The sequence below is a fragment of the Halobacteriovorax sp. GB3 genome (assembly GCF_028649655.1).
Classification (GTDB): domain Bacteria; phylum Bdellovibrionota; class Bacteriovoracia; order Bacteriovoracales; family Bacteriovoracaceae; genus BSW11-IV.
This window is the reverse complement of record NZ_JAQSLN010000003.1, coordinates 1-57,671: the sequence shown is the minus strand read 5'-3', so window position 1 is coordinate 57,671 and position 57,671 is coordinate 1. Positions and strand designations below refer to the sequence as shown.

The 57,671-nt window shown below is 37.8% G+C and carries 55 protein-coding genes and 1 rRNA gene (1 of these 56 running past the window's edge); 20 read left to right on the top strand and 36 right to left on the bottom strand.

Annotation, left to right across the window (positions count from 1 at the left end):
• The 4 genes from tmk to HBN50_RS06420 all read left to right on the top strand — a co-directional run.
• Positions 1–575: the 3' portion of a dTMP kinase gene (gene tmk, locus HBN50_RS06435; protein WP_273868746.1), read on the top strand. It extends 112 nt beyond the left edge of the window; the window shows 575 of its 687 coding nt (coding positions 113–687); its start codon lies off the left edge, out of view; it ends in the stop codon at positions 573–575.
• A gap of 9 nt (positions 576–584) precedes the next feature.
• The gene (locus HBN50_RS06430) at positions 585–1,385 is read left to right on the top strand and encodes a hypothetical protein (protein ID WP_273868745.1); all 801 of its coding nucleotides are present in this window, start codon (positions 585–587) and stop codon (positions 1,383–1,385) included.
• Between the two features lie 79 nt (positions 1,386–1,464).
• Entirely contained in the window at positions 1,465–2,922 is a 1,458-nt protein-coding gene (gene ricT, locus HBN50_RS06425) for a PSP1 domain-containing protein (protein ID WP_273868744.1), read from the top strand.
• 151 nt (positions 2,923–3,073) lie between these two features.
• Positions 3,074–3,928, top strand: coding sequence for a ChaN family lipoprotein (locus HBN50_RS06420; RefSeq protein ID WP_273868743.1), 855 nt, complete (start codon positions 3,074–3,076; stop codon positions 3,926–3,928).
• A 9-nt stretch (positions 3,929–3,937) separates the two neighbouring features.
• Here the strand turns inward: HBN50_RS06420 and HBN50_RS06415 are convergent, their stop codons facing one another.
• Complete coding sequence (locus HBN50_RS06415) at positions 3,938–6,463, bottom strand: methyl-accepting chemotaxis protein (protein ID WP_273868741.1); 2,526 nt, start codon at positions 6,461–6,463, stop codon at positions 3,938–3,940.
• A gap of 213 nt (positions 6,464–6,676) precedes the next feature.
• Positions 6,677–7,003, bottom strand: a complete 327-nt coding sequence (locus HBN50_RS06410) for an NGG1p interacting factor NIF3 (protein ID WP_273868740.1) — start codon at positions 7,001–7,003, stop codon at positions 6,677–6,679.
• A gap of 166 nt (positions 7,004–7,169) precedes the next feature.
• On the opposite strand from HBN50_RS06410, the gene HBN50_RS06405 reads away from it, so the two are divergent.
• A complete protein-coding gene (locus HBN50_RS06405; RefSeq protein WP_273868738.1) occupies positions 7,170–8,048 on the top strand; it encodes a hypothetical protein in 879 nt (292 codons plus the stop codon).
• A 76-nt stretch (positions 8,049–8,124) separates the two neighbouring features.
• Here HBN50_RS06405 and HBN50_RS06400 read toward each other — a convergent pair whose 3' ends face one another.
• From HBN50_RS06400 to HBN50_RS06385, 4 genes are all read right to left on the bottom strand, one after another.
• The gene (locus HBN50_RS06400) at positions 8,125–9,375 is read right to left on the bottom strand and encodes a L,D-transpeptidase (RefSeq protein WP_273868737.1); all 1,251 of its coding nucleotides are present in this window, start codon (positions 9,373–9,375) and stop codon (positions 8,125–8,127) included.
• Positions 9,376–9,540: 165 nt separating this feature from the next.
• Positions 9,541–10,230, bottom strand: coding sequence for an FKBP-type peptidyl-prolyl cis-trans isomerase (locus HBN50_RS06395; RefSeq protein ID WP_273868736.1), 690 nt, complete (start codon positions 10,228–10,230; stop codon positions 9,541–9,543).
• Positions 10,231–10,317: 87 nt separating this feature from the next.
• Positions 10,318–11,091, bottom strand: a complete 774-nt coding sequence (locus tag HBN50_RS06390) for a 5'-nucleotidase, lipoprotein e(P4) family (RefSeq protein WP_273868735.1) — start codon at positions 11,089–11,091, stop codon at positions 10,318–10,320.
• Positions 11,092–11,103: 12 nt separating this feature from the next.
• Positions 11,104–11,769, bottom strand: a complete 666-nt coding sequence (locus tag HBN50_RS06385) for a ribonuclease H family protein (protein ID WP_273868734.1) — start codon at positions 11,767–11,769, stop codon at positions 11,104–11,106.
• Positions 11,770–11,969: 200 nt separating this feature from the next.
• Between HBN50_RS06385 and HBN50_RS06380 the strand changes: the two genes are divergently transcribed.
• On the top strand, positions 11,970–12,458 hold the full coding sequence (locus HBN50_RS06380) for a 6-pyruvoyl trahydropterin synthase family protein (RefSeq protein WP_273868733.1): 489 nt from the start codon (positions 11,970–11,972) through the stop codon (positions 12,456–12,458).
• A gap of 12 nt (positions 12,459–12,470) precedes the next feature.
• The gene (locus HBN50_RS06375; protein ID WP_273868731.1) at positions 12,471–13,154 is read left to right on the top strand and encodes a M14 family zinc carboxypeptidase; all 684 of its coding nucleotides are present in this window, start codon (positions 12,471–12,473) and stop codon (positions 13,152–13,154) included.
• A 30-nt stretch (positions 13,155–13,184) separates the two neighbouring features.
• Here HBN50_RS06375 and HBN50_RS06370 read toward each other — a convergent pair whose 3' ends face one another.
• The 12 genes from HBN50_RS06370 to HBN50_RS06315 all read right to left on the bottom strand — a co-directional run bounded on the left by HBN50_RS06370 (position 13,185) and on the right by HBN50_RS06315 (position 28,648).
• Entirely contained in the window at positions 13,185–13,598 is a 414-nt protein-coding gene (locus HBN50_RS06370) for a hypothetical protein (RefSeq protein ID WP_273868729.1), read from the bottom strand.
• Positions 13,599–13,728: 130 nt separating this feature from the next.
• Positions 13,729–17,922 (bottom strand): zinc-dependent metalloprotease, encoded by a 4,194-nt coding sequence (locus tag HBN50_RS06365; protein ID WP_273868728.1) that lies wholly within the window; start codon positions 17,920–17,922, stop codon positions 13,729–13,731.
• Between the two features lie 54 nt (positions 17,923–17,976).
• A complete protein-coding gene (locus HBN50_RS06360) occupies positions 17,977–18,798 on the bottom strand; it encodes a hypothetical protein (protein WP_273868727.1) in 822 nt (273 codons plus the stop codon).
• Between the two features lie 284 nt (positions 18,799–19,082).
• Entirely contained in the window at positions 19,083–19,922 is an 840-nt protein-coding gene (locus tag HBN50_RS06355) for a ferredoxin (protein ID WP_273868725.1), read from the bottom strand.
• Between the two features lie 183 nt (positions 19,923–20,105).
• Positions 20,106–21,029 carry a tRNA pseudouridine synthase B gene (locus HBN50_RS06350; protein WP_273868724.1) on the bottom strand — a complete coding sequence of 308 codons (924 nt, stop codon included), beginning with the start codon at positions 21,027–21,029 and terminating at the stop codon, positions 20,106–20,108.
• Between the two features lie 4 nt (positions 21,030–21,033).
• Positions 21,034–21,417 carry a 30S ribosome-binding factor RbfA gene (gene rbfA / locus HBN50_RS06345; RefSeq protein WP_273868723.1) on the bottom strand — a complete coding sequence of 128 codons (384 nt, stop codon included), beginning with the start codon at positions 21,415–21,417 and terminating at the stop codon, positions 21,034–21,036.
• A gap of 14 nt (positions 21,418–21,431) precedes the next feature.
• Positions 21,432–24,182, bottom strand: a complete 2,751-nt coding sequence (gene infB, locus HBN50_RS06340) for a translation initiation factor IF-2 (RefSeq protein WP_273868721.1) — start codon at positions 24,180–24,182, stop codon at positions 21,432–21,434.
• A 39-nt stretch (positions 24,183–24,221) separates the two neighbouring features.
• On the bottom strand, positions 24,222–25,628 hold the full coding sequence (nusA, locus tag HBN50_RS06335; protein ID WP_273868720.1) for a transcription termination factor NusA: 1,407 nt from the start codon (positions 25,626–25,628) through the stop codon (positions 24,222–24,224).
• A 26-nt stretch (positions 25,629–25,654) separates the two neighbouring features.
• Complete coding sequence (gene rimP, locus HBN50_RS06330) at positions 25,655–26,170, bottom strand: ribosome maturation factor RimP (protein ID WP_273868719.1); 516 nt, start codon at positions 26,168–26,170, stop codon at positions 25,655–25,657.
• A gap of 164 nt (positions 26,171–26,334) precedes the next feature.
• A complete protein-coding gene (locus HBN50_RS06325) occupies positions 26,335–26,805 on the bottom strand; it encodes a GNAT family N-acetyltransferase (RefSeq protein ID WP_273868718.1) in 471 nt (156 codons plus the stop codon).
• Complete coding sequence (locus tag HBN50_RS06320; protein WP_273868717.1) at positions 26,789–27,352, bottom strand: hypothetical protein; 564 nt, start codon at positions 27,350–27,352, stop codon at positions 26,789–26,791. Before HBN50_RS06320 ends, HBN50_RS06325 begins: the two co-directional genes overlap by 17 nt.
• Positions 27,353–27,382: 30 nt before the next feature.
• Positions 27,383–28,648 carry a winged helix-turn-helix domain-containing protein gene (locus HBN50_RS06315; protein WP_273868716.1) on the bottom strand — a complete coding sequence of 422 codons (1,266 nt, stop codon included), beginning with the start codon at positions 28,646–28,648 and terminating at the stop codon, positions 27,383–27,385.
• A gap of 201 nt (positions 28,649–28,849) precedes the next feature.
• Between HBN50_RS06315 and thrS the strand changes: the two genes are divergently transcribed.
• The 11 genes from thrS (at position 28,850) to HBN50_RS06260 (ending at position 40,995) form a co-directional block, all read left to right on the top strand.
• Positions 28,850–30,604, top strand: coding sequence for a threonine--tRNA ligase (thrS, locus tag HBN50_RS06310; protein WP_273868715.1), 1,755 nt, complete (start codon positions 28,850–28,852; stop codon positions 30,602–30,604).
• Between the two features lie 56 nt (positions 30,605–30,660).
• Positions 30,661–31,659, top strand: a complete 999-nt coding sequence (locus tag HBN50_RS06305) for a D-alanine--D-alanine ligase (RefSeq protein WP_273868714.1) — start codon at positions 30,661–30,663, stop codon at positions 31,657–31,659.
• Complete coding sequence (locus HBN50_RS06300; RefSeq protein WP_273868713.1) at positions 31,660–34,707, top strand: aminotransferase class III-fold pyridoxal phosphate-dependent enzyme; 3,048 nt, start codon at positions 31,660–31,662, stop codon at positions 34,705–34,707.
• Positions 34,707–35,774: a C45 family autoproteolytic acyltransferase/hydolase gene (locus HBN50_RS06295; protein ID WP_273868712.1), complete on the top strand. Its 1,068-nt coding sequence runs from the start codon at positions 34,707–34,709 to the stop codon at positions 35,772–35,774. The genes HBN50_RS06300 and HBN50_RS06295 overlap by 1 nt, the downstream gene beginning before the upstream one ends.
• Before the next feature lie 35 nt (positions 35,775–35,809).
• The gene (locus HBN50_RS06290; RefSeq protein WP_273868711.1) at positions 35,810–37,057 is read left to right on the top strand and encodes an aspartate aminotransferase family protein; all 1,248 of its coding nucleotides are present in this window, start codon (positions 35,810–35,812) and stop codon (positions 37,055–37,057) included.
• Positions 37,020–37,712, top strand: coding sequence for a CoA transferase subunit A (locus tag HBN50_RS06285; RefSeq protein WP_273868710.1), 693 nt, complete (start codon positions 37,020–37,022; stop codon positions 37,710–37,712). The genes HBN50_RS06290 and HBN50_RS06285 overlap by 38 nt, the downstream gene beginning before the upstream one ends.
• A complete protein-coding gene (locus tag HBN50_RS06280; protein ID WP_273868709.1) occupies positions 37,712–38,320 on the top strand; it encodes a 3-oxoacid CoA-transferase subunit B in 609 nt (202 codons plus the stop codon). The genes HBN50_RS06285 and HBN50_RS06280 overlap by 1 nt, the downstream gene beginning before the upstream one ends.
• A 211-nt stretch (positions 38,321–38,531) precedes the next feature.
• Positions 38,532–38,864: a hypothetical protein gene (locus tag HBN50_RS06275; RefSeq protein ID WP_273868708.1), complete on the top strand. Its 333-nt coding sequence runs from the start codon at positions 38,532–38,534 to the stop codon at positions 38,862–38,864.
• Positions 38,857–40,086, top strand: coding sequence for a hypothetical protein (locus HBN50_RS06270; protein ID WP_273868707.1), 1,230 nt, complete (start codon positions 38,857–38,859; stop codon positions 40,084–40,086). The genes HBN50_RS06275 and HBN50_RS06270 overlap by 8 nt, the downstream gene beginning before the upstream one ends.
• Complete coding sequence (locus tag HBN50_RS06265) at positions 40,077–40,322, top strand: hypothetical protein (protein ID WP_273868706.1); 246 nt, start codon at positions 40,077–40,079, stop codon at positions 40,320–40,322. Before HBN50_RS06270 ends, HBN50_RS06265 begins: the two co-directional genes overlap by 10 nt.
• Positions 40,323–40,401: 79 nt before the next feature.
• Positions 40,402–40,995 carry an exonuclease domain-containing protein gene (locus HBN50_RS06260; protein ID WP_273868705.1) on the top strand — a complete coding sequence of 198 codons (594 nt, stop codon included), beginning with the start codon at positions 40,402–40,404 and terminating at the stop codon, positions 40,993–40,995.
• On the opposite strand, the gene HBN50_RS06255 is transcribed toward HBN50_RS06260, so the two are convergent.
• From HBN50_RS06255 to rsmI, 10 genes are all read right to left on the bottom strand, one after another.
• Positions 40,992–41,609 carry a M23 family metallopeptidase gene (locus HBN50_RS06255; RefSeq protein WP_273868704.1) on the bottom strand — a complete coding sequence of 206 codons (618 nt, stop codon included), beginning with the start codon at positions 41,607–41,609 and terminating at the stop codon, positions 40,992–40,994. The two genes, HBN50_RS06260 and HBN50_RS06255, sit on opposite strands and share 4 nt — an antisense overlap.
• A gap of 49 nt (positions 41,610–41,658) precedes the next feature.
• Positions 41,659–42,456, bottom strand: coding sequence for a 5'/3'-nucleotidase SurE (gene surE, locus HBN50_RS06250; protein ID WP_273868703.1), 798 nt, complete (start codon positions 42,454–42,456; stop codon positions 41,659–41,661).
• A gap of 43 nt (positions 42,457–42,499) precedes the next feature.
• Entirely contained in the window at positions 42,500–43,168 is a 669-nt protein-coding gene (locus HBN50_RS06245; protein WP_273868702.1) for a hypothetical protein, read from the bottom strand.
• Positions 43,146–43,745: an aminodeoxychorismate/anthranilate synthase component II gene (locus HBN50_RS06240; RefSeq protein WP_273868701.1), complete on the bottom strand. Its 600-nt coding sequence runs from the start codon at positions 43,743–43,745 to the stop codon at positions 43,146–43,148. The genes HBN50_RS06245 and HBN50_RS06240 overlap by 23 nt, the downstream gene beginning before the upstream one ends.
• Positions 43,746–43,752: 7 nt before the next feature.
• Positions 43,753–46,185 (bottom strand): LPS-assembly protein LptD, encoded by a 2,433-nt coding sequence (locus HBN50_RS06235; protein ID WP_273868700.1) that lies wholly within the window; start codon positions 46,183–46,185, stop codon positions 43,753–43,755.
• On the bottom strand, positions 46,085–47,326 hold the full coding sequence (locus HBN50_RS06230; RefSeq protein ID WP_273868699.1) for a hypothetical protein: 1,242 nt from the start codon (positions 47,324–47,326) through the stop codon (positions 46,085–46,087). Before HBN50_RS06230 ends, HBN50_RS06235 begins: the two co-directional genes overlap by 101 nt.
• Positions 47,316–48,170 (bottom strand): acetyl-CoA carboxylase, carboxyltransferase subunit beta, encoded by an 855-nt coding sequence (gene accD, locus HBN50_RS06225; protein ID WP_273868698.1) that lies wholly within the window; start codon positions 48,168–48,170, stop codon positions 47,316–47,318. The genes HBN50_RS06230 and accD overlap by 11 nt, the downstream gene beginning before the upstream one ends.
• A 124-nt stretch (positions 48,171–48,294) precedes the next feature.
• A complete protein-coding gene (locus HBN50_RS06220; RefSeq protein WP_273868696.1) occupies positions 48,295–49,059 on the bottom strand; it encodes an MBL fold metallo-hydrolase in 765 nt (254 codons plus the stop codon).
• Positions 49,060–49,092: 33 nt separating this feature from the next.
• Positions 49,093–50,217, bottom strand: coding sequence for an HD-GYP domain-containing protein (locus HBN50_RS06215; RefSeq protein ID WP_273868695.1), 1,125 nt, complete (start codon positions 50,215–50,217; stop codon positions 49,093–49,095).
• Between the two features lie 68 nt (positions 50,218–50,285).
• Positions 50,286–51,116, bottom strand: coding sequence for a 16S rRNA (cytidine(1402)-2'-O)-methyltransferase (rsmI, locus tag HBN50_RS06210; protein ID WP_273868694.1), 831 nt, complete (start codon positions 51,114–51,116; stop codon positions 50,286–50,288).
• 165 nt (positions 51,117–51,281) lie between these two features.
• On the opposite strand from rsmI, the gene HBN50_RS06205 reads away from it, so the two are divergent.
• Complete coding sequence (locus HBN50_RS06205; RefSeq protein WP_273868692.1) at positions 51,282–51,668, top strand: STAS domain-containing protein; 387 nt, start codon at positions 51,282–51,284, stop codon at positions 51,666–51,668.
• On the opposite strand, the gene HBN50_RS06200 is transcribed toward HBN50_RS06205, so the two are convergent.
• The 6 genes from HBN50_RS06200 to rimM form a co-directional block, all read right to left on the bottom strand.
• The gene (locus tag HBN50_RS06200) at positions 51,659–52,159 is read right to left on the bottom strand and encodes a hypothetical protein (protein WP_273868691.1); all 501 of its coding nucleotides are present in this window, start codon (positions 52,157–52,159) and stop codon (positions 51,659–51,661) included. The genes HBN50_RS06205 and HBN50_RS06200 overlap by 10 nt on opposite strands.
• A 333-nt stretch (positions 52,160–52,492) precedes the next feature.
• The gene (locus HBN50_RS06195; RefSeq protein ID WP_273868689.1) at positions 52,493–53,167 is read right to left on the bottom strand and encodes a ribonuclease HII; all 675 of its coding nucleotides are present in this window, start codon (positions 53,165–53,167) and stop codon (positions 52,493–52,495) included.
• A 76-nt stretch (positions 53,168–53,243) separates the two neighbouring features.
• Positions 53,244–53,606 (bottom strand): 50S ribosomal protein L19, encoded by a 363-nt coding sequence (rplS, locus tag HBN50_RS06190; protein ID WP_273868688.1) that lies wholly within the window; start codon positions 53,604–53,606, stop codon positions 53,244–53,246.
• Positions 53,607–53,681: 75 nt separating this feature from the next.
• Positions 53,682–54,254 carry an RNA methyltransferase gene (locus HBN50_RS06185; RefSeq protein ID WP_273868686.1) on the bottom strand — a complete coding sequence of 191 codons (573 nt, stop codon included), beginning with the start codon at positions 54,252–54,254 and terminating at the stop codon, positions 53,682–53,684.
• Positions 54,255–55,007, bottom strand: a complete 753-nt coding sequence (gene trmD / locus HBN50_RS06180) for a tRNA (guanosine(37)-N1)-methyltransferase TrmD (protein WP_273868685.1) — start codon at positions 55,005–55,007, stop codon at positions 54,255–54,257.
• Between the two features lies 1 nt (position 55,008).
• A complete protein-coding gene (rimM, locus tag HBN50_RS06175) occupies positions 55,009–55,533 on the bottom strand; it encodes a ribosome maturation factor RimM (RefSeq protein ID WP_273868684.1) in 525 nt (174 codons plus the stop codon).
• A 153-nt stretch (positions 55,534–55,686) separates the two neighbouring features.
• On the opposite strand from rimM, the gene HBN50_RS06170 reads away from it, so the two are divergent.
• Positions 55,687–56,745: a porin gene (locus tag HBN50_RS06170; RefSeq protein ID WP_273868683.1), complete on the top strand. Its 1,059-nt coding sequence runs from the start codon at positions 55,687–55,689 to the stop codon at positions 56,743–56,745.
• Positions 56,746–56,783: 38 nt separating this feature from the next.
• Here HBN50_RS06170 and HBN50_RS06165 read toward each other — a convergent pair whose 3' ends face one another.
• Together HBN50_RS06165 and rrf are read right to left on the bottom strand one after the other, a co-directional pair.
• On the bottom strand, positions 56,784–57,401 hold the full coding sequence (locus tag HBN50_RS06165) for a LysE/ArgO family amino acid transporter (RefSeq protein WP_273868682.1): 618 nt from the start codon (positions 57,399–57,401) through the stop codon (positions 56,784–56,786).
• Positions 57,402–57,464: 63 nt separating this feature from the next.
• Positions 57,465–57,581, bottom strand: a 5S ribosomal RNA gene (gene rrf / locus HBN50_RS06160).
• Positions 57,582–57,671 lie beyond the last annotated feature (90 nt).

Below are 57,671 nucleotides of genomic sequence, written 5' to 3'. Positions count from 1 at the left end.
ATCGCATCAAAGATTATCTTGAAGATAAAGATTTTCGCGTTCTCGTTTTGAGAGAACCAGGTGGGACACCTTATGGTGAAAAACTAAGAAAGGCCATCTTAGAAACTTCGACCAATATACATCCTGTAGCAGAGTCTTATCTCTTCGCATCCGCAAGAGCACAACTTCTTACCGAAGTCGTTTTAAAAGAACTCAATACGCCAAATACAATTATTATCTGTGACCGCTATCTCGATAGTACTATTGCTTACCAAGGTATTGCTAGAGAGCTTGGTGTTCAAAGAATTCTTGAAACACACAACGTCTTTCCACTTCATCTCGTTCCTCACAGAACAATTTATGTAAAGATTGACCTTGAAACATCTCTTAAACGACAAGAAATGAGAAATAATCCGAAAGATTATTTTGAATCTCAAGACCATTCATTTCATCAGAAACTAATTGATGGTTACGACCTTGCGAGTGAATTATTCCCAGAGAGAATCTCTGTCGTAGATGGAAAGAGAGACTTTGATGAAGTTTATCTGTCAATTCGCCAACAAATCGATGATCTCATTTTCAAAAAAGAAGACTAAACCCTTTTTATGATGAATGAAAAAATTGAAACAATTCTTCTAAATAAATGGGCCAATGAACAATTGGCCCATTTTTATATCTTTAAAATGGCCCCTGGACCGAACGCTCGAGAGCAATTGATCAGCTTCACGAGAAGTTTTCTTTCAAAGACAATCAGCAAGGAAAAAGAGTTCAGCGAAAAGAAGGCCATAGACCTCATCGACCAAGGTCATCCCGATATCTTATTTATTAATGAACATCAGGAAAAAAGCTACACGCTTAATGATCAGGCCATCACTGACTTTATCAAGTTTCATCAGTACAATCATTTTGAATTCAATCATCGTTTTTGTATTTTAAGCGATGCTCACCAATTAAGTGATGTCATTCTCAATAAGTTTTTAAAGACACTGGAAGAGCCTAATAAGAAAACAACAATCATTTTCTTGGAACATACAGGAATTAAGCTACTTCCAACGATTGAGAGCCGAGCACTAGTAATTGCTCTTCGAAACAATGAAAAGAAGCGTCAATTTGAGTTCCCAACTTTTATTGAACAGGCCAAAAATGATATTTTAGGCCTAAGAGAATGCGCGTGGCACAATCTTGATGACCTTCAAACACTTACTGAACAAATAAAAAAAGATAAGGCCCTAGAGGACCAACTATGCTCCCTCGCTACAGAGTGGCTATTAGCTAAATCAGATAATTACAAACACCTAGACGATATAACAAATTTCATCGAGTGGTACGATAAGTCTAAAACCTTTCACAACCCACTTACACAGAGAGTTAGTGAGCTTGTGGCCCTTATTAAGCGCTGCTCCTAAATAATGCCCTTTGACTAGACTTTTCAGGCAATTCGTCCGAAAATAAAGGGTAAACTGCAAATAAGAAATTGGACATTTAATGCAAGAACAGAATTCCGACAACGGAAATGAAACATATAATTCTTCTGAACAGAATGAAGAATCAAAAATAGCTCAAGCACAAGAGACCGAAGAACTACAAACAAAAGATAATAATGATTCATCTGAGTCAGATTCTGACGAGGATGAAACCAGTTCTCAGCGCTTTAAAGAAGGTGACCCAATCAAATTGATTAGAGTTCGCTTTCCAGGGAATGCGAAATCTCACCCATTTCTTGTGGGGAAGAGAATTTTTCAATACGGTCAAAAAGTTTTGGCCATGAGTGACCGTGGGATGACTGTTGGCTACATCAACTCGCTCCCATACGAGACGACGTTTAAAAAAGATCTTCTACCGCTAAAAACAATTTCAAAAATTGCTACTGACGACGATATTGAAGAGCAAAAAAGCTATGCTCGCAAAGAAAATGAAGCGGAAAAAGTATGCCTTCGCCTCATTGAAAAACACAAACTCGACATGAATTTAACTCACGTAGAGTTTATCCAATTTGGTAAAAAAGCTGTCTTCTACTTCACTGCACCTGCCAGAGTTGACTTTAGAAATCTTGTTAAAGACCTCGTTGGCGATTTAAAAATGAGAATTGAACTTCGTCAAATCTCAGTTAGAGACAGAGCGGCGGCCCTTGGAGCTGTTGGTGTCTGTGGGATGCAAACATGTTGTTCATCATTTCTTAAAAACTACGGAAATGTCAGTATCAAGATGGCAAAGAACCAAAACCTTGCACTTATTCCAAGTAAGATCAATGGAGTTTGTGGACAAATTAAATGTTGTATTCGCTATGAAGACGACGTCTACTCAGAAAAAAGAGAATTCCTTCCAAAAGAAGGGACATTTATCCAAGCTCAAAATGGAGATATTGGAAAAGTTCTCAAGCTACAAATTCTCATCGAGCAATTTGATATGATTACAGACAAGGGACAGATTCGTCGCTATGCCAGAAATCAATACGATGAAAATAACTATGAACCACCTATAGAGTGGACTTTCCCAGAGTCATTTAGACACGTTGTTAATGAGACAAGCACAGTTATCGGTCTCGGCGATGAAGAGATGGAAAGGCTAGAGAGATACAAAAAAGAATTTGGTGAAGACGAGTACGCGCAAAGCGACGACGAGTCGACAAGCGAAGAAAAACTTGAAGAAAAAGACTCAAAACAAAAAGAGAATAGACCAAATCGTAATAATGACAAAAGAGACAACCGTTCAAAACGCCCACAAAGACGTCCACAAAATCGTGGACCTAAAGAGAATCGTGACAACAAAGATTTAGGTGAGAAGGACCTATCAGCTAAGAAGTCAGAAAAAGACTCTAGCGAACAAAAGAAAAGACCTAATAACAGAAACAGAAACCGCAATCGCAACAGAAACAGAAATAATAGGCCTAAAAATAGCGAAAATAATCAATCAAATGATACAAAGAAAAAACCTACTGAGTAATCAGTAGGTTTTTCTCTACTTCCTATAAATCTTCACATTTCTTATACTTCTTCACTTCTTATAAACTAAAGACAGACATTTTTAAGTAAACTTATTTTTCAATAGGTCTTTTCTCCCATAAGATAAGAAAGAATTTCAACTCAAAGGAACCATGATGAAACTACTGCTTCTCTCACTCGCCTTCAGCGCTTTTTCAACATTTGCACAAGTAGAGTCAGTTTCAAAAATCTATTCCTTTACAGCGAAAGAAATGATTTCTTACGAAGACTTCGCTGAAGAAACCTCTTCTCAATCTCATTTCGTTTTAGGTGAATACCACTCGAGCCCGGCAATTCAAAAGGCCCAGTCTGAATTCATAGAGAAAACAGTCACTCTTTTTGAAAAAGCTAATGACTTTAGTGTAGGTTGGGAATTTTTAGAATATGCCGATCAAATTCATAGTGAGCAGGTCTTCTCAAAAATTGATGAGCTCGATGCAAACACCTTCTTTACAGAACTCTTATCGCCTAAAAATATTGATTACTATATGCCTTACCACCCTATTTTATTAGTAACAAAGAAGCTTGGTGGAGAACTGATCGCACTCAATGAAAAACGCGAAATTAAGCGAATTATTGTCAAAGAGGGCATGGATAAACTTCCCTCTCAATACTTGCCACCAAACTATAAGATTGGAAGCAAGGCCTACCTAGAGAGATTTAAAAAGGCCATGGGCAATCACACTCCTGATGAGATGATCATGCCCTATTTTGAGGCCCAATGCTTCACAGACTCAGTCATGGCCTATCAATTCATAAAAAATGCAACACGTACTCTTCGCTACACTGTTGTTGGCAGTTTTCACAGCGACTATAAAGATGGTTATGTACGCGAGTTAAAGCGCATTTCAAATGAGCAACCTATCATTACATTGAAGTTTGTTAAAAGATCTGATTACGATGAAAAAAGTTGGAATGATCTTATTAGTGACGGAGCTATTTCAGATTATCTCATCATAGCTCCGTAACATATTTAATTAAGCGACATCTTCAAAACGAGGATCTTTAGCATCAGGAACCTCTCCCGCTGATGAAATTTTGTCATCACTGAGAATTTCATCTTCAAGTGAATCCTTCGTTTCAACTTCTTTTGTTTCGACAACTTCTCTCTTAGATTCATTGACAGCGTCATCAAGAATGTCATCAACTTCATTCATCTCGAAATGATTTGAATCATCAAAAGAGAGGTCCATATTATGAGATGACTCATCGACAGGTGCTACTGAAGAAGTCTTAACGACATTTTTTGAAGCATTCTTGTTGTTACCATACACAAGTCCATGCATCTGCTCTACGAGTTCCCAAAGCATAGTTGATTGGTATCGAAGATCTTCGGCCCTTTGAGCAGAGTCATTGGCAACTTCTGAGTTTTGTTGAGTAACACCATCTAATTGTTGAACGGCCTGTGTAATTTCGTTAACTCCACTCGATTGCTCTTGTGAAGAAGAGGCAATATCGGAAACAGCTCTATTTACTTCTTCAAAACTAACAAGAAGATCATCGAGAACAGAGTTACAGACTTCTGATTTTTGAAGACCAATTTCCACTCTCTCCTTACCTTCTTCAATAATTCTATTCATTGAAGTGCTAGACATTTCTACGATCTCACGAACCTTCTTAGTTGAAGCTTCTAGTAAACCTGAAATCTCTCCTGCGGCCTTTCCACTCATTTGAGCAAGTGCACCAACTTCTTCTGCAACAACAGAAAAACCCTTACCATGCTCACCTGCTCGCGCAGCTTCAACCGAGGCGTTGAATGAAAGAAGCTTTGTCTGAAAAACGATATCATTAATAACCTTGGTTTTTTCTGCAATCTCAGAAATAACAGTTATGATTTGCTCGAATTCGGCATTATTTTTATTTACGTTTTCAATAATGTGTTCATTATTTTGATGTATTAATTCAATAGCATTTTTCACTTCGCCAACAGACTCTTTCCCTACAGTGGCCTTTTGACGACTTTCTTCAGCAAGTGTCGCCCCCTGCCCTGCAGACTCTGAACTTCTTGAGACCATCGCAGAAATTTCATTAATAGAAGAAGAAGTCTCTTGTAAGCTTGCTGCTAATTCATCAGTAGCGGAAGATAGTTGAGTTGATCCTTCAGCAATACCAGTTGAAGAATCGAGTATTTTTTCGGCTCCTTGTCTTAGTCTTACAGAGAGATCTACAATGGCATTTGAGATACCTTTTGACATTAGATATGAAAAAATAAAAATAGCAATGGCACAAATCCCAAGCGAGAGCATAACCAATTCACGTAAAATATAAACAGAGGCCAAGGCTTCATTTTCATCCATCTCACTCAAGATGAACCACTCCAGTCCTTGAATTTTTAAAGGTCTATAAGCTGATAAAACTTCAACTCCTCTATAATCTTCAAAAATCTCAAATCCACTTGTTCCCTTCACGACATGCTCAGCACCGACAGATTCAACTTTACCAATAAGAGCACTTGTCTTTTTACCTTTCATATAGGCAAGCTCTTCATCAGTGTGACCAAGGCCTTTCATTGTCTCTAGGTATCCTTTTTCATCTTCAACTAGAAACCTAGATATACTTCGCATCGTTTTATCTTTATTGATTAAATAACTTTCTCCTGAATCGCCTAAGCCCTGTGCTTTCCATTGATTTCTTCCCGTCATAATTTCATTAATTTTTCCAACAGGAATTTGAAAAACAAGAACACCCAATAGGAAATCTTCATCATAGATTGGTGAAGAAATAAACTGAGCTGGTGAATCATAGCTTGGAGAATACTTAGCGAGATCTGTAATAAAGACATCACCTTTTTTACCCTTCATCGCTTTTCTATAAGCTTCACCGAGTCCTGTATTTTTATAAGGCCCAACTTCAAGAGAAGTTGCAAAGTCGATCTCTTTATAAACAGAGTAAACAACTTCACCCTTTTCTTTTGAGATAAGAAAAATATCATAAAAGCCAAAGTTATTGAGATAGGTTCTAAACGTATCGTGATAGGCCATATGGGCCGAAGAATAAGATGAACTATCACCTAGATTATAAAGCTTATCTTTTTCTCCTAATGCGTTTTTATTATTTGAAATAAAAGAATTTTGTAAAAGAATTTCTTGATCACTAAAAGTCGAAAGAATCTGAGAGCTGTTTGGAAAAGGACTTCCCGTTTCCTCTAAGTATTTCTTTGAAAAAGTTGAATCATAGAATTTAGAAAGATTTTTTCTCGCTTCTTCAACACTCACTGTCGCATCGAAATTATAATTTTTATAACTTCTTTCAAACCTTGCAAGCGCATCAACTGTCACTTTATTTTGTGCTAAGGCCGAAACTTGCCCCTGCATCGTTTTAAAGAGCTCTTCCAATTGAAAGGCCCTCGACTCTCTAACTGAAATCAACTTACTCTCTGCTTCTTTTAAGAGTGCATCAGAATTTCTAGTGAAAGATAGCCATGAGATGATTACCGCCGGAATAATTCCAGAAAGGAGAAAACCAAAGATAATCTTCTTGGATAGTGACATGTTTTTAAGCATTTAGATGTCCTTTATCAACAAATATTAATCATTAATTTATCTACTCGGTATATTATAAACGCCACTTAACTTAATTTTTTAAACAAATTTAATTATTAAAATACGAATAAAGACAAGTGCTAGACGGCCCATTTTGTCCACAAAATTAATGATTGCAAAAGGGATTTGAGCCTTTAAGGGTGCCTTACTCTAACTCTTGGCACTTTAGGAGATTTAAGGGAGGAAATTCTTATAATCGATCACTTCAATGACATCAATTGCCGGCTCTTCATAGGGATGGGCCTGAACGAGTGCCTGCAAACAAGAAGATAAATAATCCTCTTTGCAAATCATTTCTACGCGCATTTCTTCCACACGCTCCAACTCTCCAAGTTTACCAATGGTTGGATTTGCTGAATTTCCTGGTCTAAATTGACCAACCCCAAGGCCTTCAAAGGCGCAATAATCATAGTCACCGATTGTGCCTCCACCCGCTTGAAACATGGCCATTTTTACTTTTTCACAGTCTTTTTTTGGAACAAAGAAAACAATTTTTTTCATGTGAGTTCACCTTGGAGAATAGTTACGCACTCAGTCTATCAAAATAATAATTTCTTACAACTAACAAATTCCTAACGAACTTATTAGACATTCCTAATTTTACTGGCAAGAATATATAAGATTTAAGGAAAAATCACGGATTGAGTTCTCATTCAGGGAGGAAAAGATGAGGAAAATGATTCTCGCGACTTTAGTGGCCGCTCTATTCAACACTCAAGCTCTTGCTTGTGACGTTCACGGGAAAACAGGAATTGTAGAAGACAACGATCTTTACATTCCAGCTGGGATGAAATCAAACGGTGGAATTACTCAAGAAGAGTTCAACACTGTTATCGACAAAATCGAAGCAATCTATGCTCCAATTATCGAAGCTAAAGGTAAGACACTTAAAGTCGTTAGAAAATGGGACGACGGAACAGTTAATGCTTACGCGAGACAAATGGGAAGCACTTGGGAAGTTCACATGTTTGGTGGTCTTGCTAGACACGAAACAATTACTGCTGATGGTTTCGCGACAGTTGTATGTCACGAACTTGGTCACCACCTAGGTGGAGCACCAAAGAAATCATCTTGGTGGGGAGGATCTTCTTGGGCGACGAACGAAGGTCAAGCTGACTATTTCGCAACAATGAAGTGTCTAAGAAAATACATGGAAAAAGACAACAACGAGGAAATCGTAGCTAATATGGATATCCCAGCTGTTGCAACTCAAAAGTGTATGGATAATTTCAAAGCACAAGAAGACATTACAATGTGTCAAAGAGGGGCCATGGCAGGTATGTCACTTGCTGGACTTTTCAAAGCACTTAGAAACCTAGATAAAGATCTAGATTTCGCAACTCCAGACACAAAAGTAGTTACATCTACAGATCACAACCACCCAGCACCACAGTGTCGTCTAGATACTTACTTTGCTGGAGCTCTTTGTGAAAAAGATCACTACTCAGATGTAGATGATAGAGATGCTTCAATTGGAGTATGTACTAGAAGAGACAACTACGTAGATGGAATCAGACCACTATGTTGGTACAAGCCACAATCTTAATTGCCTGAACTCAATTAAATATAAAAAAGGCCCTCTATATGAGGGCCTTTACTTTTTCTAAATAATAAATTCTTTCTTAACCGTGTACCCACCACTTATAAAGGCGATCACGGATAGTCTTTTTCTTCTTACCTTTCTTCATACATTTATCATAAGCTTTCTTAGCTTTCTTGTACGCTTTCTCGTAATCACGATCAGAAAGGAAATCATCTCTATCTAAATCATCAAGATGTTGTTCAGAACATGCATCTTTTTTCTCTTCTCTTCTTTCGTCACGAAGTTCAGCAATACTGTAGTTAATCATTTCATTGTAGTGATCAGCAGCATAGTCTACAAGCTCATTAACAGGTGCTTCAGACTTCCAGTTTTTACTCACCATAATGAGATCATCACGATCTAGAATCCACTTTGGATTTGATTTATTCCCACCATTAACAACTCTTTGATAAGGCTTGTTTTGCTTTGGAAATGGGTGATCTGATAGATCGCTTGTTCTGTAATTAACTGTAATTGGCAAAGACTGTCTAGGTCCTTTATCGACGAGGTGATAAAGAAGGTAGAGATCTTGAAGCTCCATTCTCATACAACCATGAGAATCAAAGGCCCTAACAAACTTATCAAGGTTAGGTTGTGCATGGAAACCAATACCAGTCCAACCATCAGCAACATTTTGACTCGTTAAAATACGAATGAATGGCTTCTTTTTAAAATAGCGTGGCTTCTTACGTGAGTACATATTAACTCTCTTATCTAGCCAAGCCGTTTTAAATCTTGGAGTAAGAAGTGAAGTCTGTCCCGAAAGAACACCTTCATCAAATGAACCTACACCAAGTGGAAAAATCATTTTCGTATTATTCGCTCTATCGTAAGCAATGAGCTTTCTTGAAACGAGAGAAGTTTCAAATTCAAAATCAGTTTCATCAATTGAATAAAGATTCCCTGTTACATAGAGGTTTTTTGGAGTTGCAGTATTGTATCTTACCTGCATCGTTTGAAATTGGACGCCACCGTTCTTATAACGAACCATCGCTCTAAGATCTAGAAGAACATTATTTCCAGACTTTCTTGGAATAGCATCAAAGTAGAGATTGTGAACTTCTTGAATCTTTCCACCCTTAATGTAGTTTTCAGGATTATCAAGAATCTCTTTGTTAACTTCATAAAGACTTGGAACGATATTTCCAAGATAACTAATGACATCACTTACACGAACACCAACAACTTTATTCTTGGCCTTCGCAGAAAGTGAAACTTTCTGGTAATAAGCGCTTGCTGAAGACACAGCAAGAGTAGCTGCTAAGAGCAACTTAACTAAAGATTTAAACATTTTTCCCCCCAGTTGAATGTTTCAACTTTATTTTCTTATTCATACAGAATTAGAAACCGCAACGCCTAGTGTTAAAGGCCAAAGAGGAAAAATTTACATAAAAAAAGGGAGGACAATGTCCTCCCTTCTAAGTATTTGAAATTTATTGAGAATAAATAAATTAAATTACTTCTTATCAGCTTTTTTGATGTCGATTAGCTCAACTTCGAAAACTAATGTAGCTCCACCTGGAATCTTAGGAGGGGCACCTTGATCACCATAAGCAAGCTCAGATGGGATCACAAGTTTAATTTTTCCACCTTTTTTAACGAGCTGTAGACCTTCAGTCCAACCTTTAATAACTCTATTAAGTGGAAATGAAGTTGGTTTATTTCTTGAGTAAGAAGAGTCAAACTCAGTCCCATCAAGAAGAGTTCCCTTATAGTGAACTGTAACAGTATCTTCGGCCTTAGGAGTTTCTCCCTTACCTTCAGTAAGAACTTTATAAGCTAGACCAGAAGCTGTTTTTGTTCCGCCTTCTTTAGAAACAAAAGTCTCGATGAATTGTCCACCTTTGTCTTTGTTCCCTTTGGCCATTTGAGTTGTTCTCTTTTGAAGAAGCTCTCTGAATTTCATTGCGTATTCTTGAGAGTTAACCTTCTCTTTTTCTCCGTTTAGTGAATCTTTGATCCCAGCAAGAAAAGCAGTTTTCTCAGCTGGAGACATTTCAAGAGACTTAAAACGTGAACCGTGCATAGTACCAACAGCGTAGAAGATTTTATTTTCTTCTTTTGATAGATCCGCTTTCTGTTCCCCTTTCATACAACCAGTAAGAAGAGCAGAAGATACGAGCGTAAGCGCGAATAATTTTTTCATGTATCCTTCCTTTTGTGTTTAAACGAATTCCATTTCCGTTATAGTTTAGTCAAATATTAAAGTCTTAGCAAGTAGTGAGAGTCTTTCCTATTTGTAAGGATAGAGAAATCTCTTTCTCTCTTGCTCTCTCTCTTTCATGCTTTTTGAGTAATCATAATCGTGAAGGGCCCACTCCCAATCACCATACATTGGATTTGGTAAGACAATAAACTTCTTTCCAAATTCCTTTCTAAAACTATCAACTAATATATTTCTTTCATTAGTATTCTTGTCTTCGAAATTTGTATGAAAATCAGCAAGTGTATCTCCCATTAAGAGAATGACATTATACTTTTTAAAGACATCTTTTCTTCGCTCGTCCTTAGATGAGGTATGTGTTTTCAAAATGAGGTTTTGCTTTTTAACTGGAAAACCTTCTTCCTTTAAGTTTTGATAAGTCGGCTCAAATCCACGAACTTTTCTATTGGAAATATAAAAAACTTCCACGCCTTTTTTAACGGCGTAATTTAAAAAACCAACAGATCCTGCAAGGGCCCTTGCCTTTCCCATATCGACCCATCTCTCCCACTCTTGTTCATTGTAGGCTTCACCAGTAACAAGACCTCTTGCTTGGTAGGGCGAATTATCTAATACCGTCTCATCAATATCAACAATTAGAGCTCTTGGTTTTTTTGAGCGCTTCTTTAAGCTCTGATCAACTGTATATCTTGCAGCATTGAAAGCTTGATAACGAAGCGCTCTCACTTCAGCAGAGTTCTGCATCCAAAGAGCAACCCCTTCCATGTAGGCCACATCATTTTTTTTCGTAGATGAGCATGAAACGAGGGCCACACTCATAAGAACCAATACTATTTTTTTCATTTTCTTCACCTATTAAAATCCAGAATCATCCAATGCCTTATTGGCAAGTTGATCACAATGTTCATTTTGAGGATGTCCGGCATGCCCTTTCACCCAGTAAAATTTAAGCATATGAAAACTTAAGGCCAAACGGTCTAATGTTTGCCAGAGTTCTAAGTTTTCAGGGGCCTTTTTATCGGCCTTCTTCCAACCTCTTGCCTTCCAACCAGGAACCCACTTTTCAATTCCATCTACGACATATCGGCTGTCACTATAAACGTAGACAGGTTGAGTATTGATTTCGTTATGCTCTTCAAAGTATTCATGAACGAGCTCTAGTCCCTTAATCGCGCCTTCAAGCTCCATGCGATTATTGGTCGTGCTTGCATCAATACCGCTCGATTCAAAAATAACTTCTCCCGTCGCGTTTTGGGCCATAACACCCCAAGCTCCAGGTCCAGGGTTTCCGCGGCAAGCACCATCACTAAAGACGGCAACAGCACGTTGTAGATCCTGAACTTCCACAGGAAGAGGAAAATCACCCTGCTCACCTTTAGCCGGCGCGGTTTTCTCACTCGATGATCCAGGCATCTGAGTTTCTTTTATCTTTAATTTCAAATAAGTTATTGCACGATTTGATTTCTCATCTGTGAGAATTTTCGAGAGCTCACTTAATGTTTTTAAATATTTTTCCTTCACAATCATGCCCCTTAGGTTCTTTAAGCCCTTATTGTAACTAAGTAATTTTAAGATGATAAGCCCTATTATTTACCAACTCTCTGCACAATAACTCGCACAAACTTTGCAACATGAACTCAATGTGATAATTAATGTTGCTTAAACTAAAGATTGCTTTGGCCGCTTAGAGAAATATGGCCATTAACGAAATGAGGTAAACCTTGAACACAGAATATTCAATTCGTGTTTATAAGCAATATTTCAATTTTGCTTCTTCTCACTTTATGCTTTTTAAAGACGGTACAAGAGAACCACTTCACGGACATAACTATCGTGTAACTCTTAAGGCCGATGCAATAGAACTTGATGCTGATATGGTCTTTGATTTTTTAGATATCAAGCCAATTGTAAGAGAAGTCTGTGACAGTCTTGATCACAAGCTTCTCCTACCAGGCGAGACTCCTTTGATTGAGATCAAAGAGAATGACAAAAACTGGGATATTAAAACTCAGGATGGAAGCTTCTTCTCATTTCCTCAAACAGATGTACTTATTTTACCAATTCAAAATACAAGTGCAGAGAGAATCGCAATTTATATTACCCATGAAATTAAAAGACTCGTTAAAGAGAGATTTAATTTTCAATTTAAAAACATTGAAGTTGAAGTTGAAGAAACACCTGGACAGTGTGCTGTCTACCGTTGTGAGTAAAAAGGTTTTTATATGAATTTTATAAGTCTTAAGTCTGGATCTAGTGTTGAAGGTGATGAAATACAGGCCTTTAAAACAGACACAAAAAGCAACAAATGGCTCTACTTAATGGCCGGAGTTCACGGAGATGAGGTTGAGGGAGTTTATGTTCTTAATCAACTCTTCGAATGGCTAAAAGAAGAAGATCTTGGTGACCTGCCATTAATCGTAATCCCAATTTTAAATGTTGATGGTTACCGCCAAGGAACAAGAACGAATGCCCATGGTGTAGATCTTAATAGAAACCTTGCTACTGATAACTGGTGTCCAGAGATTAGAGCGGCCAAATATCATCCAGGCTCGGCTCCAATGAGTGAACCTGAAAACGTTTATCTCGATAAATTATTTTCAAAATTCACACCAGTACAAATTCTAACTCTCCACTCATGGAAACCTATGCTCAACTACAATGGAGACTGCAAAGATGTCGCCGAATACCTTGAGCAATACAATGGATATCCTGCTGAAGGTGATGTTGGTTACCCAACTCCTGGATCACTAGGAAACTACGCCCCAGAGAAATATAGTAGCCCAGTGCTAACTTTTGAATTTCCAGTTCTCAGTGAAGAAAAAACACTAAAAGAAATCTGGGAAGAAAACGAAGAAGGTCTCAAGGCCTACTTCAAGAGTGAACTCGTATCTAAATTATTTGCATAAAAAAAGGGAGACTCTAGGTCTCCCTTTTTTCTAAGAAGCGATTTTATGTTCGTTTCTCTCTTCTTTTTTGCCTCGACTTTTGTAATTTAAATAATCGATGATCTGATCCTCATACTTCAAAAAAGGGAAAGTGACCTTCCAAGCTAACCATATAAGGGCCACTGAAGAGCAAACCCCTATAAACTCCCCAAGTCCAAAACTATCAGGATTCGAACTCCATGCATTGTAGAACAATGAGAGAAAGTACGCTCCATAGAAAACAAAAATATATTGAACATTCAATTTCTTTAGGTGAATACAAGTTAGATAATCATCAATATCATTTTGAAATCGCCTCGTTGTAAATCGATCCTCATCTTTTTGCATACTCTCCAAGATTTCAGAAAAGAAGGTTTCATCATCGTCCTTTCTCTTTGGAAAATGACCTTTTAATACAGTTGGCATAGATACCTCCTATCAATCATAGTCTGATAGAAAAGTACAAAAGAATGAGAAAAGATTGTGAAGATATGAGGGGACTTTTATGATTTCAAGGAAATAAAAAAGGGAGCAAAACTGCTCCCTTTCCCATTTTTTATAAACTCATAATAACTTTTGATAGTGCATCGATCTGAGCATCTTTTTCATCCGGATTAGAGCTATAGGCCCTAGTCGCATTAAGAGCTTGATCCATCGCTTGAGTCAGGTCTTGAAAAAGTGCTTGCTTAAGACCAGCGATTTGTTCGGCCGGAGCAAGTAAAGTTAGAAATTCGCTAACTTTCATCGCACCATTACCTTCATTCACGGCCTTTTCAAGAACTGTCTTAATATTCGACTGAAGCCCTGCTGCCTTTTGAACAAGAGGAGTAATATTCATCTGCGTATTCTGGTAAACGATCTGAATAATTTGCTGTAAAATCGCCTCATTCTTGTTAATTTTTTCAAGGTACTGCTCAACAGTCAGAGCATTGCTTACAACTTCGTTTTTAACTTCAAGCGCTTCAACAATTTCTTCTGATGAAACTTCTTCACCTTGAACAACTTCCTCAGCTTGAGCTTCAACTTGCTGAACTTCTTGTGTTGTACCAACAAGGTCTTTCTCAGTGAGGTTGTAGTAACCTGCCTGAGTAAGGAAATTCGAAATCTGTGGTAAGAATTGCTTGACCCCACTAATTTTTGCAAGAGTCTTCATTTCAACAAGCTCATTTCTTAGAGTAATCAGCTGTCCCGAAGGAGCGCTTGGATTAGCAAAGAAGTAGTAATTGCTAATTGCAGCTGAAACATACCCCTGAGGAATTAAGCTTGGGTCATCAACAGAGTATACTGAATAAGCACCTGTTCTCTGTCTTGTCTCTTCAAGGTCACCTGGAACACGTTGTCCATTTTGGTAACTTAGTAAACTAACAATCATATTCTCTTTTTGCGTTGAAAAGAGTGGCACGTGAGATACATTTGCACTTTTCAACATTTTTGATTCTGTTAGGTTCGCTACACTTACTCCGTTTACAATTCTATCTTGTACCGAAGCTAGAACTTGACTTCTCCACAGTGGGTTATCAAGGTAGTTCGGATAGAATCCTTCATTGTAATGAGCAATAAGTCTTGGCGCTCTATCAGATAGACTAATAGCTGCAAGTCTTTTTACAAAGCTCATACCAGCTGTCGAATTTCTAAAGTAATCATCAGGGTTTCCTGCATTATTATCAAGTCTAACATCGTTCATGAAATAACCATCAGCACCAACGATCTCAGCATTTCCAAGTAGTCCAACTGCATCTGAACAGTCATAAATATTCTGTCCAGTAAGACCCCAAACTTGCTCTTTAATTGTTTCAAAATCAAGGGCCTGAACTGATTCAACACTATTACCAACAGGCTTAACATAACAAACTCTCTGTGCTTGATTGGCAAGCTCAAGAAGGAAGTTAAATGATTTTTCAACAGCTGGGTAGTAAAGTCTATGCTGTCTTCCAAGCTCTGTATTATCATTATCAAGTACTGCAATAACTTGCTTCATTTGATTAGCATTAATTCCTTGAAGATATTGCTTCTTTTTCCCTAGGGCCTGAGCAACGATCTTTCTCCAATGATCATGTAGACCTTTTAACTCACTTGTCGTTCTGTAGAACTTACTAGCAAGTCTATACATATCAGGAGAGAAGATTCTGTCATACTTGTGCCCATAGAGAGCAACAAATGATTTAAAGTCTTCAATAAGGTATTCTACAATTTCCTCTGGATTAGAACCGTGGTCCCATCTCTTACATAGTGGGCTCGTTAGATCAACGTGCTCATCTGTACAGTAGTTATATTCTTTTCTTGAAACTCCAGCATCTTTCATTGCTTGTTCAATCGATTTCCCGTTAAGAGCAATTTCTCTACCATCTTCAGTTTCAACTTTTTCAACATAACCAAACTTAATTGCAGCAACATCATAAGCACCAGGAGCTGGAAGCTCTTCAACGTTGCGAGTGAGGTAGTCCATTGTTGAAGCCGTTAGAGCTACTGGCTTACCGTCTTTATAAGTATAGTTTTTAGCATCATTTGAAGCTGCAAAGTTGTGACGTAGTCCTAGGTTGTGCCCAAGCTCATGTACAAATGTCGCAAGAACATCATCAAAGATTAACTTTTCAGCACAGTTTCTTACGAGTTCTAATTCTCTTTCGCTACTTTCAAGAGTTCCACCATTGGCCTTAACATCTGCAACATAAGCATCTACTTCAGGACATTCTTTTTGGATTCTCTCATAAGAGTTGTTATCAACAACGTTGAAAGCACACTTCGATCCGTGATTGATAAAATCACCCATTGAAGTAGAACTTGGATTGTTGATATAGCTCATATTTACAATATCGTGATTGTGATCATGAGCGTGATCAGTTTCTTCTAACTTGTGTAGATCTCCTGTACCAATCACTTTATCAAGAGTATTGATATAAGATTTAACTGATTCCTTCTCAGCATCTTCACTCTTAGCAAGTGTACTTAGGTACGACTGATGTAGCTTATAGGCCGTTGTATTTTTGATACTATTATCAATTGCTCCAAAAGCACTTGATCCAGCAGCTCCGGCGATATTGCTTGTCAGTCTATTAGACAGCTTTGAAGTAATCTTTAGCCCTTCAATAGCTGGAGCGTGAAGACCAAGCTCACGTCTCATATAGTTACGAATATTTGAGATCTGTGACTCTCTAAATGGGTTCGCATAGATATTATTCGTTGCCGAAATAATCTCTCCAGATTCAGTATCTGAAATCGAAGGACCATAACCTAAAAGACCTGAACCATCTTTTGTATCGACAATATTTAAAATGTTGTAACGAATATCACCAATCTCAACATCTTTAGACTCATCAAGTACGATTTCAATATCAGAACCGGCCTTTTTGAAAGTCTCGTTCCAAACACGAATTCCTTCACGTCCAACAGCTCTCATATCTTGTGACGTATTTGTAGAGAAGAAATAACGAATTTCTTTCTTGTTAGGATCAAAACGGTTTAGAAACTTAAGTTTCTCAAGGTCTTTATCCCTTTCGATTCTGTGGTTAAGAATCATGTGTTTTGTTGTTTGAAAGAAACCAAACTTCGTAACATCAGATTTTTTATAGACACGACCAGCAATTGGTTTGTGTGCTCTTCTAAGTGCATACTTAATACGAATTTCTTCTTCTTCATACCATAGTGTCCAAGAGATGAAGTCATTTGTGACTTCAAGCTTTTGAAGAATACCATCAGTTAGGTCTTCAACTTTAGGAACCCAGCTATTTACTGTTGCATCGAATTCCCAACCTTTAACCATTTTATAAACGAATTTCGAGAAATCGATTTTAGCAAATCTTCTCTCGGCCCATTCAGGAGCCTCATTATTTGAATCATCAAGAAGAACTTCTTCAAAAAGATCAACACCATTTCTTGTGTTCTTTTTGTAATCAACCCAGCTTACAGGGATATTGAAGGCCGTCTTATTATTGATATCATCAGTTGTATCAATGATTTTATCTTGGTTAAGGTTAATGGCCTTAATTGTATCTTTGTATCTATTAAAACGAATTCTTGAAACACCATTTGCTTCAGCATCAATTGAAAGGTCACGTCCAATTGATGTTGCATTCTTTGTTGAAGCAGAAACGATTGTTGCAGCGTAAAACCACTCTCCATCGAAGAAATGCGAAGGAAAAATATCTTTCTTCTCTTTGGCGCCAAAGTACTGAACTTGACCAAGGTGGTTAATTTTAAAGTGAGTAGAACCAATAACCATCTTCTCACCATTTTCTCTTAGTTGGTGAGTTTCTTCGCCGTAGCTATTTTTAATTTTCTCAACTTTCGTTAGTTGAATTGGGTATCCAATAAGTGGAACTTTATAAAGACCGTTTTCCATTTCAACAGCATATGTCAGCTCATCAAAAGGTATCGCCTCTTTCTTAGCAATCTTATTAATAACAAGATACTTATCTTTCACTTCATACTGAAGTTTATAATCATGATTTGGAAGCCCACGAAATGCAAACCCTTGAAATAGAGGCGCATTTGTTACGTAATCAACAGGAAGGAGATTATTAACAGCATCAAGACCATCAACTTTCACTTCTCTGGTTGCAGAAAAGTTCTCACTGTCTCCGCTAATCACTTCTTTTGTTTTAAGATCAAAGGTCTTACCATTGTAATCTGAGATGCTAAGAAGCTCTTCACCCTGACCTTGGGCAAATTCTTCTTTTCTCTCTTCTGCACAACTTGCAACAAGTAGAGCTGTAGCGATTAATCCTAAATTTAGTAGTTTCTTTTTCGACATTTAGTATTCCTTCGTTTTCTGGTTCCGCTCAAATTCTGTAACTGTAATTCAAATCTAATATCTGTAAGTTAAGTTGGTATAAACCGTTGATTCATTTTCATCAAAGAGCCTTACGGCACTTGATTTACCATCGAAATCGAGCGCATTCCCTCCAAGAGAATGTCCAAGACTCGCTGATAACTCTTTTGAAACTTGATATGAAAGAGACTGATCCAAAACAAATACGTCTGTTGAATTTCCTCTATACGTCCAAGTTCTGTAATAAATATTGTCCATGCTAAGATTGAATCTCTTAGCGAAGTCATAGCTCACGAGCACTCTAGTAAGTGCACGGTGACTAGAGTTAGATGTTAGAGAATATCTCGCAGTCTCATACTGGTGAGCATATTTTGTAATACTCGGCATAAGATAAAGAGAGACTCCACTCATATACTTATCAAGTGACAATCCATACGTAGCACCTAAACTAAGGGCCGTAATAAGATCTGTATCCTTACGTGATCTCTTTGAAATCGGAAGCGTAAGAGATGCTTTCAAAGACCTATAAATGAATGTCTGGCTTGCACCGATAGACTTAGAAACAGAAAGAGATGAGTCTCTAACCGTTAATTCTCTATCGTTATTAAAGTCCTTATCAAAGGCAACACCCGTAGAAAGAACATAACCACCATCAAGCTTGTACTTACCTGAAAGACTTGTTGTATTTTGAAATGAATTTCCCGCACCCTTTTCAAGTGACGACTCAAGAGAAGACGAAGCCGAAAGCGAGACTTTCTCTTTAACAGTGTCTAACTTATTAACAACTGTATTATTAGATTGCGCATTGGCCATCGCTAATAAAGTCATCGGTGCAATAGTAAGTATTAGTTTTTTCAAAGCTCTACATCCTTTTCACAAAGGTTCCATTAAATTGATTGTTAAATATATTGCAATCACGATGCCACAAACGAGAGGCAGAGTACGGATATTCATAGGTAACAACCGGCCATTGGCCAACCTATTATTATTACAATAGAGAAAGTGGAAAAATCTGATATTGTGAAAGATTTACGGCCAAAACAGGCCACTTTTCCTTCACAAAACACGTGATAAAAAAAGGGAGAACACTGTTCTCCCTCATTAGAATCGCCTAAGTTTTAGACGGTATGTACAGAAATTAATTAACCAACTTTGTTAAACTTAATTACTTCAGTTGGGCAAGCTTCGGCGGCCTCTAGAATCTTCAGACCATCATCAAGAGGAGCTCCATCTCTAATAAGACAAGTATCATCAGTAACTTCAAATACTTCAGGAAAAATACCTTCACAAGCATTACAAACAATACAACCATCTTCAATCCACACCTTAGAAACAGCAAAGTTTTCTTGAGGTGCAGCTGAAGCATCTGCTGATTGAAATTGACCGGCAAACTCAGGGTTTGTAGCAATTTTCAATGCTTTATTAGATGCTGGAAGCGGATCAGCAATAAATGAACGCGATGGAATCGTATAAACTGGCTTAGAGTTATCTACTTTATTCGCTTCATTAAACTCAGCAGCTGTTTGAGTCGCTGATTTTACTTTTTCAAGGAATTTTCTAACTTTCATGCTGAAGTAGTGAGTTACACCTTCTTTAGATGCCATCACTTCAATCTCTAAAAGAGCGTCATCTAAACGATCGCACTCAAGAATTTGCTTCATGGCTTCGGCCATATCAAAGTCTTCTGCAAAATTAGTACTTTTTGGAGAGAATTCTACTGTCTTTTCAACCTGAGTTGGACTTCCAAATGGGTTGAATAGACGGAGTTTAATTCTATTAAACTTAGCAGGCTCGCGAGCAGCATTCCACTTAAAGCCAAAAGCGAATCCAGTTTCACCCTTTTCAGACTTTAAAATTTCAACTCTTGGCCTTGCAAATAAAAAGTGAAGACCACCTGATAGTAACGATAAGACACCTAGAGTAACAACAAGCCCTACACCGGCTAGAACAGCAACTCCCATGGCAATCATTGTCGTATTCACACACAACTCCTTATTTTCTCTTCTCAAACGAGATCATTTTAAAATTTTGTTATAGCTAATCATACACTATGTTCAAACGTTTCGTCTAAATTATTTCGAGTGTTTAGTTCAGATATTTGTAATTTTTTTTAGACGCAAAGGCCAATAACACAGGGCTTTCCCACTGTGAGCGCTCCTCGACTCTTAGATAAATAAGCGAACTTTAAACTTCAGTCTTGTCTTTTTTACATCCGCTAAGGCAATTACAACCCCTTGATCAACAACCAAATACTCTCCATCTAAGTAATCACAATGAACATCGGCCCCATTAAAAAGAAGGTCCCTTTTTCCCTCAGGGATTTCACACTTTGGAAGATCAAAAAGCTCTTCAAAAGTTGTTCTAATGGAGAGAAGATCATCTACTGTACACTCACCTCTTTTTGGCCAGTTATCAGTGTGAATAGAATTGGCCATGGAAATAGGTCCAATCTTTTCTCGGCACAATTCTTTAAGAGCACCAGTCGTTGCAAATTCTTTGGCCATATCTTCAAAAAGAGTTCGAATATAGGTCCCGCTACTTACTGTGGCCCTAAAGATCACGTGGGGATAATCAAATTCAATGATTTCGATATTGTGGATAAAACGCTTTACTGCTTCTTTTTCTATCAAAACACCTTGTCTGGCCCACTCATGCAAGGCCTTCCCCTCGTGCTTAGTCGCAGAAAAATGAGGCGGCACTTGCATATAATCCCCTTGAAACTTACTTTCAAGAGTACTTTTAAAGTCACCCAGCGTTTTCTCTTTTAAAAAAGTACAATCGCTTTTAATGAGCTCATCTTCCTTGGCCGTCAGATCCCCCGTGGGAGAATGAATACCAAGGACACCCTTGGCAATATAGGTTTTTGTCATTTCGTGAACACGATCAGTCAGTCTCGTGGCCGGACCAGTTGCCACCATGAGTACACCTTCAGCAAAAGGATCGAGAGTTCCAAAATGTCCTATTTTACCAAAACCTTTAGGAAGATTGTATTTAAAGGCGCGAATGACATCGAATGATGTTACGCCAACAGGTTTATAAACATTAAAAAGAAAAGGCCCATACTCTGGGCCTCTATTTTTCTTTGCCATAATTTTACTCTTCGCCGTCCTCTTCATCAGAGGCGAGGCGTCCCTCCTGAGCTTCCGACTCAAGTATGTCTGTGATATAGCGCTCATCAACATACTGAGAATCATAGAAAAACTTCAACTCAGGAACTTGCCTAACTTTTAAAGTCTTAGCAAGGTGAGATCTAAGTCTAGGACCTAAACCTTCAATGGCCTTCTTGGCATCTCCACGCTTATTTGCATCGAAAGTGTCCCAGTAGACCTTGGCCATAGTATAATCCACAGTCAGCTCAACTTTTGTAATACTAACAAAAGTCAGACGTGAATCATTGGCCTCTCTTCTAAGAAACCCGTTCAATTCGTGAACGAGCTTCTCAGTATATTTTTCTTTTTTAAAATTCTTCTTCGCCATGGTTTTACCTAAAACTAAAGATTGGCCTGCGCTTCTTTTTCTTCACGAGCAACATCTTCTAAAGTTCTCTTTTTCTCAACCATCATATAAGCTTCAAATGTATCGTTGATCTTGATATCGTTAAACCCTTCAAGAGCAACACCACACTCGTAACCATCTTTAACTTCTTTAACATCATCTTTAAATCTCTTAAGTGATGACATCTTACCGTCAAAAATAATTTTACCATTTCTAAGAAGTCTAACAGAACATCCTGCCAAGATCTTACCGTCAACAACGTAAGAACCAGCAATTGTACCAGCTTTTGGTACAGAGAATGTATCACGTACTTCAGCACGACCAAGATATTCCTCAACGAAGTCTGGATCAAGAAGTCCTTCAATGGCAAGCGTTACATCATTGATTAACTCATAGATAATTGAATAAGTTTTAACATCAACACCTTGTTGCTCAGCCAGCTTTCTTGCACTTGTTAATGGTCTCATGTTGAAACCAAAGATAAAGGCATTTGCTGAATCAGCAAGTGTAACGTCACTATCAGTAATTGGACCAACACCACCAGCAATGACTCTTACAGAAACCTCTTTATTTGAAAGTGGCTCAAGAGCTTGCTTAATCGCTTCAAAAGATCCCTGAACATCAGTTCTAACGATAACATTAAGTTCTTTTGTTTCTTGTTCACTAGCAGAAGCTGCAGCGAAGAAGTCCTCAAGTGACATCTTCTGCTTCTTAGGAGCTTGTTCAAGCTTCTTTCTTTCTAGCTCACGGTTACCAGCAATTTTCTTAGCTTCTCTTTCGTTTTTAACAACGTTAAGAGTATCACCTGGAGAAGGAGCGTCCTGAAGACCTAAGATCTGGACTGGAACAGAAGGTCCAGCTGATTTAAGATCTTTTCCAAAGCTATCAGTTAGACTTCTAGCGCGGCCAAAAGTTTCACCAACAACGATAGAGTCACCTTTACTTAGTGTTCCTGACTGAACGAGAACAGTTGCAACTGGACCACGTCCCTGCTCAACTTTTGACTCGATAACAACACCTTCGGCCTGTCCTTTAGGATCTGCACGAAGTTCAGAAACTTCAGCAAGAAGAGCAATACTCTCGAGTAGCTCATCTACACCATCACCTTTAAGAGCTGAGATTGGACAAAATTGAGTGTCCCCACCCCATTCTTCAGGAGTAATATTTAACTCAGAAAGCTCAGTTTTAACGCGATCTGGGTTTGCTTGTTCTTTATCCATCTTGTTAACAGCAACAATAACTGGAACACCAGCTTGTTCACAATACTTAACAGATTCTTTCGTCTGAGGCATCACACCATCATCTGCAGCAACAACAAGAACAACAATATCCGTTACATCAGCACCACGCTGTCTCATAGAAGCGAAAGCCGCGTGACCAGGAGTATCGAGGAAAGTAAGCCTCTTACCGCCAACGTCTACAGAATAAGCCCCAATGTGCTGAGTGATACCACCAGCTTCACCTGAAGCAACTTTTGCATTACGGATATAATCGAGAAGTGTCGTCTTACCATGATCAACGTGTCCCATAATTGTAATGATAGGATCACGAAGAGGTAGACTGCTATCAGACTTCTTTTCTTTACCAATAACTTTATCTTCATCAAAAGAAACGTCTTCAACTCTGTAGTTGTATAGATCAGCAATTTGAGTTGCTAATTTAATACCAACATAGTCACCGTTCTTAACGAGTAAGTTGATATCAAGACAAGCATCGATCATATCCTTAAGTTTAACAGAAAGCTTTTTCGCTAGTTGCTCTACAGTCGCTCCTTTATGAAGCTTTACAACACGCTTAGACTCTTTAACCTCTGTAATCTCAGTTGACTTACTCGGACCAGAATATGATTTTTTACGCTTAACTTGAGTATAAATTGGACGACCAGTTCCACTAAGAGCAGCATAAGACTTTAACTCTTCCTCTGCCTTTGTCTCAGTTAGAACTTGTGCTTTAGAAATCGATGTTTTCTTTCCAGAAACCATCGATGCAAGACCACCAATTCTTTTCTTGGCCGTATCTTTCTTTGCATCTTCGTCACTTGATGATTCTTCAGGAGTAGAAACAGGAGTGAAACGATGAGTTTTCTCAACTTTCTTATCTGAATTAGCTTCAGCCTTTTTCTCTTCTTCTGTTTTTTCTTTAGGCTTAGAAACAACACGAAGACCGAACTTACGAGTATTAAGAAGCTGCTCTGGAGATTCACCACTGGCCAGGTTCTTCTCCTCGCTAGAAGCTTCTTCACTAGAAGTTTCTACGACTTCACTCTCTTGTTCAGTTTCAACAGCTACAGTTTCCTCACTTGGCTCTTCAACCTTCTCAACTTCAGCCTCAAGCTTCACTTCAGCAACCGGGGCTGCTTCAACGATAGGCTCTTCTTCAGTTTTTGGCTCAGAAACTTCTGCACTCGCTGATGTTTTCTTCCTAACGACTGTTTTCTTTTTTCTAGTTACAGTCTTAGGAGCTGCTTCTTTTTCTTCTTCAGTTGAAGAATCACTTGAAGCTGCAGCTTTTTTAACGACCTTTTTCTTCGTTGCTTTTTTCTTGGCAACTTTTTTCTTAGTCGTCTTCTTTGTTTCTTTTTTACTATCAGCTTTCGCTTGAAACTTAGATAAGACCTGCTCAACTTCTTCATCAGTTAAAGAAGTCATGTGGTTTCTTACGGAATAACCCTCACCTTTTAGTGTTTCAACTAAATCGAGAGCTCCCATATCTAATTCTTTGGCCAGTTCAAATATTTTTTTAGGCATTCGCTTCTCCGTTTATTCCTATTTCCTCAAACCCAACTACTACTTAAGTTTAAAAGCTGCCAATTCCTCACGAAGTCTTTTTTCAGCTTCAGAGAACTTGTCACCTTCTTCAGAAGCTTCTCTTTCATTACTCTCAAGAAGTCCCTTATAAGCAGGAACTGCAGAAGCAGAAACGATTTCATCTTCATCAGATTGAAACTGAATATTTCCAGCTTCGATAGCATCAGTAGTTGCTGTAATAATTTTTTGTGCATCCTCTTCACTAATTTCAAGGATTCCTGCCAGTTCTTCAGCTGATTGAGCTGCAAGATCACCAATGGCCATAATTCCTGATTGAACAAGAACTTGAGCCGTAGCTTCATTAACAGGGTCGATTTGAACGAGGTTTTCAACGGCCTTGTTAACTTTTTCATGAAGTTTAGTTTTAGAGATGATGTTGATCTTATAACCAGTCAACATTGCTCCAAGACGTACGTTTTGACCACGACGTCCAATTGCAAGAGATAGTTGGTCTTCATCAACAACAACATCCATAGAGTGTTCATCATGATCAATTTGAATGTTTGAAATTTCTGATGGAGCAAGAGCTGCTCTAGCAAAAGTATCTAAATCATCATTGTACTTAACGATATCAATTTTTTCACCTTGAAGTTCGTTAACAATGTTTTGAACACGTGAACCTTTCATACCAACACAGGCACCAACTGGATCGATGTCTTTATCAACAGAAACAACGGCAATTTTAGCTCTTTGCCCTGGCTCTCTTGCAGCAGACTTGATTTCAATTGTCCCATCTTGAATTTCTGGTACTTCCATTTCGAAAAGCTTAACAAGAAACATTGGTGATGTTCTTGATAGTCTGATCTCAGGCCCTCTATTCGTCATTACAACTTCAGAGAGATAAGCTTGAATACGGTCACCTGGCTTAAAATTTTCACCAGGAATAACTTCTCTACGTCCAAGGATTGCATCGGCCTTTCCAAGGTCAACAACAATATTTCCTCTTTCATATCTTCTAGCAATACCAGTTACTAGCTCGCTCTCTTTATGCTTAAATTCAGAGAAAAGGATTTCTCTTTCAGCATCACGAACTTTTTGAAAAATAATTTGACGTGCAGTTTGAACATCAACTCTTGTGAAGTTTGGATTTTCAATCTTGATACCTAATTGATCACCAATTTCTACTTCTTCATCGAGTTCTCTAGCAGCTTCAAGATTAATCTCAACAATTGAATCTCTTACTTCTGCAACAACATTTTTATATTGGAAAATTTCAATATCATCATCAGCATCGTTGTAGCGCGTTTCGTATTCACCTTGGATACCAAACTTTTTTCTTGCTGTTACAAGAAACGCCTGCTCGATGGCCTTAACAATAATAGATCTTTCAATACCACGATCTTTACTTAGAGTTTCAATTACTCTACCTAATTCTGAAAAGTTCATCTTCAACCTTCCTTAATCCAATGTCCCTAATCTTCTAGGTCCGGTTCTAAATTTGCTTTTTTAATATTTTTAAATTCAATTTGAATTTCATTTCCATCTACATCTAAAGTCACAGAATCTTCTTTAACTGCGAGCAATTTAGCGACAAATTTATTGGCCGCTTTTAAGCTCTTTGGAAGTTCAACTTCAGTATAGTCACTTAAACGACCCATAATACTGAACATAACATTCTCATTAACAGCAGATTCAAAATGCCAAAACTCGTTCAAGCTACGAAAGATCCCAGGACTTGATACTTCAAGCATTAATTCCTCTGGCATCCAATCCAGCTCTTCAGCGTAAGGAGTCAGGGCACGGTCAACTTTAGCGCAATCATCTAATACGGCAGTCCCTGTATTTTCATCCATAATGAAAACACGTAGAGTATGGCTACCACTGATATAATCGAGATCGTAGAGCTTATATCCAAGCTCTGCTGTAACCTCTAAAAGAAGTTCGTAAAACTTTGCCTCAAGGCCAGTTCTGTTTCCTCTTAAAACCATTTTTTTACTTCCAAATAAAAAAAAAGGGCAGACGCCTGATCTACCCAAAAAGCAAAAAGCTTAATGTTTTTACAACACCCAAAGAAAAAATATATTTAGATGTAGTAATCTTTTATCAAGAATGAATTGTTTTTGCAACTACTTAGAAATCATTTACAGAGATATCAGGAATAATTCATCATAATGAAGGCATCGTCCCCATTTCCATAAAATCGAGCAACTCGACGCACAACTTCAAGTCCACATTTTTCATAGAGTGCAATGGCCCCTTTATTATCCGTAGCGACCTCTAAATAACACCCACAATGACCCATAGCAGCAAGATCATTACGAGCATGCTCAAATAGTCGATACCCTTTACCAAGCCCTCTCATCACGGGATGTAAAAGGATTTTATGAAGATGGACGGCCTCTCCTTCATTGATAATCTCAAAGAGAGAAAAGCCCATTATTTTACTCTCATCATACAAACAATAAATATAGAATTCTCGACTCGAGCAGAATGTTTCCCAGTTCTCAAGTTTCCAAGGCCTTTCAAAAAAACACTCATCCAACTCGACGACTTCTTTAAGATGAGTGCGATAGTCATCTTTTGAAAATCTTCGAATATCGACTTCGTTAGAAAAAGAGGTCATAAGTAACCTTCGTGCTGATTGATTCAAGAAAACGAAAAAGAGAGTCTTCTCTGTTTTTTCCCTCTTTAATGTTAAATCGTTGACGAAGAAAGACTTCAACAAAAAGAAGGTCCTTTTCTAATGCGCTCATAGTATCTGCGCCTTTTGGGTAGCAGCTTTGCAAACCTAGTTCCTTCAATATCTGAGAGGTCACTTTAACACTTCGCCCCTTAATGAAGCTTTGAATTTTTAAAACTTCTAAAGTCTTAACAAGATCTGCCTCCCGCTTTCTCAAGTCGTGAATTTCATGGCCAACAGGGGCGTAATTGACAGACTTAGAACGTCCAAAATTACTCAAATATTTGATAAGGTAGGACTTTTTAAGGCAAGAAAACGTCTGCATCGAGCTCAATTGTTGATTTATTTCTGAAACAAAGTACGTTTTTGAGTCAACTCGAAAGACAATGCGATCTTTTCCAACAAGTTTTAAAGAAGAGCTATTCTCTTGGGCCCAAGTGATTATCGGGCACAAGAGAAAGCTGATAAATAGAATATTTGTGAATTTCAATATTGCCCCTTGGTACCAAGGAAGCAAGACTTAAACTGGTGATGCTAGGTCGACGTTTGCAATGGCCGCATCAGGGTAGCTCTTAGCTTCCATGTGGAATCTAATTTTTACGAGAGGGTTGAAAGTATAACCATCTTTTCCTCTTATTATATACTTTCTTTTCTCGCCATTACCAGCTTTAGGTTCAATAAGTTTTCTAAGACGTGAAACACTCGTATAGATCAACTTATCGTGGATAAGTGGATTGTATTCATCTTTCCAAATAGATTTAGCTAATTGCTCTTTGTCATAGTAAGAACCAGAGTTCTTTGCTAGGAGAAAAAGAATTTCTAAGAGTACAAAACGGTGTTTAAAGTCGATAACTCCAAGAGTTCTCTCTTTAACAATACGATTTGTCTTATCGAGATAAATATCAACACTTGCATCATTTACATCTTCAACTTCTGATCTAATGAGTTGATCTAATCTTCTAAAAACAGCTGGGTTACTACACTCGCCAGCTAGCTCATAGAACATTAGAGCACGAGAGAAGTCACCGGCCAATTTAAAGGCCATCCCTTTTCCTAAAAGTACATACCCTTGGAGGTTCCAGCAATTTTTGCTACTTAGAACTTCGTTGGCCTTCTTAAAGTTTTCAAGGGCCTCTTTGTGATCACCTAGCTCAACACTAACTTTTGCATATGAATTGTACATAGCTCCACGTAAGTATGACTTATTAACAATTTCTAGAAGATCTTTTAATTGATTAAGATAAATGAGTGCTTCTGAAAATGAGCGACGGTTGAAAGCGTTTTGGGCCAAGGCCAATAAGCACTTTGCAAGAAGATCCGGTTCATTTTCTTCTTTGGCCTTCTTACAAGCAAGCTCATAATTCTCTTTGGCCGTAGAAAAGTCTCCAGAGTAATTCTTAACAATACCGACGTTGTAGAAATATTCAGCATTTAAACTACCTAGAACCTCGGCGAGCTTGTCGACGAGGATCTCTGCATTTGCGATATATTTTTTCGCGTTATGCGTATCTAGTTTTTCAGAAGCAATACGAATGAGAAATCCGTAAATTTTAAACATTGAATAAGTATCTCTAGGCTCTACCGCTAAACTTAATGCCTTTAAAAAGTTTTCTTCAGCATTGTTTAAATCGGCCTTATCATAATAAACCTTTGCTATTTGATAATAGGCCTTCCCCACTTCTAGTTCGTTCAAGTTAGAAGCTGTAGGAATCAGTTCATTTTCATTCTGATCGAGAAAAGCTAGACTGGCGTTGTCGTAGCTTAAAGTTGTTGTGGTTTCTTGCATACTCTTTCCTTGTCCCTCAAAAAAAGCTCAATCCCAAAAAGCTTGCCACTTCGTATCACATTATCACGCTGATAGTCAAAATCTATTGTTTTAGTCTGTAAAAAATATGCTTAACTCGTTGATTTATAAAGTTGTGATTGGTATTGTGGTTAGATCATTACAAACGTATTTTAAGCCACTTAGACATGGAGCATTAAACCAATGGCAAAATTCGATCTCGATACAATCAGGCACTCTTCGGCCCACTTAATGGCCCAGGCTATTAATAGACTATGGCCAAAGAGTAATGTTCAATTTGGTGTAGGTCCCGTTATTGAAAACGGATTCTACTATGACGTAGATATGGACTACAAGCTCACCGATGAAGACCTTGTAAAGATCGAAGATACCATGAAGCAGATCATTAAAGAAAAGCTTCCGATTGAAAGAAAAGTCATGTCTAGAAACGAGGCGATCGATTTCTTTAAAGATCAAGGTCAAGAGCTTAAAGTCGAACTCATCTCGGCAATTGCTGAAGATGAAGAAATCTCATGCTATTCTCAAGGTGAATTTATCGACCTCTGTCGCGGTCCACACGTTGAGAATACTTCAGATCTTCCTCAGTTTTTCAAGCTACTAAGCGTAGCAGGAGCATACTGGCGTGGAGACGAAAATAATAAGATGCTACAAAGAGTTTATGCTGCTTGTTTTAATGATAAGAAACAGCTTAAAGCGCACCTCAACTTCTTAGAAGAAGCAAAGAAACGTGACCATAGAAAACTAGGAAAAGAATTAGAGCTTTTCCACTTTGAGCCACAAATTGCTCCAGCATCGCCATTTTTCATGCCAAAAGGTGCTTTCGTCTATAATGAACTTGTTGAGTTTATGAGACGTCTTTACCGTAAATTTGGTTATGATGAAGTTATCACACCACAAATTCTTGATAGTGAGCTTTGGCACACATCTGGCCACTACGCACACTATAAAGAGAATATGTACTTTTCAAATATCGACGAAAGAGAGTATGCAGTTAAGCCAATGAACTGTCCTTGTCACATGCTAATGTTTAAGCACTACAAGTACAGCTACCGCGACCTTCCTCTTCGTTATGCAGATTTTGGACGCCTCCATCGCTATGAAAAAGCCGGTGCCGTTTCAGGTCTCACAAGAGTTCGTACATTCTGTCAGGATGATGCCCACATCTTCCTTCCACTGAATAAGATTCAAGATGAGATCAAAGATCTTATGCAAATGTTCTTCGTTTGTTATGAACACTTTGGATTTACAAATATCAAAGTTAACCTATCGACAAGACCAGAGAAAAAATCTGGTGATGATGCAACTTGGGATACTGCTGAAAATGCCCTAGAAGAAGCTTTAAAAGCTTCTGGTCATGAGTTCTTCATTAAAGAAGGTGATGGTGCTTTCTACGGTCCAAAGATTGATATCGAAATATCTGATGCAATTGGAAGGTACTTTCAACTTGGAACGATCCAACTTGATTTCCAACTTCCAGAGCGCTTTGGTCTAAGCTTTACAAACGCTGATGGTGAAGACGAAAGACCAGTTGTAATTCACAGAGCATTACTAGGGTCTCTAGAGAGATTTCTTGGTGTATACATTGAACACGTTGCCGGTATTTTCCCATTCTGGTTAGCACCAGAGCAAGCAGTAATTGTACCAGTTAATAACGACATCCACCTCGAATACGCCAATGGCCTTTGCAAAGAACTAAATGCCCAAGGAGTTCGCGTAAAAGTAGACGATAGAAATGAGTCTATGGGTTACAAAACGAGACAGATTCAAAAGTCAAAAACACCATTTATGATCGTCATTGGTGATCGTGAAATGGAAAATAAATCAGTAAGCTTAAGAGCGCATGGACAGAAAGGTTCAACAACTCTTACGAATGAAGAGCTCTTTACAAAATTTAAAGAACTCAACGCTGAGAAAATGCCAGAAAAGCTTAGAAATTAATTAAAAAAGGGGGGAGTCTTCTCTCCCCTTTCTTTTTTGATACAAGGACCCGTGTCATGAAAAAAAACATCCTCATTCTTTGTGGCGGCGGTCACTCAGAGCACGACATCTCGCTTATTTCTTCCCAATATATTTATGATTCTTTAAAAGATAATGATCAATACAATGTCTATCACGTAACAATCTTGCACGATGGAAGACGAATAGACCGAGAAGGAAAAGAAGTCGAATTAAGAAGGGCCGGAGAGATTGCCTGGAAACAAGGTAGTAAAAAAGTAGAACTCCACTACGCGATTCCTTGCATCCACGGACCTCCAGGAGAAACGGGCGAAATCCAAGCAGTTTTCGAACTAATGGGACTTCCCTACCTTGGTTGCTCACCAGAAGCAAATATTCTTTGCTTTAACAAAGTGAGCTCGAAACTCTGGTTTGACGCTTTAAATATTAAAAACACACCCTTTCTCTTTTTGGATGAACTAACGACAGCTACAGTACAGAAGGCCCATGATTTTTTTGATCTCCATCAAGGTGCTTTTATCAAAGCGGCATCACAGGGTTCTAGTGTTGGTTGTTATCCTGTGACAAAGAAGGATCAATTACAACAATACCTAAAAAAGGCCTTCGAACTATCACAATACGTCTTAGTTGAAAAAACACTAAAAGCAAGAGAACTTGAAATTGCGGCCTTTGAACACAATGGAAAACTCTACATCTCCCATCCAGGAGAAATCATATGCCCTACTAGTTTCTATTCTTTTGAAGAAAAATATGATGAGAAATCTCATACGACTACTGATGTAGAGGCGAAGAATTTAACAATTAACCAAGTAGAGAAAATGCGAGAGTTTGCAAGAAAGGCCTTCACAGGTCTTAAACTTAGCGATCTGTCGCGTATTGATTTTTTCTTAACAGAAGATGGTGAAATTTTTCTTAACGAAATAAATACTTTTCCAGGAATGACCCCTATATCAATGTTTCCAAAAATGATGGAAAATATGGGCATTCCCTTTAAAACATATTTGAGTGAAAGAATTCAAAGTAATGCGAGGTCTTAAATGAAATCAATTAATCAAAGTGACGTAAACCACGCCAATGAGAAACTATCAAAGCTTTATGAAAATGATAAAGTAGCAAAAGAGAAGAAAACTTATATTGCAGACTTGAGAAATTCTAAAGGTCCTTACTTTGGTGTTGAATCAAACGAAGGTACTCCACACTACTTCATGGATTCTGCGTCTCAAATTGCGACACTTGGGCTTGGTTTTAATCCTCAAAGCTTCTTTGGCCCAGCTCACTTTGAACAAACATGGACAAACCAATGTTCATCAAAAGGATTTGAAGAACTAGTACAATCACTTCATGGCCTATTTAAAAGAGAACTTAACTGGCAAACGATCCATACAAGTTTTTGTAATTCCGGAGCTGAAGCGAATGAAACAGCACTAGGACTTGCTTACAAAAACCGGAAAAATGAATCTGCCAAAAAAGTTCTTTGCTTTGAAGGATCTTTTCATGGCCGAATGATGGTTTCACTAATGAGTACTTGGAATAAAACAAAACGTGCTCCATTTGAGTGGCCAGGTTATGAATCTGTCTACATGCCATTTCCTGAAGATAAAAGTGGTCAAACACTTATTAAAGCTGATCAATCGTGGCTAAAATCATGGGAAATGTCTGCATCGAAAAACTTTAAAACACCTGAAAATACGAATAGTGACCCCCTTTTAGAAAGCGAAATTCAGTCTCTTTTAAAAATTCGTGATGCACTTAAAGAAAGAAATATTTTCGCGATCTTAATCGAGCCAATGCAATGTGAAGGGGGAGATCGCTATGCTACAAATCGCTTTTTTCAAGCGCTTGCCCTCATTGCGAAATCATTTCAAGTCTCATTAATCTTTGACGAAGTTCAAACAGGTTTCCATTTAGGTCGCAAGTTTTTCTGGCACACTGAATTTGAACTCCAAGATTCAAAGGGTCAGGAGCTCTTTCCTGATTACGTCGTCTTGGCAAAAAAAGCTCAATCGGGAATAGTCCTCTCTCCTATTGATAAAAGAAATAATGAGGAAATTGCTGTATCAAGTATAGCAAGAGGTCATGCTCACGCGCTTATGATCTCTCAAAACGATCAAAGAATATTAGAATTAGAGAATCTTACAGATGCCCTTCTGTTAAATTTTAAAAATAAATACTCTGACTTTGTAGAAAACCCAAGAGTTCATGGACTCGCCTTTGCCATTGATCTAAAAAACCAAGAACACGTAGGACAATTTATACAAAAGCGCTTTGATCATGCTCAACTATTCTACCCAGCAGGATCAAACACATTAAGGTTTCGCTTAAATACTTCTTTTAGAAAAGAAGACTTAGACTTTCTTTTTGCCTGTTTGGAAAATATTGCTGAATCCGTTTTTCATCAAAAAGAGCTGGCACCTGTAGAAATTCCAACTTTTACAAGCAGAGCAAATGATCTCTATTTTTGGCAAGAGCTATTTCTAGAAGCAAGACTAGCTCCAAACAATAAAGAGAATACGCTAAGGACAGCAAAAGAGTGGATTGAACAAAAAACAGAATCAGTGCTCGTTAAGATAAATAGAGCGAACTTCCTTGAGTTTAAGGAAAAAATAATTGATCTTGAAAAAACAGTTTATGAACCTGCAAGGCAAACAGAAATTGAAAAATTTGAAGCAACAGCAAATCATGAAAACTCTCAATGCTACGCTTTAATGAAAAATGACAAACTTCAGGCCATTACTTTTGCTGGACCACTTTCTTTATACCCTTATGAAAGAGGAGTTAGAAGAGATCCATCATTTGCAAATGAAAATACTCTCTATATGCTCGATACAACGACAGCTCCGAATTCCCAAGGACTAGGAATTGGGAGAGACTTAAAATCATTTCTTGTTTTAAACAGCATTTTCAACGGTATTGAATCAATCAATGGAAGAAACCGCGATCACTTAGCAAAGGGAATGCTAAGTATTAATTTATCTCTTGGTGCAAAAGTTATTGATTACATCAATGAAGATTATCCTGATGATGAAGAATATAGAGATGTTTTCTATTATAAAGGAACAGCGAGTTGGAAAGAACAGCCTATAGAGCTTTCTAACGGTGTTCAATCACGCCTAACACTTTCTCAACTAAGCACAGACTTTTGTAAAAACCAACTTCCTTACCTAGTTAACAAAGTATGTCTTTCAAACTTTATTAGCTCTCGCTTTATTCAAGACGTTAAAGATCTTACAGAATCATTTCCAAAAGAACTTCAACACGTCTATACGGCCAGTGGTCAAAGTGAATGCGTTGATAAACTTTCTCGTTCTCTTTGGTTCAATCAAAAAGAAAATGAAAAATCAAACAAGCTACTGACGTTCAAAGGCCACTACTTTGGAAAAGGAAGTTTCCTATCGAGAAGTTTAAGCGAAAGTGATGAGTTTTTCGATACAACAAAACTGACTTGCCCAACGACCAGTGAAACGGCGTCTCTAAAAGAGTTGGAGTCTATCCTTAAAAAAGAACGATTCATGGGCCTTTGGCTTGAGCCAATTCAACAGAGAAATGGAAAGAAAATTTCTCGTGAAACACTAGAGAAAATCATCACTCTTTGTAATAAGTATAAAACTCCAGTTATCTTCAATGAGACAGCGAGTTCGATGTATCGTTATAGCAAAGAACAATTTCTCTGTGCAAATCAACTGAAACTCCAACCAGATGCGCTCATGTGCTATCTCTCAGGCCAAGCAGCTATTTGTGCAATGAAAAAAGATTATTTTATCGATGCCCCACTCATGGTCATTAGTACATGGGATGGTGATGAATTTAGTTTTAACAATTATCTTTTTGAAAAACAACTCATTGAAAATAACAAAAGAGATTATGACAACACACTTGCAGAATTTGATCAGGCCATCAAAACTATTGCTGGCGATCATTCAATTAATGAATTTCATATAGAAAACGGAGTTGGACTCATCAATGGACCGCTCAGTTACGTTTATTCAAAATATTTTAAACAAGATAGAAGTGGTCAATTCTTAGTCCTTGCAAGTTACGGTCAAATGAAGAGATTTCTCTCTAAATACAACAGAGGTGATATCTAATGACTGATCAGGCCTTACCTTTTATTCAATATGAAGCAGGAAAATCTCACCGTGAATGGGGCCTCTCTCACGGTGAATCTTTTAGAGAGGGAATTAGGGAACTCTCGTCGATTAGACGTGAACTTATGCTTAAAAAGAACCCTTCACTTCTTTACTCTCTCGATAAACTTGCTCACGATCAATTTGAAATATCAAAATCATTTGCTCCTCATCTGGCCGAAGAGCTCGAGGCCATAGCAAGTGGTGCCAGTATCTCTTTAACTGATGTCGTTATTTTGAATAACTATACAGACTTTAGAGATATAGAAATGCCAGACGAAGGTTGTTCGACTGTTCATATCCAATCAAGTGATCATGTAGTTAGTGGTCAAACTTGGGATATGCACTCGAGTGCAAAAGACTATATATCGGTCATTGAAGTACCAGAGAGTAAGCATGGACCAAAGTCCTATCTCTTCTCTCTTGTTGGTTGTCTCGGCATGATGGGAATCAATGAATCAGGTCTTTTCATTGGTGTTAATAATATTAATACAAAGAATGCAAAGGCCGGCCTTATTTGGCCATTACTTGTTCGCCACACGCTTGAACAAAAGGCTTTTGAGCAAATGAAAAACAAGCTAACGGGAGCTCCTGTTACAAGCGGACATAATTATCTTATTAGCGATAGCAAGCAAAGTGAACACTGGGAAATCTCTCCGAGTGCAAAAGAGCTTCTCTTTCACACAGATGAATTCAATCACGGTAAAACATTTCACACAAATCACTGCCTTGGTAAATTTGTAAAAGAGTTTGAGCAAGAAACAGCAAAGAGTTCAACAACCTATGATCGCTATGACCTACTCTCTAAGAAAATAAACCAAACAAAGAATTTTAATGATTTAATCGAACTCTTTAGAGACCATGAGGGATATCCTAAGGCAATCTGCTCGCATTTTGAGAGTGGAGCACAAGACCCATCTATGACGTGCGGTGGTGCAGCCTATGATCACCGTAGTAAAAGTGCTTACTTTTGGCGTGGTTGTAAAGAATTTGATTCCAATTATAAGGATTTAATGCTTCAATTTTAATTGAACTGTTTTGTTCCCAGGGGCAAGGAGGCACTATGGGAGATCGTCCTTATTTTATTACTTGGCAAGATCAAGAAAAGGCCCACACGGTTTCAATTGAAAAGGCCGTAGGTAATTTCCTTATCACGAATGAAGGAAAGCGCCTCTTTGATTTCTCATCAACAAGCTATCATGCCATTTTTGGTAATTCACACCCAGAAGTTGTTAAGGCCATGATGAATCAGGCCAAGCTCATTTCAGTTTCCAACCCAAAGAGTATTTTTAAGCTAAAAGAAGAAGTCTCTTATATGCTTTTAAAGGCCCTTAAAAAAAGAGACGGTAAATTATTTTATACAGTCTCAGGAGCTGAGTCTGTTGAAAATGCTTTGAAAATGGCAAGACAAAGAAGTGGAAAAAAAATTATTCTCGCAAGAGAGCAGTCTTATCATGGAGCCACTCTAGGAGCACTCTCTATTACGGGAGACTGGCGCAATAAAAAGCACGACACAATTGATGAGTGGACTGCCAGAATTCCTGAACCACACGATGATCCAAAGTTAATTAAAACTAAGAAAATTATAAAATCAATTGGACCTCACAAAATTGCAGCATTTTGTCTAGAAACAATTACAGGTGGAAATGGTGTTATCATACCTCCAAAGAGCTGGTTTGAAGGAATTCAAAAAATTTGCGATCAATATAAAATACAGCTCATCCTAGATGAGGTTGTGTGCGGTTTTCATCGTACGGGAAAACCATTTGGGTTTCATCATTATAAATTAAGACCTGATTATATTTGCATGGCAAAAGGGATCAATGCGGGTCATTGTCCTTTTGGAGCCGTTTGGGTTTCTAAATCGGCCTCAGAAGATCTAGAAAAAGAAGTTTTTAGTTATGGTTTAACAAATTATGCCCATCCCCTTGGTCTCGCATCTACAAAAAAGGTTTTACAAATCCTTGAAAGGGAAAAGCTACAAACTCACCTAAAGCAACTTCAAAAAAGCTTTAAAAAACATCTCGACACGCTAAAAAAGAACCCCTTCGTTAAGGAAGTTCGCCAGATAGGTCTTTTAGCTGCCATAGAAACCAATGGCCGTGAAGATCTCTTTGACGACTTTAAAGAGAGTGGGCTTTTTGTTTCACAAGTGCGTGAGAATATCATCCTCTGCCCAAGTTACATTACAAGTCTTAAGCAAGTTGAAAAATATATCTCAAAAATAGATCAAGTAATTTTAAAAAAATATTCCCTTGATAAGGAAAAACAGAATGACAAAAATATATCAGTCAAGCGACGAAGCAGTTAAAGATATTACAAGTGGCTCAAGCGTTATGAGTGGAGGCTTCGGTCTTTGCGGTATTCCAGAAAACAGTATCGATGCTCTCTGTAAAAAAGACATTAATAACCTCACTGTCATATCCAACAACATTGGAAACTCAGGAAGAGGACTCGTAAAGCTCTTAGTTCAAGATAAAATCTCAAAGGCCTACTGTTCATATGTAGGGGGAAATCCTGATCTTGAAAAACGAATCTTTAACAAAGAAATCGATGTAGAATTAGTTCCTCAGGGAACATTTAGTGAAAGAATACGTGCAGCAGGAATGGGAATTAGGGCCTTTTATACTCCCACAGGTCACGGAACAATTGTCGCAGAGGGAAAAGAAGTCAAAGAATTTGATCGCCCCTGTGTTCTTGAAACGGCCCTTCATGCAGATTTTGCTATCATTAAGGCCCAAAAGGCCGATCCTTATGGGAACCTGTGGTTCAAAGAAACTGCTAGAAACTTCTCCCCTCTCATGGCGATGGCCGCAAAAACGACAATCGTTGAAGTTGAACAACTTGTAGAACTTGGAGAAATAGCACCAGAAGATGTCCATCTCCCAGGTATTTTTGTTCAAAGAATTTACCAAGGATCAAATTATAAAAACGATATTGAATTTTTAACTTTAGAGGATAATTAATGGCCTGGACCAAAGAAGAAATGGCAGATAAGGTGCTTGAAAAAATCAGTGATCAATCGAGTGTCAACTTAGGTATTGGACTTCCAACAATCGTCGCTCAAAGACTTCCCGAAGGTAAGACTCTGTGGATACATTCTGAAAATGGAGTTTTAGGGGTCAAAGGTAGACCAAAAAAAGATAATGTTAGTCCAACCCTTATTAATGCTGGTAAAGAAACAATTACAATCAAAGAGGGTGCTTCATTCTTTGACAGTTCTTTGAGCTTTGGAATGATTCGCGGCGGACACATTGATTACTCGGTCCTCGGAGGGATGGAAGTTGACACTGAGGCCTCACTTGCCAATTGGATGATTCCAGGAAAAAAACTCACGGGCATGGGTGGTGCTATGGATCTAGTGAATGGCTCTAAGACAGTTATTATTATGATGACTCATTTCAGTAAAGACGGTAGTCCCAAGCTTGTAAAAAAATGTGATCTTCCTTTAACTGGAAAGTGTGTTGTGGATTTAGTTGTTACTGATCATGGAATTTTTAAACCGAATGGAAATTGCTTTGAAGTTTTAGAGCTAGCACCAGGTGTAATAGAGAGTGAATTAAAACTACCTTAAAATAAAAAAAGGGAGCCCTGCACTGCTCCCTTTCTTTCGGCTTCCTGCCTGTCATGATTCAACTTCCTGTCGATCACAATTAAATTATAACTAAAAAAAAGATTTCCTGCACAAAAAAAATAACAGGGTATTTTTTTCCGAACAAGTTAGTCCAACATAAATTGACGAGTACTTTAACGAACGTATAAAATCTTAATAAGGAAAACATACTATGATTAAAAAACTGTTATTCTCCTCTGAAAAAGAGAAAGAAAAAGAAAAAGACTATAAAATTCAAACCTTTACCTATTTTATTCCCTCTCCACCTGCTAGAAAAACAGGCTACAGAGAAAAAGAGTTTGATAAAATCACTTATGAAATTTTAAACAGAGGCTACAAAATAATCGACCTAAAGACTCAGGCAACAACCAATGCGACGAGCTCTGGAATGTGGGTGATTTTTTTACTCAAGGCCTTAAATGAGAATGCATCACTTCTCGACTTTACTAGTGAAGAAATCTTTTCAGAACCAGTTGAAGGACTATACCAAATTGACCATGAATAAATTGATCCTCATTCCCTTCCTTTTTATTTTTGCTTCTTGTTCATTAATTATTAAATCTAATGAATCAAAAGTTAATTTAGTTTTAAAAGATAAAAAAGAAAAAGAACTCTTCTGTAATAAAAGCAACACACAATTTTATATACAAAACGAGCAAACGTACTTGCTTATTCAGAACTTAAATAAGAAAGTAAATCTAAGTGCTCAAGAGATACTTGTAGCAACGGTTCTCACTGAGATTTTCAACTCTCCTTTTGCCGTTTCAATCGATTCACAAATTCAATTCCTGGATATGAATTTGGCCAGCAAAAATTTTGAACACAGTTATTACTTGAGCGATAAGAGGCCAACAAATCTTTTTGACTCTTTAAGATATTACCTGAAAAAGAATAAGGCTAAATACTCTTTAGGAGAACTTATCTCTCTTGTCGAAAGAGAACTACCGACTCGCATAACAATCTCTAAACGATATGCAAGGTTTCTCTCAGGTATTGAGCAAAGTATTCGAAGTGACGAAAAGCTAAGTGCGACTTACTTAAGAGGAAATCAATTAATTAAAGCAAATGAAACGATAAGGCGTTCCTCTTTAAAGCGTATCTACAATGTGTCACGTCTTCAGACAAAAGAACAAAGAAAAAAGAAAGTAACAAATAACTCCTATCTCTTTCCTTATGTTACTAACGACCAAAAATACTTATGTAATTACGATCTAAATATTTATGAAAATTCAATCTTTCTCATTTCAAAAGACAAAAGACCTCAAACCCTAGAACTAGGCGCCATGAAAAACAACTTTTCAGCAATGGCAGTTCTTAGACTTTATCCAAGAGTTCATAGTAAAAAATTGTCTTCACACTCACTCTTTGGTCAGTCACAAACTCCACGCCCTGTGGCCATATGTCACAAGTCGAATTCAAATGAAATTTTTGTCTCTTCAAAAGGACCTGACTCGGCCCAAATACTCCAACAATTTATAAAAAACTACGCAAAACTAACGACAAAGAAAAATCTTAAAGAAAGTCTTTATCACTCTAGAAATATCGTCATGATTCCACCAAAGAGAATTCTTAGCGAAACAAAGAAACTTGACTCAAATGACCTAGAAAACCTTTTAAAAAGTGATAATGCTGTCTACCATGTAGAGAATATTGGAAACATTTGGGGGCTCCATAGTAAGAGTTTTTTCCAAGACCCAAGATCAGTAAACAGCTTAAGATGTATCTAACAATCAAAGGGCTTGCATCTCAAAAAGTTTTTAAAGAAGTTGAAATCAATCAAAGTGATTTGAATGAAAACCTTCTTCTTTTTTTAAGAGCAAATAACGTCCCTGTTGCATCTAGCTGCATCGCTGAAGGCATTTGTAAAAAGTGCCTTGATCATCAAGGTAATATAATATGTAACTATAAACTGCAGGAATATATCGATTTATTTGGCCTAACAATAAGCTTTGATTACCTGTAGGACGAAAATCTATTTTCATTGCCATTCTTTTAAGAGATAATAAAACCACTTTTAAAAATATTAAAGACTTGAGGAAATAATGAGATACCTTTCATTCGACATTGAAGCAACTGGACTTGGAGAAAAAGACTATATTATAGAATTTGCGATGATCCCCTTCGATGCCAAGCAGAGAGTTTTAGAAGAAGGTCTCAGTAAACACTTCTATATCAAATGCCCAAGCTTTGATTCTATGAAAAAAGATCTCGACCCTTGGGTTATCGAGCACAATGAAGAGCTTATCAAAAAAGCACATAAAGACGGGATCGAAATTGAAAGATTCAAAAGAGAACTCGAAATCTATGTAACAAACCCAACGATAAAAGAATATTTCCAAGGTCAAAAAATTACTCTCTTTGGAAAGTCGATGAATGCCATTGACCTACCATTTATGAACAGAGACCTAGGTTGGGAATTTATGCGAAAGCACTTCAACCACAGAGTTCACGACTTAACATCCGTTACTTACTCTCTTATTGACCTCAAATGTTTGCCGGCCAAGTGTGAGTCAGGTTCAGAGTTAATGAAGCATTTTAATATGGGACACGTTGCTCACACAGCGCTTGAAGATGCAAGAAATACAGCTCTCATGTATTTCAAGATGCTAAAGCAATTCTCAAATAAGAAGTCTTAGTGACGATGGGCCAGCATCTTTTTTGGATTGATGGCCTTGCTATTGTGTCTAATTTCAAAGTGAAGGTGATTACCTGTTGATCGGCCAGTACTACCGACCCTTGCAATAACCTGCCCTTGGTGAACTTTCTGACCCTTACGAGTTAGATTCTTATCGGCGTGGGCGTACACAGTAAAAAATCCATCATCATGAGCAATAACTGTGATATTTCCATACCCACCCATCTCACTTCCAGAATAAACAACGACTCCGGCAGCTGCTGCAACAATACTGGCCCCTCGACGAGCAGCAATGTCTATCCCCTCATGCTTTCTTCCCCAACGACGTCCAAAGTTTGAACTAACATTTTTAGAAGAAGGAACAGGCCATGCAAATTCCCCCTGAGAAAGATAGTAATTTGTATCGGCAGTGACATCCGCCTCGGAAGCAACAGATCTATGATTATGAGTGTGAGCAGCAATACCTCTTTTAAGAGGAATAAAAACCCATTGACCAGGCTTAAAAACTTTATCTGGATTCTCTTGCTTTAACTTCCAAACTGGAACTTTAAATTCATCTGCAACAACTTGTAAGTCATCACCTTTTACTAATTGTATATAATGACCACTCTTCATGTGTGCACACGAACTCAAAAAAAGAACAAAGAAAACAATGGCAATAAATCTAGGAATTCTCAAAACTACCCAACCCTTTTTCAAATACCCGATCAAATAAATCAGTCTTAATAACTGTTTCGGTCGGTTTTTGTAAAAGGTTGAGCAAAGTAATCGAGATTTTCGACTCATCAACGATATTACAATCACTTAGAGCATTATTATCGTGGCCTTTGTAAACACCACCAATCCAAAAGTACTCACGATCTTTAAAGTCGCGCCTTTCTTTAACTTCTTCGGAGTAAATTCTGTGACCTAATTCACCAACATCGTGGCCCTTTATTTCATTCCAAGCTAAATCAGGGACATTGATATTGAGAACAGTCATGCTAGGAATTAGCTGATGAATATCGCCAAGAACGAGATGTCTTATATATTTAGCGGCACTATTAAAGTGAATATTGTCTTTGTGTACTATCGCATAATCAATATCTGTAGAAACAGATATTGCTGGTACCCCGCGAAAACTAGCTTCACGAGCAGCGGCCACTGTTCCAGAATAATAAGTATCCTGCCCTAAATTAGCGCCTCTATTAATCCCAGATATGACAAGATCAGGCTTATTTTTAAGTAAATGAGCAAGCCCTAATAAAGTACAATCCGCAGGATAGCCAGAACAGCCATAAATATTATCGCTTATCTTTTGAACGCGAAGAGGATGGTCTAACGTAAGAGTGTGACCTGTAGTCGATCGCTCCTGTAAAGGTGCGATAACAACGACATTAGCGATATCTTTAAGAGCATTATAAAGTGAATTGATTCCAGGTGCATGAACACCATCATCATTTGAAATTAAAATATTGAGCATGAACTAAGCCTAATTTAAAATTTAAGGCCTATAATTCACACAATTAGAAGGATTTTGTAAAGGGCCCAAGACCACTTATAGCGACTTGTAGCTTAGATTTGTCGACATTTCTAAAACAAGTTTCAACATTAGTATCAACAGGTAAAGAGATTTGATCGATATCGAAATACTCAAAAAGTGAGGGAAAAATATTGTCACCCCAATTTAGTGAGACGATCAATTTCCCTTCGTTTTTAAGGAGGCATTGATGCGCGAGACGATAAAAGTTGTGAACAAAGTTTGCAAATTGCCCCTTCTCATGCTTCTCCCGTAAAAGAGAGAATGGCAGAACAATGCCTTTTAAGAACTCAGACTGATAAACACTTAAATCCTGTGCATCTTCACGATAATGCCATATAAAAGGTTTTTCAAAAGAATCGTAGTAGTCACGAGTTTGGTTACCTGAAAACTCTAAGTGAAAAGGCCCATAATACGTTGAACTCAACTTATCAAGTGTATCTTTCACCATAAAGTCAGGTTCATCTTCATAACGAAGAGTAAAATGACTGATCGACTCTTTTTTAGAATCGAGAATATCTAGGAATAGATATTGTTGAATGAAATTGAGGCTTCTTGGTCTAAAATCAAACGATAAATCAACTCCACCCAATTCATAGGCAAGATCAATTGTTCGTTTATCATAGAGTCCTTCAAGTCTGATTTTTGCACTCATCCCATTTATTATACAGAAAATATTCCAAAGGCCTAAAAAACGTCCAAGGGCAAGATGTTCCTACGGATTCAGGATGGTACTGTATTGAAAATAGGTTCTCACGATAGGACATAATGACTTCGTTACAATCATTTTTATGAAGCTTTAGTAAAGGGCTATCCCCTTTTGCACTCAAAGAGTTGTAGCGCTGAATTGTGAATTCTTTTAATCGTTCACTTTTAAAAAAACATTCCCAGTCCGGCAACGTTACCTCAACTTCTTCAGCGTGAGCAATCGTTTGAGAGCGTCCAATATCAAGGCCATATATTTCCATTAAAATTTGGTGACCAAGGCAAATTCCCATAATAGGAATCGATTCTTTAAGATATGAATGAATAAAAGGATAGACTTTCTTATATTCGCTTGGATGACCTGGCCCAGGCCCTAAAACGACGGCCTTTACATTGGCGATGTAATGATCGGAAAATTCTTTATGTGAGACGACAACAAGTTCGCTATGAAACTTCTTTGCTATCACATCAAGATAGCTTGCAATATTAAAAGTGAAACTATCGTTAAAATCAACCAATAGAATCAACTGGGCCTCACTGAGTTACACCTGTGAAATTTCCTTCATTAAAATTAAAAAGAAAATTGAAAGAAATATTTTTATCAATCTGGTCTGTTTCATAGCTAAGATCAAATTTCCAACAATTATTGCTCGGGCTATAGAGAAGGCCGTATTGACTCTTTTTAACTTTTCGATCCTCTAGATCGTATTCATATTTTAAACGAAGCTGGATTAAGTCGATGGGACTAAAAACAATATTAGAGTTTGCTGTTTTATTGATTGGTCTAGCAAATGAATCGTAAGTAACTCCTAGAGAATAATAAAAAGACTTGATGGAATGACTAATATTGAAACTGAAAATATGTTCTTGCCCTTGGTGAAAGTAATATTCACTGGCCGATACACCGAGGCTACCAAATGAAGCTCCAGCATTTAAATGAAGACGCGTCAGACGATCCTTAGTCTCCACATCTTGTAAATTTAAATCATACCCCTGTGATAGATTAAAATATGCAATCCTCGAATAACCAAAATTATCTCTCAAATATCGATCGTTTTGATAAGCATTAAACTTTCTAGGAGATTTTTTAATAAGTGAGTTTTCCCATTTAAGCTCTATCGTATTAGATAGTGGTAAGTTTGTACGAGAACTTGATGCCTTTAAAAACTCTTCCTCTCTCAAAGAGTCAAGACTATCAAATTGTCCAATACCATTAGACTTTTGAATCTGAGTTAAAAATCGATCATTCCCACTATGACCTTTGTCTGCCAGTTGATAGTGTTTTAATGCGATTTTCTGTGAATGCTTATAAGAATTGTGAACGACTTTAACCGTGTCATCAGAGAAGCTTTTATTAACAACAGGAATCTCTCCAATAATTTTGTCGTTCCTCTCTTTAAGAACTTCTTCTGCCTTTATACTTTCACCACTTTTTTCAAAATCAATCTCACGAACAGGAACCTCTTCTCGATAAGAAACACCAAAAACTTTTTCAATCTCTACACTGGCCTCTGACTCTACGAGAACGACACTTTTTCTGAAACGGCTATCATCAGATGGAAAAGCATAACCTTGATAATCATACATTGCTGAAGTCTGTAAATTAACGACTCCCAATTGACCTAGATACCAGTCTAACTTTGGAGCTAAGTTTACTCGGCGTGCATTGCGGATATAAGACAATTCTTCCGTGTGATTCTGCTTAAAAATCGTATAATCCCCACTTGCGGTAAAGAGTAATCTTTTAAAAAGTGGAATATCGGAGCTAAAAAGCTCTATTGGCGCTGTATTAAGACTAATCTTAGGCAGCATTTGAACAAATCGGTGATCGAACCCCTTAGGATTATCATACATGAGGTTTCTTCTAAAATGTGACTCAGTAGAAAGAGTAAAGAAGTCCTTTCTCATTTCAAAAAAACCGCTTATCCCAGATGAAGAAGAGTTAATTCTATCATTTGTATAGCGATCATAGTCACGAATAATATCGAGGTCCCCCATCCCATCTACCGTTAAGTGATGAGAGAAATCATTAGAGCGCATATAGTGGTGCTCATACTCTCCAAACAAACGAAGATAACGATCGCCTTCATCTTTAAATTCTTGTTTACCTGGGGCCCAGATGCGATCTCTTGCTCCGAGAGAGTTGATTTCTAAGAATGTTTTATCACTATAGGCGTAGCGATATTGAAGCTCACTACCAAGCCCCCTCTCTCCATACATTGTTGGAGAAATCGTCATATCACTTGAATCATTAATCGCCCAAAAAAACGGTTGATTAAAATAAACGCCATTTTGATAATTCAAACTCAAACTTGGAAAAAGAAGCCCTGTCTCACGATCTTTTTTAATTGGTAAGATGATATAAGGAACATACATAACGATAACGCCACGTACTTTAATATAAGCGTGCTTTATTCGAATATACTCACCAAGAGTAATATTGACTTCACCACCTAGCACTGACCATGACTCAGGACAATCACGACAAGTCGTGTACTCTGCATCGATTCCTTCAATCGTCGTTGGCGAAGTTCTTGCTAATTGCTTACCAAGAACGGTGTAATTATCAGAGAGAACTCTAGCATTTTGAACCTTAATACCACGAGTTTTAAAGTCGTAAACAATCTTTGTCCCATACATCGTCATGTCAGATCCGACATAACGAACATTACCTGTGACAGTAGCGCTTCCACTTTCAAAGTCAACAACGGCCCTTTCTCCATAAAGAGAGTCTGGCCCATAAGTAATGATAACATTTCCGACAGCTTCAAATTTTTCATTACGAGCTGAACGATAGGCCTTATCAGAAAGTACTTGTACCTTTTGACCTAAATTAATTTCAAAAGATTCTCTTGCGTGTGAAGAGTTAAGAAAAATTAGCGAGAATAAAACGCTGAAGCTCGCCAATAAAGTAATAGGAGCCTGAAACGTAAATAGTTTGCGGCTTCTGTTGATTATAGAGTTCAATTAAATAGTCCTTCCAGTTATCCAACCACAACAACTTACTCTCAGGAAATTCAACCTTAGCACAGAGCTCTTGTAAAACAGCTCCAGCAGATTTTTGATGTTCAAAAGAACAAACAAGTAGTTTATCGTAGAGACAAGGCGCTTTGGCCCAAACTCCTAAGCAATCTAAGATATCCTGTTCGCTTCGCTTAGAAAAAGACATGAGAAAATCTCTCTCTTCTTGCTTATCACTGCTAAGTAATAAGTCCTTAAGCTTTCTAATTCCATCGAGATTGTGGGCACCTATAAAGATAAAACGAATTTGACCTCTTGTCATCTTTTCAAAGCGACCTTTGAGCATCAAACTCATTGAAAAATAAGATATATCTCCACCTAATCTCAAAAATAACTCACGCGCTAAAATCTTGTTACGCTGCGAATAATTTTGCTTCTTTTCAACTTTTCCCTCAGCGTACAAATCATAGAGTTCAACGCCGTGCTCTTGGCAATAATCACGGGCAAACTTTCTTAAGTGCGATTGTTCCACAGTCATAAGAGCAGGTGTCTTTGCTCTAGTGATACCTAATTTTTCAAATAGAATTTTCTTTGTATCTTTTCCAAGAATTTCAGTGTGATCTCTTGAGATCGATGTTATCGCACACAGATTGGCGTCAAAGAGATTGACAGCATCATATCGTCCACCAAGACCGACTTCAAAGATGATGTAATCACAGTCATCTTGCTCAACGAGAGAACAAAAGCACCAAAAAAGAAACTCATAAAAACTAAGCTCCCCTTTTTTAAAGGTCTTCAATCCTTTCTCTACAACGGCCTCTAACCTCTCATAACTAACAGGACCATCGGACAGACAAAACCTCTCTCTCAGAGAAAGAATATGAGGAGAAGTCCACAGACCAACTCGTTTCCCAGAGGAGACCAAAGCATGATAGAGATAAAAAGAAGTCTCTCCCTTACCGTTAGTACCACCAATTGTGATAATTTTCTTATTGCTAAAATTAAATTTTGAAAAAGTAGGACGAAGTCGATCAAGACCTGGTTTGAAATTCTCATGTCCAAGCTCATTAAAAAGCTTAGACACGAGTTTATCTTCTATTGAAGAATTAAAATGTTCATTGACGAGATTTACAAAATCATTTTTCATTCGAGAACATATCAATAAAGAATGAAAGCTCTTCTTTTAACTTGTGACGATGAACTATGCGATCAATAAATCCGTGATCCAAGAGAAACTCAGATCTTTGAAAACCTTGTGGAAGCTTTTGTCTAATTGATTGCTCAATAACACGAGGACCAGCGAACCCAATTAAGGCCTTTGGCTCAGCAATATTAAGATCACCTACCATCGCAAAACTAGCAGCGACTCCACCCGTCGTTGGGTCTGTCAAAAGTGAAATATAAGGAATACCTGCATTCTTAAGTCTTTGTCTCGATGCACTTGTTTTTCCCATTTGCATAAGAGAAAGAAGGCCTTCCTGCATACGAGCTCCACCAGAGCAAGAAACCACGATACATGGAATTTTCTTTTCATAAGCAAGATCCATAACTCGAGCAACTTTCTCACCAGTTACGACACCCATTGATCCACCCATGAACTGGAAGTTCATAATGGCAATGGCCACTTCTTTTCCATTAACTTTACCTGTACCTGCATATGTACCATCAACAAGACCAGTTTTGCTCTTGGCCTCTTCTAGTCGCTGACCATAAGGCTTCTTATCGACAAAACCTAGAGGGTCTGTCGTTGTTAACTTCTGCCCAATTGGAAGAAAGCTATCCTCGTCTAAAAGCTGAGTAATTCTCTCTTTGGCCGATAAACGAAAATGGTGATCACAATATGGGCAAACTTGATAAGTTTCTTCTAATCTTTGACTCTGAACAATTTCAGAACAATTTGTACATTTTTTCCAAAGTCCACTTGGCGTATTCGTTTCAATTTTCTTTGAACTCTTTAACTTTGGACTTTTAACTTTATTGAACCATGACATAGGAATCTCCGAATTTGTTAGATTCTAAAATGAGAGGTTATCATGGAATGACCTACTTACTTAGACAAGTAAAATGTCGGCGAAAATTCACCTCTAAGTGCTAGGTTTTATGTAATTCAGAGCATTAAAACATGTAGCTTGTATCATCTGAGCCAAGAACTGTAATTCTATCGCATCCAATGTCAGCAATTTCCTTAAAAAGAAGTTCTTGAAAGTTTGGCTTAAGATGACCAAGAAAGATTGGAACCTCTCCAGGCATTTTCTTAATTTCTTCACTCATCGTACTCGGCGTATGGTGTTGAGAATCAATTGCAACTTGAATAAGGTTATTTGGAAATGAAACTTCTGTAAAAATACCTTTTAGATTTTTCTTCGTCTTGGCCACTTCCCAAATACGATCTGTTGGTCCAGTATCTTGAGTAAAGACAACTGCGCAATCCCCTTTTTCGATAATGAAGCCCATGGCCCCCTCTTGATGGTTTACACGCACAGGAGTGATCTTATACTCTCCAAGAGTAAACTCAACCTCTTCATCAATTTCGTGAAATCGCATTGTCGGATTATCGGCACTCGGTAGCTTAGAAAAATCAGGCCAAATTTCGTCATTAAAAAGGTGAGTCATTATATTTTTTTTAATTTTAGGGTTTGTCCAAACTTCGAAAGGCCTTCCCTTCATCCCAAAACAATTATCAGCGAGAAAAGCGAGATCAGAAATATGATCAAGGTGTGAATGCGAAATAAGAATATTATCAATATTGGCCTGCTCTCCAATTTGGATACCACTAGCAACAGAACCCGCGTCTATAAGCAGCTTTCCATCAATTAAATAACTTGTGGCCCTGAACCCAGGAGAAACTCCCCCGTGTCCACCAATAATTCTAACGAGCATAAACTATCCTTAAGTTGAATCAATATTTTTATTTTAACTCGCTTTTTTAAATGAATCCATAGTGGAAGGTTTGTACATCTTTGTTTTTTCGAAGTATTTTTTAAATCCTTCGACAACGCGGGGGTCAAATTGAGTGCCAGAATGATCGATAATTTCTTGATAAGCTATCATCGGATTGAGTCCTTTTCTGTATGGACGTGTACTAATCATTGCATCGAAAGTATCGGCAACAGAAATGATACTAGCAATCAACGGGATCTCTTCACCTTTTAGACCGTAAGGATAGCCCCTACCATCAGGTCTTTCATGATGAAACCTCATTCCATCAATTACCGACTCTAATCCCTCAATCTTTCTTAGGATTTCATAACCTAAACGCGGATGCTCACGCATAGTTTTGAATTCATCTTCAGTAAGAGGAGCTGACTTTTTTAATATCTTATCCTCAATTCCTATTTTACCAATATCATGAAGAACAGCAGCAAGACGCAGATCATTCATTTCACTAAAAGTTAAGTCCATTTCACGACCAATAAGCTCAGAAAAATGACGAACGCGTTTGGTGTGTCCTCCCGTGTAAGTATCTTTCTTACCAATAGCATCGGCCATAGACTCAACAACCTGAATGAACATTTTTTGCTGCTTTTCAAAAAGTATCGTGTTCAACAACGTATTTGTTAACTGAGAAGAAACGGCTTCTGAAAACTGAATATCCTCTTCATTAAATCCTTCATCATGGGATGAGTTAATAGACTGAACAACCCCTACAAGCTCTCCTTTATTAATTAAAGGGAAAACAAGAACTTCTTTAACAGTGAAATCATTCAAAACGGGATTATCACGTCGACTGCGCAGATCAACTTTAGCGTCCCTAATATGCAATGTTGCCATGAAATGACCACAAGAACCGACAAATGTCTTTTCATCAAGTTCACAACTCCACTCTCGGGATTCATGATTATCCCAAAAGCGATGAATTAATTTATTTTTCTTTTGATCGTAGCGGTAAATAAGAACTTTTTCACATTGAAGGAGCTTTGCAATAATAGTACATGCCTTCTTTTTGATATCTTTTATATCCAGTGAAGAACTTGTTAACTGACTTAGTTTCATGAGTTCTTCGTAACGTGCGACTTTCTTTTCAAACTTCTTGCTCATACTCTTCCTTAAATAAAAACATTCTCATGTGAATATCGGAAAACTGAACAAGAAGCTTTAGAGTTAGACTATTTCGCTCTTGTATTAAGCGTATTGTAAATTTCAGAAGGGTTTCTATCTAGAATCTCCCCTAAAAGCTTACACAGATTTTTTGGTGTCGTTTTCTTATCCAAATACTCGAGGGCGAGTTTCTCTATTTTCTCAGTGCCTTTCTTTTGCTCAACTTGGTCTTTTCTAAGGTGAAATAAAAGAACAAATTCACCTTTGTAATTAATTTCCTGACTCGAAAGCTCGCTAGAGTTGAAACGATATACGCTCTGATAGGCCTTTGTTAGCTCTCTGGCCACGACCACTTCGACATCGGGAAGCGCCTCGGCTAAAAGAGCTAAGCTCTCTTGCATTCTATAGGGTGATTCAAAGAAAATATGGGTACCGTGATGGCCTTTTAAATCTTTAAAAAGCTCTTTTTTTCCATTCTTATCGCGAGGTAAAAAACCATGAAATTGAAAAGGATGTGGAGGTAGTCCACTTAACTCGAGAGCACATGTTACAGCACTTATTCCCGAAAGAGATTCAACTTCAACTCCACTTTCAAGTGCGGCCCTCACAAGAGGATAGGCAGGATCTGAAATCATCGGACTTCCAGCATCAGAAACAAGGCAAAGATGTTGACCTTTCGTGAGTTTTCCAACTATCCGCTCAATTTTTTCAAAAGAATGATCGTGAAATGAGTCGATCTTTTTTGACTTACTATCAATTCCATAGTGCTTAAGTAATTTACTAAGATTACGTGTGTCTTCTGCCAAGAAGTATTGTTCTTTTTCTAAGGCTTCTTTTGCACGGGCCGTAATATCAGCAACATTTCCAATTGGAAGAGTAATTAAAGTCAATTTTCCCACGACTTCTCCTTTGATTTCACTATTTTACCTTTCTCTTTCATCTACGGCCATACGAGGGGATAAAATGTTCCTCCTAAAAAACAATGACGCACAGTGATATAATTAATTTTAAGACCAAGACCATCAATGGTTATGAGATGTTTAATGTATAAAGAGGAGTTGCATATGACGATGAAGGCAAGAGTTCGCACAGACGCCATGGGAAATATCACAATCCACATGGAAGGTGGACTAGATTACGAAAACACAATCCCACTAAGACAGGAACTGAACTCACTTGCAACAGATAACCCAAGCTCAACAATCACACTAGACCTGAATGGACTAGATTTTGTAGGCTCTTCTGGAATTGGTTTCTTTGTCGAAACAATCAAAACACTCAATGAAAAGAAAGATCAGATCAAATTATCAAATGTAAAAAATGAATTTATTAGAGTTTTTAAACTTTATGATTTTGATGCAATGGAACTTCTTGTAAACGAATTTGAGTGCGACGAAACAGAAATGCTCAACATGCGTTTCGGAAATCGCCGCCACACTTTTCAGAACTGATAATTAATTAACTGAAAGCCAATAGTATCACTTGGGTGGTTCTTTTTATTAAGGGCCACCTTTACACTTTTAGAACTTTCTTCAAGATCTCTATATTGTTCCCACATACTTGATTGCTCATTCTGATATGGGTACAAATTCCCCTCTGGCTCGGCCGGCGGAGCATTTTCGTAAGGACTATTCAAAGGTGAACTTGGATAATAATCCCCACCTTGTCTAAATCGACTCTTCTTTACAGCGTGAGTTATCACAACATAACCACCAAAGAGAAGACCGGCATATAAACCAAGAGAAGCACCTATTGCCACGGAACGTCCCTTTGTCCCAAAGGCCAAGGAAGCTGTTCCAAGAAGAGCACCACCAACAGTACCATAAGCGGCCATAGCACCTAAGGCCTTTAGCTTTGGGTCCACTTCAGCTTTAGCTTCAACACTAGTTAGCATACAAGAAAATAATAAAGAGAATGAGACTATAAAATTACGTACTTTCATAAGGATAGGATAATCTGTAGTTAAACATATGGCAACATACAGTTTAAATCCCATTATGATCTCGCTAAAATTCTAAAAAAAGCAGGGCAATTAAACAGATAAGACAAGAGCTGACAACTTCCATAAAGCCGCTTCTTTTGAGTTGGTCCAATGACTCCCGAGCTTTTAACTTCATAAACAGTAATCCATATATTTGGACCAGATTTTTCCATTTTGACTATGTCACACTGCCCAACGCCTCTATCCCTTAAAAAAGTAGATGACACTAAAACAGGAAGGCCCTTCTCATGGATAATCTTAGACTTTTCTTTTTCTAAACTCTGACCACTATTTTTAAACGTATTCTTTAACTCCTTTGAATGACTTTCTGTGTATTGGCGTAATTCCAAACTGTGCGATGGCCTCTTTGTGCATCTTAGTTGGATAACCTGCGTGTTTTTCAAGTCCATAACCGGGGTACTTTACTCCAAGTTTCACCATAAGATCATCTCTGTATTCTTTAGCAATTACCGAGGCCAAACCGATGAGAACACTTTTAGAGTCTCCTTTTACAATAGTCTTGGCGTCAATATAATCATCTAAATCTTTTGGTACTTTATTTCCATCAATGAGAAGAAGGGCAGTCTCTTTTGTAGAGATTCTCTCAAATGATTCTTTCATCGTTAAAAGAGATGCATTTAAGATATTAATTTCATCAATCAAACTCTCCGATATTTCTCGAATATAAAATCTAACAGAGAATTTTTTGAGAATATTTATTTCATAAAGTTTTTCAGAGACAAGGTCACCTAAAGAGAGGTCTGAAAGAAGTTTTTGTCTTTTCTTGGCCGTTAACTTTTTTGAATCTGTGACACCAAGCCCTCTTAAGAAGTCAAAAAGCTCCAAGAGATCAACATTTGTAGAAACACCAACTGAACATCCAACGACAGGACCAGCAAGAGGACCGCGCCCAACCTCGTCGCAACCACTAATAAATTTATGCTCTTTTAAAAAATCAAACTCTATCACAATACTTCCTTGAAAAAATGAGCAAAAAAAAGCCTCCATAAAATGGAGGCCCTTTTTTCTTAGTTCGAATGAAAAATTACTTTCTGTCGAAGTCGATTGCAAGTCTTGCAGACTTACCAGATCTCTTTCTAAGGTAGTAAAGTTTCGCTCTCTTAGTTTTACCACGTTGAACAACTTCAATTTTTTCAACGTTTGGTGAATGGAAAGGGAAAACTCTTTCTACACCAAAACCAGAAGAGATTTTTCTAACTCTGAAGTGACCAGAAAGTTTTCCTTTTTCCTTCATTGCGATAACAACACCTTGGAAAATCTGAACACGTGACTTGTCACCTTCTTTAATTCTAGCGTGAACAGCAACAGTGTCCCCAGCTCTGAACTCAGGAAAGTTCTTTACGTTTTCAGAAGAATACTTCTCGTTTACAACATCAATTAGATTCATAGTAACCTCAACTAAATAGTTACGGGGCTCCCCAGAGGACCAACACTATGTTGTTCTTAAAGGAACCTCAATTTTTTATGACCGAGAGGCCTCTGCAAAACGATCTAAGTAGATCGCAACAGCTGATCGAACAGAAAGATGATTATATCCGTCTTCGCTCGTCCCTACAATAGGGTCCAAACTAAAATCTGCCCGTTCGAGTATAGAGGCATGCAGTCCCCAGCCTGTACCAAATAACAGTAAACACGGCTTTTTGTCAACATTCATCTTTGAAACCAGGTCATTCATACGGCCTGTAAAACTCTCAAAATTAGCTCCAGTCACAGCAATTAAAGGCTTCACCCCCTCAGCTTCTTCAATCTTCACAATGGCCTCATCAACAGAATTAACTAACCTTGCAATAGAAAGGGCATCCTGACGATCGGGATTATAGGCATTTGCAGCGTCTTCTTCCCAATGTCCAAGAATTCTCTTTACGAGATCATGCTGGGCCTTCAAAGGAGTCACTAAAAAATAATTCTTGATATTGAATGTACGGCAACTTCTAGCAATATCGTGAATATCTAGGTTCGTCACTGAAGTCGTCACAAGGTCACCCCTTTTATTGCGAATAGGGTGATGGACGAGGGCCAAGTACATATTTTCCATTTATTTATCCTTTTTCATATACTCACGGTAAAGATCAGCTCGATGCTTCTTCGTAAGTTCAATTTTTTCATTTAATCTAAATTCTGCAATTTTACTATGGTGACCAGATAGAAGAATCTCAGGAACTCCCTCACCTTCAAAATCTCTAGGCTTGGTGTACTGCTTATGCTCGATCAATCCATCTTCAAATGAATCTTCAAGAGCAGAGTCAAAGTTTCCAAGAACACCTTTTGCAAATCGCATAGATGAGTCAAGAATCGCAAGAACAGCGATCTCTCCACCTGTAAGAACGTAATCACCGATGCAATATACGGCATCAACATACTTTCCTAAAAAGCGCTCATCAACACCTTCATATCGACCGCAGATAAAGACAAGGTCCTTATCGCTCTCACATAAGTGATCTTTTGCAAATTCTTTACAGACGACATTATCCCACACTCTGCCTCTAGGCCCAGTATAGACAATATGAAGTTGGTTCTTGATTGATTCTAAATCATATCCGCCAGGCTCAATGACCCCTTTTAAAAGAGCCTCTTTTAAAACATCTGCGCGCATAACCATGCCTGGCCCACCACCGTAAGGAGCACCGTCAACACCTTTATAACCCTTTGGAGAAAAATCACGTAGTAGAACTGTTTCTAATTCGATTCCACCATCGCGAACACCTCTCAAAACATGTCCAGCTACGCCAGCTTCTTTAAAAGCTTCAAAGTACTCAGGAAAGAGTGTAATTACCCAGATTTTTTTCAAACTATATCACCCGTGGGATAACAACCCATATTTTTCTATTTTCAATATCAATCTCAGGTACAAACTTTTCTACAAAGGGAACTTCGAAGCTTTTACTACCTCTAATTGAAAGAACAACATGGGCCGGACTTTCATAATAACGATAAACAGAACCAACTTTTTGATCTGTTTCATACTCATAAACATCACATTCTAATAAATCAGAAAGATAAACTTCATCCTCATCAGTATCAGGAAACTCTTCCCTACCAATATGAATAGTAAAAGGTAGCATGGACTCGACTTTATTTCGATCGCTAACACCTTTTAATTCTGCGATGACTTTATTTCCAAAAGAAATTTTTGAGATCTCGACTTCCTCTCCAGCACTTGAAACACAGCTTGCTCCAGTTTTTGGAAAGATAAAGATCTTCGTTCCTTTTTGCAAAACGGAGTCTACGACATTAGTTAAATGAAACGAGAAAGCACCTTTGATACCGTGCGGTTTTGAGCATTGCCCAAGTTCTATTAATTTATCTTTTTCCATGGCCATTTTTAAAATGAAAACATGATTGGGTCAATACTTTCAAGATTTTAAGGGCTTTTTTTCTCTCTAAATAAAAAAAAGACCTTTGCAAAGCCCAAACGCTTTCCTACACTATTTAAGTACTAATTTTATTCACACAACTAAGGATGGAGTATGAAAAAACTTGTAATTTCAAGTGCTCTTGCGCTAGTTGCAGCTCCTGCAATGGCCGACATGCACGCAAAAATGCCGACTTTCTACGGTAAACTTAACAAATCAGTTGCTTACATTGATCAAGATGCAACGACTCACAAGTCGTTCTCTGGAGTAAGAGATGTTGCAAACTCTGAGTCTCGTCTTGGAGCAAAAGGAAATGTTGACTTTGATTCACTAAAGTTCACTTATGCACTAGAACTAGGAATCAACTCAACTCAACAATCTTCAGATTCAGGACGTATTAGAATCAGACAATCTCACATCGGAACTGAGACTGCTTTTGGTACACTTGTTTTTGGTCAAACGTACACACCTTCGGCAAATATCGCTGTTTCAATTGACCCATTTGTTTCTACAATTTTTGGTGTAGCTAACGCTGACCAAAAAGCACTTGTTTCAGGTGCCGCAGGATCAGGTCTTGGAATGGAATATCGTTCAAGAAAAGACCTACTAATGTACAAGACTCCAAAATTCATGGGTCTTCAGTATATCGTTTCAACTGACAAGAATGACAAACCTTCTATTGACTCAACACCTTCAAATACTGAGTACGGAAAAGAAACTCTTGAGCACTTACTTACTTTCAACCACAAAATGGGTGACAATGCCCTTCTTGTTTTTGCAAGTATGATCAAGAACAATGACGTTGATACTAAAGATGATGAAACAATGATGTACGGTCTAAAGTTTGATCTTGGAAAAATGATGTCACTTACTGCAACAATGGGTTCTTCAGAGTCTACAGCAGCAGGAACAACAACTAAAACTGAAGAAGATAGAATGATGGTAGCAGCGAAGTACAACATGAACGCTCACTCATTCATGGCGAAGTACTCAACTTATGAGAAAAAAGAGGATAGAGATATCACTCAAATCGCTCTAGGTTACAACTATGCTTATAACAAGCACGTTTCAATGAGAGCTTCAGTTGGTCAATACAATGTTGACTACAAAGCTGCTAGTACAACTGACAACGATTCAACAATTGTTGCTTTTGGAACACAACTTAAGTTCTAATCAAACACTTAGGTCCTTACTTTTGTAAGGGCCTAATCTTAAAACTCAATCCTTTTAAAGAAATCAAAACTCAAAGAAATCATGACAAGGCCAATGGCCAAATCAATACCTTGCCACACTCGTGGACTTTTCAATTTTTTACTAAATAATTTAGGAATCAAAGAAAGGGTATAAAACCATAGAAAGGATGCGCTCATTGCACCAAAAGCAAAGAGAGCACGGTTTTTGGAAGAGTAAGAACTCGCAGCACTACCAACTAATAGCACTGTATCGAGATAAACATGGGGATTTAAAAAAGTAATAACGAAAGTCTTTAAAACACTTTTTTTAAGATCTGACTTTCCAGCATCTTCGATATTTAGTTTTGAAGTTTTCTTGTAGGCCATTTTTAAATGATCAAGCCCATAAAATAGAAGGACAAAACAAGCTAGCATACTTAGAACTGGAACTATGAAGCTCCATCGCTCTACAATTTTCCCTGCACCACTTACCCCAATCGCTATAAGTAGAGCATCGCTAACAAAACAGATTGTAGCAATCAAAAAGGCATAATGCCCCTTTAATGCTTCTTTTAATACATGTGCATTTTGAGCACCTATAGCAACTATAAGCCCAAGCCCAAGTGCCATACCTTGAAAGTAAATCATTTGATGCATATATAGTGAATGTTAAAAAAAGGCAAAAAAAAGGAAGCAATAAAGCTTCCTTTTTTAATATGATGGGTGCATCGTCCTATCCTAACACCAAGTCCCCCTGGCACTACTTTCGGCGCTGACAAGCTTAACTGCTGAGTTCGGGATGGGATCAGGTGTTTCCTCGTCGCTATCGACACACCCAAATTTGAATTTAAATTTGGGTAACCGGTTTATATACTTAGCAAAAGTTCCGGTCAAGTACTTTTGCTTCTTTAACACTGACAAAACAGA

Bases quoted from the DNA above. Each gene is read 5' to 3' on its own strand.
- rplS (WP_273868688.1), bottom strand. From the start codon at position 53,606: ATGAATCTAATTGATGTTGTAAACGAGAAGTATTCTTCTGAAAACGTA.
- HBN50_RS06300 (WP_273868713.1), top strand. From the start codon at position 31,660: ATGAAATCAATTAATCAAAGTGACGTAAACCACGCCAATGAGAAACTA.
- HBN50_RS06350 (WP_273868724.1), bottom strand. From the start codon at position 21,029: ATGGCAAAGAAAAATAGAGGCCCAGAGTATGGGCCTTTTCTTTTTAAT.
- HBN50_RS06275 (WP_273868708.1), top strand. From the start codon at position 38,532: ATGATTAAAAAACTGTTATTCTCCTCTGAAAAAGAGAAAGAAAAAGAA.
- HBN50_RS06400 (WP_273868737.1), bottom strand. From the start codon at position 9,375: ATGTTTAAATCTTTAGTTAAGTTGCTCTTAGCAGCTACTCTTGCTGTG.
- HBN50_RS06365 (WP_273868728.1), bottom strand. From the start codon at position 17,922: ATGTCGAAAAAGAAACTACTAAATTTAGGATTAATCGCTACAGCTCTA.
- HBN50_RS06230 (WP_273868699.1), bottom strand. From the start codon at position 47,326: ATGAAAAATGATTTTGTAAATCTCGTCAATGAACATTTTAATTCTTCA.
- accD (WP_273868698.1), bottom strand. From the start codon at position 48,170: ATGTCATGGTTCAATAAAGTTAAAAGTCCAAAGTTAAAGAGTTCAAAG.
- HBN50_RS06220 (WP_273868696.1), bottom strand. From the start codon at position 49,059: ATGCTCGTTAGAATTATTGGTGGACACGGGGGAGTTTCTCCTGGGTTC.
- HBN50_RS06205 (WP_273868692.1), top strand. From the start codon at position 51,282: ATGACGATGAAGGCAAGAGTTCGCACAGACGCCATGGGAAATATCACA.
- HBN50_RS06280 (WP_273868709.1), top strand. From the start codon at position 37,712: ATGGCCTGGACCAAAGAAGAAATGGCAGATAAGGTGCTTGAAAAAATC.
- ricT (WP_273868744.1), top strand. From the start codon at position 1,465: ATGCAAGAACAGAATTCCGACAACGGAAATGAAACATATAATTCTTCT.
- HBN50_RS06265 (WP_273868706.1), top strand. From the start codon at position 40,077: ATGTATCTAACAATCAAAGGGCTTGCATCTCAAAAAGTTTTTAAAGAA.
- HBN50_RS06185 (WP_273868686.1), bottom strand. From the start codon at position 54,254: ATGGAAAATATGTACTTGGCCCTCGTCCATCACCCTATTCGCAATAAA.
- nusA (WP_273868720.1), bottom strand. From the start codon at position 25,628: ATGAACTTTTCAGAATTAGGTAGAGTAATTGAAACTCTAAGTAAAGAT.
- HBN50_RS06370 (WP_273868729.1), bottom strand. From the start codon at position 13,598: ATGCCAACTGTATTAAAAGGTCATTTTCCAAAGAGAAAGGACGATGAT.
- HBN50_RS06315 (WP_273868716.1), bottom strand. From the start codon at position 28,648: ATGCAAGAAACCACAACAACTTTAAGCTACGACAACGCCAGTCTAGCT.
- HBN50_RS06285 (WP_273868710.1), top strand. From the start codon at position 37,020: ATGACAAAAATATATCAGTCAAGCGACGAAGCAGTTAAAGATATTACA.
- HBN50_RS06305 (WP_273868714.1), top strand. From the start codon at position 30,661: ATGAAAAAAAACATCCTCATTCTTTGTGGCGGCGGTCACTCAGAGCAC.
- HBN50_RS06395 (WP_273868736.1), bottom strand. From the start codon at position 10,230: ATGAAAAAATTATTCGCGCTTACGCTCGTATCTTCTGCTCTTCTTACT.
- HBN50_RS06200 (WP_273868691.1), bottom strand. From the start codon at position 52,159: ATGAAAGTACGTAATTTTATAGTCTCATTCTCTTTATTATTTTCTTGT.
- HBN50_RS06390 (WP_273868735.1), bottom strand. From the start codon at position 11,091: ATGAAAAAAATAGTATTGGTTCTTATGAGTGTGGCCCTCGTTTCATGC.
- HBN50_RS06415 (WP_273868741.1), bottom strand. From the start codon at position 6,463: ATGCTTAAAAACATGTCACTATCCAAGAAGATTATCTTTGGTTTTCTC.
- HBN50_RS06295 (WP_273868712.1), top strand. From the start codon at position 34,707: ATGACTGATCAGGCCTTACCTTTTATTCAATATGAAGCAGGAAAATCT.
- HBN50_RS06165 (WP_273868682.1), bottom strand. From the start codon at position 57,401: ATGCATCAAATGATTTACTTTCAAGGTATGGCACTTGGGCTTGGGCTT.
- HBN50_RS06270 (WP_273868707.1), top strand. From the start codon at position 38,857: ATGAATAAATTGATCCTCATTCCCTTCCTTTTTATTTTTGCTTCTTGT.
- HBN50_RS06375 (WP_273868731.1), top strand. From the start codon at position 12,471: ATGAATTTTATAAGTCTTAAGTCTGGATCTAGTGTTGAAGGTGATGAA.
- HBN50_RS06290 (WP_273868711.1), top strand. From the start codon at position 35,810: ATGGGAGATCGTCCTTATTTTATTACTTGGCAAGATCAAGAAAAGGCC.
- rimP (WP_273868719.1), bottom strand. From the start codon at position 26,170: ATGGTTTTAAGAGGAAACAGAACTGGCCTTGAGGCAAAGTTTTACGAA.
- HBN50_RS06430 (WP_273868745.1), top strand. From the start codon at position 585: ATGATGAATGAAAAAATTGAAACAATTCTTCTAAATAAATGGGCCAAT.
- rimM (WP_273868684.1), bottom strand. From the start codon at position 55,533: ATGGAAAAAGATAAATTAATAGAACTTGGGCAATGCTCAAAACCGCAC.
- surE (WP_273868703.1), bottom strand. From the start codon at position 42,456: ATGCTCAATATTTTAATTTCAAATGATGATGGTGTTCATGCACCTGGA.
- HBN50_RS06420 (WP_273868743.1), top strand. From the start codon at position 3,074: ATGATGAAACTACTGCTTCTCTCACTCGCCTTCAGCGCTTTTTCAACA.
- thrS (WP_273868715.1), top strand. From the start codon at position 28,850: ATGGCAAAATTCGATCTCGATACAATCAGGCACTCTTCGGCCCACTTA.
- rbfA (WP_273868723.1), bottom strand. From the start codon at position 21,417: ATGGCGAAGAAGAATTTTAAAAAAGAAAAATATACTGAGAAGCTCGTT.
- HBN50_RS06410 (WP_273868740.1), bottom strand. From the start codon at position 7,003: ATGAAAAAAATTGTTTTCTTTGTTCCAAAAAAAGACTGTGAAAAAGTA.
- infB (WP_273868721.1), bottom strand. From the start codon at position 24,182: ATGCCTAAAAAAATATTTGAACTGGCCAAAGAATTAGATATGGGAGCT.
- HBN50_RS06245 (WP_273868702.1), bottom strand. From the start codon at position 43,168: ATGAGTGCAAAAATCAGACTTGAAGGACTCTATGATAAACGAACAATT.
- HBN50_RS06215 (WP_273868695.1), bottom strand. From the start codon at position 50,217: ATGAGCAAGAAGTTTGAAAAGAAAGTCGCACGTTACGAAGAACTCATG.
- HBN50_RS06325 (WP_273868718.1), bottom strand. From the start codon at position 26,805: ATGACCTCTTTTTCTAACGAAGTCGATATTCGAAGATTTTCAAAAGAT.
- HBN50_RS06405 (WP_273868738.1), top strand. From the start codon at position 7,170: ATGAGGAAAATGATTCTCGCGACTTTAGTGGCCGCTCTATTCAACACT.
- HBN50_RS06260 (WP_273868705.1), top strand. From the start codon at position 40,402: ATGAGATACCTTTCATTCGACATTGAAGCAACTGGACTTGGAGAAAAA.
- HBN50_RS06170 (WP_273868683.1), top strand. From the start codon at position 55,687: ATGAAAAAACTTGTAATTTCAAGTGCTCTTGCGCTAGTTGCAGCTCCT.
- HBN50_RS06255 (WP_273868704.1), bottom strand. From the start codon at position 41,609: ATGAAGAGTGGTCATTATATACAATTAGTAAAAGGTGATGACTTACAA.